This is a genomic window from Halomonas sp. BL6 (assembly GCF_006228115.1).
GTDB classification, from domain to species: domain Bacteria; phylum Pseudomonadota; class Gammaproteobacteria; order Pseudomonadales; family Halomonadaceae; genus Vreelandella; species Vreelandella piezotolerans.
Window position 1 is genome coordinate 1 of sequence record NZ_VDGL01000006.1, and the last position, 56,909, is coordinate 56,909.

Below are 56,909 nucleotides of genomic sequence, written 5' to 3' on the forward strand. Positions count from 1 at the left end.
TGATCCCATGCCGAACTCAGAAGTGAAACCGCTTAGCGCCGATGGTAGTGTGGGGTCTCCCCATGCGAGAGTAGGTCATCGTCAGGCACTTATACCGCAAAGAACCCAGCCAACCGGCTGGGTTTTTTGTTGTGCGCTCGATAAGCCCCGTACACACCGTGTGCGGGGCTTTTTGCTGTAAGAACTTCTAATAATTAAGCGAAAATACCAAGGTCGTTACCACTCGATCGACTCACCCGCCCAGTCCCAAAAGCTGCCGGTTTCCTCGGGGGATCTCTTGTTTATGACCTCGATTAGCCGTGTTGACACGAACTCTGGGCTGAACAACTTTTCGGCAGGGACGCGTGCTTGAAACGGCTTCGACAGAGAGCTGTCCGTCGTGCCTGGGTGAAGACAAAGAACGATCGACTGTTTATTAAGCCTGCTCAGCTCGATGGCCGCTGTCTTCATCAACATGTTGTGCGCAGCTTTACTGGCACGGTAGCTATACCAGCCGCCGTACCCATTGTCGGTAATGGAGCCGACTCGAGCAGAGAGGCTGGCGATGATCGTGGGGTGCTGGCCTTGCAGTGAGGGCTTGAGGGCACCAATGAGTAGCGCAGGCGTTGCCGCATTGACGTGCATGACGTGGGCAAAGGCTGCCTCATCCAACTGCTCTAGTCGTTTTTCGGGTTGTATGTGCTTAGACGTATCGTGAAGAACGCCCACGGCATTGAAGAGTAAGTGAACGGGCTGCCCATCCAATGCGTTACACAGCGCATCGCGACCTGTCGACGTGGTGATGTCCGCGGAAAGCGCCTCGAGTTTTGGATGCTGCATCGCTATCGTTGAACGGCTAGCCGCAATGACGCGCCCTGTTTGAGGTGCAGCCAAAAGGGTGTGCAACATGGCACGACCAATGCCGCCATTGGCACCTGCAATAACGGCGGTAAAATCTTCGGGGAGATAGGGAAACATGACACGCTCCAATAGTGAACAGTGTTGTTCTCATTGAAGCGTTTTGTATAGGGTTTGTCTATGCTTGTCGTTCAAGCCGACGCATTGATACGTCCTGGCTGAGCGCTGTTACGACCATTCGGTTTATACAGGGTTTTCTCGGCAATTTGCCGGATATAGTCGAGCATTTCTTGATTGTGCTTCATGCGCACGGACAGCATTTGGCCGGTCAGCGCGTTCATGCGTGATACGCGTTCACTCTTTTCGAGCAGGCTTTCCCAAGTGGCTAAGCAATCGGCATCGGTGGCAGCTTGTTTGGCGCCAGGAGCGCCTTCTGGATAGCCAAGCTTGGTTTGAACGCCGCGGCGTAAAACTTCCATACGCTCAAGCTCTGCAAGCAGTGCCTGTTTCTTGGCAGCGATGTCTGTTAACACTTCACCATCGATACTGCCTTTGGTCAGCTGCTCTTGCTCATCGGTAAGTAGCTCGATAAGTGCTTCAAGACGCTGCAACTGACTGGAAAGAAGGCGTGATAGGCTCATAGGTCTTTCAAGTTGGCAAGCAGGCCATCAGCGATTCGGTCGGCACGTACTTCAAGCCGACCTTCGCGAATGGCATCGCGAATTTCTTGGACTTTAGTCATGTCGATATCTTGACTATCATCGATCCTAGACTGGCTAAGCTGAGTGGCTTCACGGGTCGTGTTACCCGTTTCCGATGGCTTGGTGCCACTGATTTTTTGAGCATCGTCACGCTGCTGCGCTGGTGTATTACGAAGCAGCGGATTAAGGTTATCAATTTTCACGTTGTTGGCCTCATCGTCAACGTTGGGGCGCCGTGCGCTATATGATCCTTTATCGGCTTCCTAAAAAGAAACTTTAGATGATCGGCTAAAAATCCACCATCAAAGTCCCTTGGCCAATCACTCGCGCATTCATGATGTCTCGAGGGCCAAAACGCACACGAATGGTCTCGCCCTCTGCGCCATCCGTTAGCGCTTCTCCTTCCCTTGAGACGCGAAAGCCAGAACCTTCTGCTATGACCGTGACGCGCTGGCCGCGTTCAACGAGGCTGGGAGCTTGTAAGAAATGTGCTTGGAAGGTGCTACCGCTGCGAATGGGACGCTGAGCAACTTTGCCAACGACATCCTCCTCACTGGTTAGCGATTGAGATGACAGATCACTCAGATTGCCTTCACGCTGAGCCAGCATGGACGATGTGATGAGTGTGCCGCGGGCAATGTCTTGGCCAGCCACGATGTAGCGACCTATCACATCTACTTGGGCTTGCAGATAGCGAGTTTGGCGTCCGTCTTCTCCGCAGCGAACGCCCACCGACACACGACCGATTGGCGCTTGGTTTGCATTAGGGAGAAAGGGGGAGGGTTGAAGGCAGGGTGGCAGGTGCGGCGATGGTGGTGCGATATCGATGACGACCTCCTGCCCCAGTGTTTGAGTTTCTTGGTACAGAAACTGCTGCACTGTGTCGAGCAGCGTTTGATCCGTAGCTTGCGCCAAGACGGGCTGAGGAGCGCCGACATAAAGAAGTAATAACAAAACGTTAAGAACTATTGAGCAGCGTGCAGCAAAATGCAGCAAGTAGCGCATGAGAAGATCGCTCAGTTTAGAAAGACAGATGGCAAGCATCAGCCCGGCAGTGTAATGCAAAAGTACCCCACGCATCATGGGAAATGCTGGTGTAAACGGTAGCTGTTCCATGCTTTAAGGTGAAAGCCGCACGCCTATTATTCATCATCAACAATTTCCGATTTATTTTTTGCCTCTCAGCGAGCGAGGGTCGGCATGATCGATCAGCTTGAATCTGCCTTTAACTTTCACCAGCAGGCGCTAGGGTTGCGGCAGCAACGACACCAAGTACTTGCCGCCAATATTGCCAATGCCGATACCCCCAACTACAAAGCGCGAGACATCGATTTTGCCAGCGAGTTGAAGAAAGCCGTCGATGGTGGCCAAGCTCAGCAGCAGCGCGGTGGCTTGGCGTTGGCGCGTACGTCAGACCGGCATCTGGCAGGTGAAGGGCCAGCTTGGCGAGGCGCAGGAAGTGCAGATTTACTGTATCGGATTCCAGACCAGCCCAGTTTGGATGGTAACACTGTCGATATGGATCGCGAGCGAACACAGTTTGCCGACAATGCGGTGCGCTATCAGGCCGCGCTCACCATTATGAACCGTCGTATTCAAGGCCTGAAAAATGCGATGCAGCCTGAATAACCTAGTAATAGGAGAAGAATAAGCTATGTCGATGTTTTCAGCGTTTGAGATCGCCGGTTCCGCCATGAGCGCCCAAGCCCAGCGAATGAACGTCACCGCCAGCAACATGGCGAATGCCGATAGCATTGCGGGCCCAGATGGTGAGACGTATCGCTCCAAACAGGTCATGTTTGAGACCCAGTCCCAGAATAATCGTTTTGGCGTGGGTGGGGTGCGGGTTACTGAAGTCGTGGAAGACGACTCTCCGCTACGTATGGAGTACATGCCGAATCACCCCGCCGCCGATGAAGAAGGCTATGTGGCTAAGCCTAACGTGGATCCGGTGCATGAGATGGTCAACATGATTTCTGCGTCACGCTCTTATCAAGCCAACGTGGAAGTCTTCAACACAACCAAGCAAATGATGGTTCAAACGCTGTCGCTCGGTGAGGGCTAATAATGAATATTGACACGAGTGTCGTTAATAGTATCAACAGCAGTGGTTCGACCGCTGGCCTCTCCACGCGGCAGTCCGCTGAGCTGCGCGATAGCTTCATGACCCTGCTAATTACACAGCTCCAGAATCAAGATCCGCTCAATCCGATGGATAATTCGGAAATGACGTCTCAGCTTGCTCAGATCAATACCGTCAGCGGTATTGAAGAGCTGAACGCTACTTTGAATGGCATTACCCAACAGATGGATGCGGCACAAACGCTGCAGGCCGCAGGCCTGATCGATAAGGCCGTGCTGGTTCCTGGTAATAACGTAATGGTGAGCGTGGATCCTGAGAATGGTTCCTACGCTACGCCGTTCGGCATCGAGTTGGATACCCCTGCCGAGAAAGTTGAAGTCACCGTGACGAGCCAATCAGGGGAAGTGGTTTACACCAATAACTTAGGCCGCGTGGCTGCAGGCGTAGAATCGTTTAGTTGGGGTGGGATGACCAATGGCGGCGAAGCGGTTCCTGAAGGCGCTTACCGGGTCAATTTTAAAGCAACCAATGCCGAGGGCGAGTTGCTAGAGTCACGTGCCTTGAATTATGCCCTTGTTCAAGGCGTTTCGCCTGGAGCGGGGGGCAGTGATGTACGCCTTGACCTTGGCGCGATCTATGGCCAAGTGACACTCGATCAAATCAAACAAATTCTTTGATGATTCGCTAGCCGACACTTTTTCCAGGGGAATATCATGAGTTTTACGCAAGCACTCAGTGGTTTGAACGCTCAGCAGCAAAAACTAGGCGTGGTGGGTAACAACATCGCTAACTCGCAGACTGTTGGCTTTAAAAGCTCCAATATTCAGTTTGCGGATGTATTTGCAAACTCGCGCGTTGGTTTGGGGGTGCGAACATCTGCTGTATTGCAGAATTTCAGCCAGGGTAACATCGAATCCACCAGCCGTAACATGGACTTAGCCATTGCAGGTGAAGGCTTCTTTCGCTATCAGCAGCCGAATGGCGAGATCGGGTATTCTCGTAACGGCCAGTTAACCATGACCGCTGATGGCCGTCTTGTGAATGCTCAAGGCGCGCAGATTATGGGTTACCCTGCCGATGCCGAAGGTAACGTACAAGAAGGGGGTAATGTCGTCCCGATGGAAATTCCGCCGGGTGACTTACCTGCAAACGCTACGACAGAGTTAGGTGTCTCGTTGAACTTGAACTCTGGACAGCCAGTCATTGCTGCTGCGTTTAACGCCGATAATGCGAATACCTACAATTACTCCACTAACGCGACTGTCTTTGATTCGCAAGGTAACGCACGTAACTTAACCCTCTACTTTACAAAGACAGCGGCTAACCAGTGGAACGTGAATGGTCGCCTCTCGGGTGGGCCTGCTGATGGCGGCACCTACGACGTCGCGTTAGGTAATCTCACCTTTACCCAAAACGGTACTCTGCAGGCGGAGAACACCAATAATGCCACGTTCAATAATAATGAGTTCGGGGCAGGCAATCCGTTAGCGGCTTTGGATATTGAGCTGAGTTTCGAGGGAACGACACAGTTTGCCAGTGAGTCCACGGTCAATGACACTATTCAAGACGGCTATACCGCAGGTGCTCTCGTGGGTATCACCATTGAGGAAGATGGCACCATCATGCGTAACTACTCCAATGAGGAGTCGCGTGCCGCGGGGCAAGTGACACTGGTGACGTTCCGTAATCCTGAGGGCCTGCGTCCTGAAGGGGATAACCTATGGGCCGCTACCGGCACCTCAGGCCAGGAACTTCTAGGTGCCCCAGGGGCTGGTTTGCGTGGTTTGATCCAACCAAATGCGATCGAAACATCCAACGTTGATATGGCGCGTGAATTGGTCGATATGATCGTGGCTCAGCGTGCGTACCAAGCAAACTCCCAGACCATTAGCACCCAGGACGAGCTGCTGCAAACCATCATTAACATTTAATGACTGGGCGAACGGGTAAGGAGTAAACGTCTTGGATCGCATGCTTTATACCGCCATGAGTGGCGCAAAACACACGATGGATCAGCAGTCGGTAGTGAGTAATAACCTATCGAATGTGTCGACCGCTGGGTTCCGCGCTCAGCTTCAGGCCGTGCGCTCTGTGCCCGTGCAAGGCGATGGTGCATTGCCTACCCGGGTATCTGCCGTTGCCACGACGCCGGGAACCGATTTCTCGCAAGGCCCCATCGAGCGTACTGGGCGTACGTTGGACGTGGCCATGCAGGGGAATGCTTGGATGGCGGTGTTAGCAGACGATGGGACCGAAACCTATACCCGACGTGGTGACTTGCAGCTCGACAGCGATGGTGTGCTGTTGAGTGTCGGCCGTCCCGTCATGGGTGACGCTGGCCCCATTGCGGTGCCACAGGGGGCGCAAATCTCTCTAGGTGCCGACGGCACGATTAGTGCGATTCCTCAGGGAGAAGGTCCCGCGGCAATGGTGGATGTTGGTCGTATCAAGCTCGTGACGCCAGATGAGCTGGGTCTGGAGCGCGGGGATGATGGTTTGTTCAGAGCGCCCCCTGGTGCAGATGGGGCGCCTGGTGTGCTTCAAGCTGACGAAGATGCACGGTTGGTTAGCGGTGCGCTGGAGGGCAGTAACGTGAGTGCCGTCGATGCCATGGTGTCGATGATCGACGTAGCGCGCCGTTACGACATGCAAATGAAAATGCTCAGCTCGGCGGATGAAAATGCTCAGCGAGCCAACAGTATTCTCTCTATTCAAGGCTAATTGCAGCCACTCAGCCAAGGGAACCTACGTATGATCAAGTCTTTGTGGACTGCTAAAACCGGGCTCGAGTCCCAGCAAACCAAACTCGATGTCATTTCGAATAACCTTGCGAACGTGAGTACCAATGGTTTCAAGCGTTCTCGGCCTGTTTTTGAAGACCTGCTTTATCAAAACATGCGTCAGCCGGGTGCCCAGAACAACATTCAGGACCGCCTGCCTTCTGGTATGCAGATTGGCACCGGGGTGCGTGCCGTGGCCACGGAGCGTCTGCACACTCAAGGGGGCTTGGAAGAAACGGGCAATTCCCGAGATCTTGCGATCAATGGGGAAGGCTTTTTCCAGGTGTTGTTACCTGACGGCACAATTGGCTACACCCGTGACGGCAGTTTTCAGCTAAACGAAAATGGTCAGATGGTCACCGCCAATGGCTACCCGATTGAGCCAGCGATCTTCATTCCCGCCAATGCGTTATCGGTCACCATTGGGGAAGATGGAACCGTAAGTGTTCGGCAGCCTGGTATCGCTCAAGATGCCGATATTGGGCAGATCAACGTTGCCTCCTTTATCAATCCAGCAGGCTTGGAAAGCATCGGTGGCAATCTTTACCTGGAAACCGGTGCCTCGGGCGCCCCAAACCAAAATGCGCCGGGTAACAACGGTGCCGGACGACTGTTCCAAGGATATGTGGAGACATCGAACGTGAACGTCGTCGAAGAAATGGTCAATATGATCCAAACGCAGCGTGCCTATGAGATCAATAGTCGTGCTATCTCTACCAGCGATGAAATGCTAGCGCGTCTAAGCCAGCTCTAATGTCAAAGTTCGTCAGGGCTTCTTAACAGGTCGCGCTATGCTGAAATCAAACTTTAAGTTACGCCGCATCGTGATGGCGAGCTTGGCACTACTGGTGTTATTGACGGCAGGGTGCGCGCAGATACCTCGGGCATCGGTCGTCGGTGAGCAAGAGCAAATCACCATTGTCGATCGGCCGCCACCGATACCCAATGGCTCCATCTACCAGGCACGTCGTGGCTATCAGCCGCTGTTCGAGGACCGCCGTCCCCGTACCATCGGCGATATTCTGACCATCGTGCTCGATGAAGAGGTGAGCGCGAGTAAGAATGCCCAATCCAATGCCAACCGCTCGGGCAGTGCAAGCCTTAACCTGGCCCAGCTACCCGACGTGTTGGATACGCTGGCGGAGTACGGTTTCGATATCGAAGGCGCCAGTGACTTTGCAGGCGGTGGCGGCTCACAAGCCAACAATACGTTTACCGGTACGATTACCGTGTCCGTGTTGGAAGTCATGAATAACGGGAACCTGCGCGTGCGCGGTGAAAAGCAGATTGCGATCAATCAGGGCACCGAGTTCATTCGTTTCTCGGGTGTCGTGAATCCTCGCACGATTACCGCGCAAAACACCGTGCCGTCGACTCAAGTCGCCGATGCGCGTATCGAGTACGTGGGCGATGGCTATATCAACGAAGCGCAGCATATGGGGTGGCTGCAGCGCTTTTTCCTGAATGTGTCGCCGTTCTAGGCGTGTCAACAAGCTCGACAACAGAGACCTGGTGAAATGGCTATGCAGTGGAAAGCGTATCGATATCTAACAGCAACCTTGCGTATCGTGACGCTGTTGGCGCTTTGTTTGGTAATGCTGCCAGCCCACGCTGAACGCGTGCGCGAACTGGCGAGCTTTGCAGGCGTGCGAGATAACCAGTTAGTTGGCTATGGCTTGGTGGTGGGGTTAGACGGTAGCGGTGATCAGACCACCCAAGCGCCATTTACTAGCCAGAGCTTGACCAACATGCTGTCGCAGTTAGGCGTGACGGTGCCGCCAGGCACCAACCTACAACTGCGTAATGTGGCCGCCGTCATGGTGACGGCAGACCTTCCTCCGTTCTCTCGTCCCGGGCAGCGTTTGGACATCGTCGTTTCTTCGATTGCCAACGCCAGCAGTTTGCGGGGCGGTACGCTACTCATGACGCCGCTCAAAGGCGCCGATGGTGATACGTACGCGATTGCCCAAGGCAACATGCTGGTAGGTGGTGCGGGAGCACAAGCAGGCGGCAGTAGTGTGCAGATCAATCAGCAGGCGTCAGGCAGGATTCCTAACGGCGCCCTGGTCGAGCGGGAAGTGCCGCTCAACTTGGGGGGCAACGGCGGGGTGTTGGAGCTGCAGCTCAATGACGCCGATTTTGGTACCGTGCAGCGCATGGTCTCTGCCATCAACAGTGAATTCGGGCAGTCCGTTGCCTACGCGCGAAATGGACGGGTCATCGCCCTCGATGGTCCTATGGATGCCAATGACCGCGTCAATTTCATGGCGCGAGTCGAGAACGTGCAGGTGACGCCCACCGAAGCGCCCGCTAAAGTCGTGCTGAACGCACGAACCGGTTCCGTGGTGATGAATAGTGCGGTGACGCTACGTCGTGCGGCCGTCGCGCATGGCAATCTTTCGATCATGATCGACACCCAGTTTGGCGTGAGCCAACCCAACCCCTTGGGGCAAGGCGACACCGTGGTCGTGCCGGATGCAGATATCAATATCGAACAGCAAGAGGCGTACCTACAGATCGTCGAAGGGGCTGACTTGGCGGAAGTGGTGAACGCGCTCAATGCGTTAGGCGCCACCCCTCAAGATTTAATGTCAATTCTGGAAGCATTGAGAGCTTCGGGCTCTTTGCGTGCTGAGCTGGAGATCATTTAATGAGTATGGGGGATATGACCAGTCAGTTCGCGCTGGATATGAGCGGTTTTCAGCGGCTACAGCACAATGCCCGCCTCGACCCGGAGGCTGGGGTGCAAGGCGCAGCGCAACAGTTTGAAGCCCTTTTTATCCAAATGATGGTCAAAAGCATGCGGGATGCCACGCCAACCTCAGGGTTGCTAGAGAGCCGCGACACGACCTTCTATCAATCCATGCTCGACCAGCAGTGGTCACAGGTCATGGCTTCCCGAGGCATTGGCTTGGCCGATGCATTGGTGGAACAGTTACAGCGTCAAGGGGCGGTTGGTCAAGTTAGCAACCCTGATCAAGAACTTCAGGCACTGATTGCAGGTATTCCTCGTGGGACGCCGCGCGTGCTAGACAATCCACTACAGCCGAACAGTGCTCAGGCGCCTGCCAATACGACGGGTAGCGGCCGCTTTTATGACGAGCTGGACGCCGTCCAGCAATTGGAATCCAGCAGCGCACCCGCCATGTTGGCGGAGCCCCGGCGTCCGGTGACGTCTTCCCATGACCATGTCGAGCGTTTCTTAAACACGCTGGCCACGCCTGCCCAGGCGGCGAGTGCTGCCACGGGGGTACCTGCTGAACTCATTTTAGCGCAGGCAGCCCTGGAGACGGGCTGGGGGCGTCACGAAATAGCCACTCGGCAGGGGCATAACAGCTACAACGTATTTGGTATCAAAGCCGGTAGCCATTGGCAGGGCAAGACCACCGACATCGTGACCCATGAGTACGTGAACGGTCGCCGTACGCAGGTCGTCGATACGTTTCGTGTCTATGACTCGTTCGAGCATGCCTTTACCGATTATGCCAATTTGATTGGCAACAACCCTCGCTATGCCGGTGTTCTACAAGCGGCCAATGCGGAGCAGGCTGCCCGTGAGTTGCAGCGCGGCGGCTATGCGACCGACCCGCGTTACGCCGACAAGCTGGTCTCGGTCATGAACACGATGGGGCCCTTAAATACAGCGGAGAGTTTGCTGGCGGATTCTCGCTAGCGATGCCTCAAGTTTGCCTGCGCATTGCCGATAAATAGATACCGGCCTAAGGAATTGAACCATGAGCATGTTTTCGATCGGCTTAAGCGGCCTCAATGCGGCGCAGAATGCCCTCAATACGACAAGCAACAACATTAGTAACGTCTATACGCCCAGTTATAATCGCGAGCTTACCCAGCTCGGTGAGGGACGTGTAGGGGGCGGCGTACGTGTCGATGATATCGAGCGCCAGTTCAATACTTACGTGGCCAATCAGCTCAATAATGCTAAGACGCAGTCCAGCGCTTTAGAAACGTATTACAACCAAGTCTCACAAATTGATAACTTGTTGGCCGATCGAGACGCAGGTCTTTCCCCGCTCATGCAGACGTTTTTCTCGTCTTTGGAAGACTTGGCAAGCTCGCCCTCTGACCCAGCAGCACGCCAAGGGGTGCTGGGAACGGCAAACACGCTGAGCGCACAGTTTCGTTCGTTCGATGGTTATTTGCAGGACATGCAGAGCAATATCAATAACCAGATCAAAGACGAAATCACTCAAGTCAACAATACTGTGGAGCAGATTGCGGGCCTTAACAAAGAGATTTCGCTGGCACGCGCACGAACTGGTGAAGCTCCGAACAGCTTGCTGAATCAGCGAGATTTTTTGGTTTCTCAGCTCAACGAGCGCATGGATTTGCGGCTCAACGTGCAGGATGGCAAGACGTACAACATTAGCTTGCCCAACGGTCAGCCGCTCGTCACGGGAACTAGCTCGTTCAAATTAGAACCCGTGCAGGCCGACTACGATCCACAGCGGACGATCGTGGGATATCGTGATGGAGGCGGTAACCTGATTCAGTTGGACGAGTCCACGGTCAAAGGAGGCGCGTTAGGTGGCTTGATGAACTTCCGTTCTGAGACGCTCGATAAAACTCAGAACCAAGTCGGACAGCTCGCCGTGTCGTTATCCGTGGCGTTTAACGAACAGCATAAACAGGGCGTTGATTTGGACGGCGTTCAGGGCGATGACTTCTTTAATGTCAGGACACCCCAGGCCTACAGTTATGAGGGCAATAGTGCCGTCACGATCGATGCAATCGCGTTTGACACAGACAACATCGCTCAACTTCGTGCAACAGATTACACCGTCAGTTTTGCTGGCGGCACTCCTACCGTGACGCGTAACGATAGCGGTGCAAACGTCGATATCGGGACAGGGTGGGACGCTGCCAACAATACGTTGTCGTTTGGCGGCATCTCCATGACGTTCAGCAATACACCGGCCAATGGGGACCAGTTCGAGGTTCAACCCGTGCGTCGAGCGGCCAATGGGATGGAAGTCAATCTCATCGATGCCGATAAAATTGCGGCGGGTTTGCCCATCAATCCCAACGATGATCCGGCCGATTGGATCGCTGCAGGCGCAGGCGATAATAGCAACGCCTTGCTGCTCCAAGATCTTCAAAGTAAAAACATCGTAGGGGGGAGTGCCTCGGTCAGCGGTGCCTATGGTGCGCTCGTTAGTGACGTGGGTAATCGCACCAACATTACCCAAGTCAACCTGGATGCGCGTCAGGGGCTAACGGATCAGCTCCGGGCCGTACAGCAGTCCGAGTCGGGCGTTAACTTGGATGAAGAAGCGGCTAACCTGATTCGATACCAGCAATTTTATCAAGCGAATGCCCGCGTGATCGATACGGCAGGTACGATCATGGATACCATTTTGAACCTGCGGAACTAATAGGAGCTTAGGCGATGCGTGTCAGTACGGTCACTATGTATGAGCAGAGTACGGCTTCCATTAACCGTCAGCAAAATGACTTTCTAAAGATTGGTCAGCAAATTGCCAGCGGCCGCCGGGTCGTCAACCCGTCCGATGATCCGCAAGCGGCATCACGTGCGGTAGGGGTAGACCAGTCGAAAGCCATCACACAGCAGTATGAAGATGCTCGGGTATCGGCACGTAATTCACTGGCACAGACAGAAAGTATTCTGAATAGTATTAGTGATGCGGTGACCAGTGCCAAAACACTATTGATCCAAGCATCCAGTGATACCTTGAGTGATGTCGATCGGGAGTCCATCGCCAGTGAGTTGAAAGGCGTTTACGAGACGATGATTGGGCAGGCGAATGCCACCGATGGTAACGGCCGCTATATTTTTGGTGGTTATAAAGATAACGCGCCGCCTTTCGTTAAATCTGCGACAGGCAGTATTGAATACAATGGTGATGTTAACGCGCGTTCTCAGCGTGTCGACTCGTCTCGCCTCATGCCTGTCACAGAAAATGGAGCAACGATTTTCCAAGGTGTGCCTAGCGGAGCAGGCTACATCGCAAACGCTGACGTAGCCAATCAGGGAAGCGTGACGTTTAGTGGACCTCAAGTGACCAGCGTCAACGACCCGAATTATGGTGAAAGCTTTCGCGTCCTTTTCGACGATGATGGGGCTGGTAACCCCACTTATACCGTTGAGCAGTTTGATGGTGCTGCTTGGCAGCCAGTAGCGGGCCTTGAAGACCAAGCTTATGACCCTGCCGGCGAGCAAATAAGTTTTGGTGGCGTCAGTTTGACCTTGAAAGGAGCTCCTCAGGTCGGTGATGAGATCTTGGTAGCGCGGCCTGGCAGCGACCAGCTTCCCGCTGACCTGTTCCGCACCATGGAAGCAGCGATTCGTGTGCTAGAGACCCCAGCAGAGAACGATACGCAAAAGGCTGCCCTTCGCAATACGCTGAATACGTCCATGCGTGAATTAGATAATTCACTAGACAATGTGTTGACGGTACGCGCTTCTGCTGGCGCAAGGCTCAATGAGCTGGATGTCATCGATGCGGTAGGCAATAACCGTATGCTCAACTATGAGCAGACGCTATCGGATCTGGTCGATCTCGACTATGCCGATGCGATTTCGGAGTATAGCCTGCGTCAAGTAGGCCTGCAGGCGGCTCAAAAAGCGTTCGTGGATATCAAAGGCATGTCGTTGTTCGACTTCATGTAGCGTCTCAGCGCCTAACGTCTACTGAAAGCCTCAGCCAGGATGCTGAGGCTTTTTAGTTCAAGGGGGCCATGGTCTCGATGAGGCTCTGGGTAAAATTGACCCCTTGGCTAAACAGCTGTTGGAGAAAGCGGCCGATATCGCTCATCAACACCATGAGCAGCACAATGCCAACGGTCAACGACGTGGGAAAGCCGATATTGAAGACGGTCAGCTGTGGCGCTGAGCGGTTGAGGATGCCTAGCGATAGGCTAATGATCAGCAGCGATGCCACCAGAGGAAGAGCCAGCAGCATGCCGGAGGCAAAAATCGTTCCTGCATACCGCGCCAGTAATTCGAAGGCATTCGGGTTCAAGGTACCGATCCCGATAGGCAGCGTTTGAAAGCTCATCACCAACGCCTCCAACACCATCAAATGGCCGTTAAACGCGAGAAACATCAGTAGCGTGACCATGTAGAGAATGCGTGAGAGCACCATGATGTTCGTGCCGCTCGACATGTCGAAAAAGCTCGCAAAGGCCAAGCCCATCTGTAAGCCGATGAACTCACCGGCGGCCTGAACGACCGCGAAGACGATATGCATCACGAGTCCAATCGCGATACCGATCAGCATTTGTTCGACGATGATGCCAAGCCCCGCCCAAGACATGAGCGGGACGTCTGGCATGGGAGGCAAAACAGGAGTAATGACGACGGCAATGACCGCTGCCAGAGACACTTTCGCTGGCGTTGGGATGCTAGAGTGGCCCCAGAGAGGCGTCGCCGTCATAAACGCCGTAATGCGTACGAAAGGCCAAAAGAAAGCGACTAGCCACCCCTGTAGCTGCGCAAAGGTGACGTCGACCATGGTTACATCACCATGGCGGGAATATTGGTGAATAGGCGCGTTGTAAAGTCGGTAATCAAACCGATGAGCCAAGGGCCTGCTAGTACTAGAACGGCAAAAACGGCCAGAATCTTTGGAATGAAGGTAAGCGTCATTTCATTGATCTGAGTGGCCGCCTGAAACAGGCTGATAATCAGACCTGTAAAGAGGGCCGCCAACAGCATGGGTCCCGCCAAAAAAAGCGTTACGCGCATGCCTTGATAAGCAACGCTCATCACCATTTCAGGTGTCATGGATAGAGGCTCCTTGCCGCGCATGCGACGTTAAATCATATAAAAACTTTCAGCCAGCGAGCCAATGATGAGCTGCCAGCCATCGACTAGTACGAAGAGCATGAGCTTGAAAGGCAGTGAGATGGTCACAGGAGGCACCATCATCATCCCTAGTGCCATCAAGGTGCTCGCCACCACTAAATCAATGATCAAGAATGGAATGAAGATGGTGAAGCCGATTTGAAAGGCTGTCTTGAGTTCGCTGGTGACAAAAGCGGGAAGCAGCACCCGCATGGGGAGCTCCTCGGGGCCTTGCAGCGGACCGACATCGGCCAGACGAACGAAGAGAGCGAGGTCGGGTTCCCGCGTCTGTGCCAACATGAACTCACGAAAGGGGAGTTGAGCACGCAGTAAGAACTCTTCGAAATTGATCACTTCGTCCGTCAAAGGCACCCAGGCGGTATCGTAGACCTGACTCAAGACGGGCGACATAATGAAAAACGTCAGAAACAGCGCAATGCCCAGTAGTACCTGATTGGGCGGCGTTGCCTGCGTTCCCATGGCGGTGCGCAGCAAGCTCAATACGATGATGATGCGTGTGAAGCTGGTCATCATCAACAGCATCGCAGGTAAAAAGGCCAGCGAGCTTAAAAATAGCAGCGTTTGTAGCGAGAGCGACCACTGCTGGCCGCCATCTTCCATTGGCTGTGATACAAGGCCGGGTAGCTGCTGAGCGGCGGCGGGTAAGGCTATCAGGCTGCCAACCAGAAACAGCGCCAACAGCCACCAGCGACGTAGAAAGGGCCAAGCAACGGGCGAAACGTGAGTCATGATGAGTGCTGAGAGTCTGAAGAGGGTGAGGCGCTTTTACCACGATTCTTGGCCAGCGCATTGGCTAGGCGCTGCGAGAAACGAGAGGGCGGCGATTCAGGCGTCGGGGGGCGGTCTAGTGGAGCGGGCCGCTCATGCAGTTTGCTGATACGGCCACTACTGACCCCCAAAACTAGCCACGTATCTTCCACTTCGACGACCACCACGCGCTCACGATTGCCAACGGCAGTGGTTCCGACGATCCGAAGCCGCGCCCCCTGGTCGAACCGGTGTTGTTGCCAGCGCTTGAGCAGCGACGTACAGACCAAAATGATCGCTATGACGAGTGCGAGCGCCGCGGCCGTTTTACCCAACGCGGCCATGCCCACCAGGGCGTCACCGCCGCTTAGCGCATCGACCGAGGGCTGAGCGCTGGAAGTCGCCACGCTCATCGGTTGAGTTTATGAATCCGTTCGGACGGCGTGATAATTTCCGTAATACGGATACCGTACTTATCTTCGATGACGACCACTTCGCCCTGGGCAATCAAATAGCCGTTGATCAGGATATCCATGGGCTCCCCAGCAAGGCCCTCTAGCTCGATAACGGAGCCTTGCGCCAGCTCCAGGAGCTGTTTGATCGTGAGCTTCGTGCGGCCGAGTTCTACGGTCAGCTTGACCGGAATGTCCATGATCATCTCTAGATCACGGGAGGGGGCATTTCCTTGCTCACCGCTCAGTGGGCGAAACACCTCTTCGCTTGCAGACTTGGCTTGAGGCGCCTCTGGGGCGGGCTCATCCTCTGCATGAGACTGCTCGGCTGCTTCCTGCTCAGCCATGGCAGCTGCCCAGGGGTCCTCGTCTTCGCTGGCGGCATCCGCGTCAGACGACGGCTCTTCTTGCTCAGACATGGCTTCCGCCCAATCGTCATCAGAGACTTTTTGATCGGGTTTATTAGGATCAGTCATGCTTTGGATTCCTTGGCTTTCTGTCGCGTTGAACCTTTAATAAAGTCCTTGGACGATACGTTATTCATAGCAGCATGGTCGATCATGCGCAGTACCCGTAACGCGCGTTGCTGGCGCTGGCTACCGTACTCGCACTCCATGACGGGAACCCCATCGACACGTGCGGTAATCGTGTTAGGGATATCCACCGGCAAGACATCCCCTTTTTTCAGTCCCATGACCTGCGCAATACGGCTGGGAATTTGTGCAAACTCGGCCACCAGCTCTACTTCCGATTGGCGGAGTTCGCTTGCCATACGACGTGACCAGGAGCCGTCACTGTCATGATTACTATCGTTGATCGGGTTCACCAACAGGTCACGCAGCGGCTCGATCATGGCGTAGGGCATACAGATTTGAAAACTGCTCGAGAGGTTGCCAACTTCGATGTTGAATTTGGTATTCACCACGATCTCGTTGGGAGAGTTAGTGATGTTGGCAAACTTCGACTGCACTTCTGAGCGTAAAAAGTGGACATCGATGGGGTATACCACTTTCCAGGCTTCTTGATACGCATCGATCGCCAGATTCAATAATCGCTGAATGATGCGCTGCTCGGTGTTGGTGAACTCACGCCCATCCGACTTGGTGACGAAACGTCCGTCGCCCCCAAATAGGTTGTCCACCACCATGAAAACCAAATTCGGTGGGAAAACCACCAGTCCAGAGCCTCGCAGCGGTTTCATCGATACGATATTGAGGTTGGTGGGTACCGGTACGTTGCGTGAAAAGTTGCTGAAGCTCTGATAGCTAACAGACTCTACCGTGATGTCTGAGCTGCGCCGAATCAGGTTGAACAAGCCGTTGCGGAAATAACGCGCAAAACGCTCGTTGATAAAATCGAGCGCGTGAAGACGTTCACGAATGACCCGGTGCTGTGTCGACGGGTCATAAGGACGTATACGCGACTCATCCTGCGTTTGAGAAGACGCTACCGAGGGCTCGTCATCTCCGCTGACGCCTTTGAGTAAGGCATCGATCTCTTCCTGGGACAGTAGATCGTCCTGCGACATGAACGGCTCCGTTCCCTAGGTTATTGCACAATGAATTCGGTAAACAGCACTTCCCGAAGGTCTAGCGGGGGCTGGTTTTCCGTCAGTGGAACGCTCAAGCGGTTAATGATTTCTTGGGCGAGCGTCTCTTTGCCTTCTGTCGAGGTCAGCTGGTTGGCTTGCTTGCCTGAGAGCAGAATGAGCAGACGGCTGCGAACTTGCGGCATGTGCTCTTCGATGAGTGCTTTACTTTGTTCGTTACCCACACGCAGGGTAATACCCGCGTAAAGTAGGCGCGATCCAAAGCGGTCATCCGCAAGATTGACGGTAAAGGGTTCGATCTGCGTAAACACCGGAGGCGTGTGTGCGACCGTTTGCTGTTGGGTTTCTCCATCGGTGCTGCCGTCACGCTGGTCGAGCACGAGGTAGATCGCCGCCGCTGCACCTGCTGACGAGAGCAAGACAAGAATGATCATTACCCAAAGCAGTTTTTTTGATCCGCCGCTTGATTCTGCCATTGTTGTTCCCATGATGTTCACGCATGACGCTAGCCAAGCATTATGCCTAACGCGGGTGATGGTGAAGAAACGAACAGGCTTCCTTGGGGAGCCTATCTTTTGGTTTAGTTAATTAACCCGATCATGACGACATAGGTCATGCCAAACGCCGAGGCGACTTAAGCATAGAGATCGACGCGTCCATCCAGGGTTACCGGCGTGCTGTCCAACGTGGCTGTTGGCCCATTACTTTCGACGTCGTTGCCGTCAATCAGCCCGCCGCCGCCATTACCCTGCTGGGCAAAGGCTTGTTCATTGGAAGCGTTTTGCTCACCCACTGACGTTTCACCCAGTGAAATGCCTTGTTCGGCCAGCGCGTCGCGTAGTTGCGGAATCGCCTGCTCCAATACCTGACGAACCTGCGCATGAGCCGATAAGAAGTGCGCCTGGGCACCGTGTTCGGTCATTTTCAATGAAATGGAGAGCGGGCCAAGTTCGGCGGGGTGCAGTTTCATCTGAATGTGTTGCTCCCCCCCTCGCTGAGCAAATTGAACGAGTTGCTGACCGAGCTGGGATGGCCACGCCGGATGCGATACGGGAGTACCGATCGAGGAGGGGAGCGAGGTGCTCGATGGAACGGCAGCAGGGGCAGGAGTGCCATGAACATTAGGCACGTTGAGTGCTAGTTCGCTGGCGCTACCCAGCCGCGCAGCTGTGTCATTAGCGCCATTGCTGACCGCCAAGGCACTCGTCATTGCCTCACTACTGACGCGAAGTTGAGATGCATTCATTTGCGCAGCCGATGCCGTCAGCGTGCTGTATGTGGCAGGCTGACTGCTCGAGGATGCATGAGCCGTAGAGTTGGCGGCGAGCAGTGAGACGATGTGCTGGTTGCGGGACTCAAGTGTAGAGTCACCGGCCGAGCCTGTGCCGGCAGCGAGTTGCTGATAAGCAGCGACTAACGCGGCAGCATCTTGTTGGCTGATCGCTAACTGTTCGGCAATATCAGCAATCGACACGGTCTCAGCCGTGACGTCGCGGGATTGAGTCGTTGCATCACTGAAGGCTGCGACCAGCGCAAGACGACTGGAAATTTCGTCAAGCACTGATGGTGAGGTCTCTCCGGTGCTGCTGAGCATGCCGGGCAGAGCGGCTAGCTGGTCGGCGCTGGGTTGCTCTGCGTTGTGTAGCTGCGCGAGAAGCGTCGCGAGCTCTTCTTGGTCGAGCTCAATGCCTAGTGACTCCAATAGCGAGGCGAACTCCTTCAGAGCAGCCGATGCCTGTGAGGCGGATGTCGCACCGGTAGCGAGTTCTTGCGGCAGGCGTGGCTGTCCTTCATTCGCCTGAAGCATGGCTTGGCGGAAAAGACCGTTGCTGGAGAGGCTTTGAGCCCCGGTTGCCTGTGAAGCCGACATGCCATTGCCTTGGCTAGGACTCGCAGAAAGTAACAGTTGAATATTCATGAATAGGCTTCCTGACGCGACGCTAAAGGGGTTTGTCAGACTGTTGGCGAGCCAGACGATTAGTGACCATGTCGTCGCTCGCTTTCTGCTCGTGACGCGCTTGTCGGCGGTGCTCTTCTAATAACCGGCGCGAGGCCAGTGTATCGTAAGAGGAGAGTTTGCGCTGCTCCTGTTGCCAGTGCTGTTGGCTTTGTTGCACGCGCTTTTGCTGCGCCGCTAGCGCCTGTCGGGCACGGCTAAGAGCAGCATCCAGTGACGCCAAGAACTGTTGATAATTGTACATGGTAGCGGGGTCGATACCGTCACGCATGGCTTGCTGTAAACGCTCGGCGTACTCCGCCCGATAGCGATTGAGCGACTGAAGCTGCGCTTCGGTTTGCTGCTGAGTTTGGCGCTCTTGCGCCAGCAGTTTGCCGGCTTGGTCGCGTGCATCGCGGGCAAGGTCTGTCAGCATATCGAGCTGTTGATGACTCATTTAGCCTCCCACTACCGTGTGCAGGGCTTGGCGGGACTCCTCAAGCGGCGCACACTCCTCGATATTTTGTTGAAGAAATCGCTCTAGATCAGGAAAGCGATTGACGGCTTCATCTAGCCGAGGGTCATGCCCAGGGCTGTAGGCTCCCACGCTGATCAAATCGCGGTTGCGTTGATAGCGTGAAAAGAGTTGTTTGAACGTTCGCGCTTTCTGCTGCTGTTCTTGCGTCACGATGGCAGTCATCGCACGACTGATAGACGCTTCTATGTCGATGGCAGGGTAGTGGCCTGCTTCGGCCAGTGTGCGTGATAACACGATATGGCCATCCAAGATCGCCCTGGCCGAATCGGCGATAGGGTCCTGCTGGTCATCTCCCTCGGTGAGTACGGTATAGAACGCCGTAATCGAGCCGCCGCCTCGCTCCGCATTTCCCGCCCGCTCGACCAAGCCAGGCAATTTGGCGAACACCGATGGCGGATACCCTTTCGTGGCGGGCGGTTCGCCGATGGCGAGCGCGATTTCCCGCTGAGCCATGGCATAGCGCGTTAGCGAGTCCATGATCAGCAACACGTTGCGCCCAGCGTCGCGGAACCCTTCGGCAATGCGCGTGGCGTAAGCGGCCCCCTGCAATCGTTGGAGGGGCGACGTGTCGGCAGGGGCGGCGACGACCACGGCGCGTCGACGGCCCTCTGGACCCAAAATATTGTCGATGAAATCCTGCACTTCGCGGCCGCGCTCGCCGATCAAGCCAACCACGATCACATCGGCTTGGGTATAGCGTGCCATCATACCCAGCAGTACCGATTTACCGACCCCAGAGCCAGCGAATAGCCCCATGCGTTGGCCTCGGCCTACGCTAAGCAGTGCGTTGATGGCGCGGATGCCGACATCGATCTGTGACTCGATGGGCGCTCGAGACAGCGGGTTGAGCGGTCGAGACTGCAGAGTCGTGCGGGGTGCCTCTTCGACGCTTTCACGGTCGTCGAGCGGGTTACCGTTACCATCGAGTACGCGCCCCAGCAGTTCGTCGCCGACTGGGAAGCGACGAGCACTATGCCCGTTGCCATCGACCAAGGGCGTCACCCGTGCGCCTGGCATCAAGCCAGAAATTTCTTCCAGCGGCATCAGGTAAAGCTTATCGCCCGAGAAGCCAACGACTTCGGCTTCGGCATGCTTATCACTGTCGTTCAGGCGGCCATCGGCGCCCGGAAGTTCGATTTGGCAGGCGCTCCCAACCGCCACACGTAACCCGACTACTTCGATCACCATGCCCGTTGCGCGCACCACGCGACCGCTGGTGCGGTAATACGGTAGCCTTCCCACGCGCTGAGTCGTGCGTTGGAGAGCTTTTTGCCATCGGTGCTGATGCGGGCAACGTAAATGGTTCATGGCATTACGCTCCCGATGATGGCGCGCTGTGGCGCTTACGGAGCTGAGCTTGGACGCTCTGCCAACGGCTTTCGAACGTGGCATCCAATTCGCCCTGGGCGCTGGTCAAGCGACAGCCACCACGTGCCAGCTGGTCATCCGGCTGCAGCGTCCAACTGGCCGCTTCTAGCTCGCTGCCTAAGTGCTCAGCGACGAGTTCATGGTCAGCGGGGTTGAGCCATAGCCGTTGGCTGCCAACGAGCGGAGGCTCGGTGTGCAGCAGCTCTCGCACGATGGCGAGAATATGGTCGGGATGGTCTGCCAATGCCTCGCCTGCCAACTGCTTGCCGGTGGTCAAAGCAAGCTCTACCAGGTCGTGAGCAATGGTGTCGTCAAGGCGCTCAAGAGCATCGGAGAACTGTTTAGCTAACGCCGCCAGAGGTGTCACGCTCTGGCGGATTTGTTCGTTGAGCTCTTGCGCGGCATGCTCGCGGCCTTCGTTAAGGCCTTGGGTATACCCCTCTTCATGTCCGCGCGCCAGCCCTGCCTGGTACCCCTCTTCTTCGGCGGCTTTGCGCAGTCGTTCGTAAATGTCTTTACGCTCTTGCTCTTCACGTACCCGCGCTTCCTCTGCTGCGCGCCGTGCCGCCTCGACTTTTCGCTGGTGTTCGTTAGGCACAGTGCCATGGCTGTCGAATTGTGAGCGGCGGGACGAGGTCAGCTCGTCCATTTGCCAACGTCGCCAATCTCCGTGACGGTCAAACTCGGGAGCATGCGTATTAGACATACTCGTCGTCTCCACCTGCTAGGACGATTTCACCTGAATCAGCCAGGCGGCGAACGATTTGTAGAATCGCTTTCTGCTCGGTTTCTACCTGGGAAACGCGAATGGGGCCACGGGCTTCCATGTCTTCGCGAACCAAGTCGGCAGCACGCTGGGACATGTTGCGCAGGAATTTGTCCACCAGCGCGTCTTGGGCTCCCTTGAGTGCCACCACCAAGGAGTTCGTCTCGACTTCTTGTAGCACCATCTGAATGGCACGGTTGTCCAGGTCCAGCAAGTTCTCGAACAGGAACATCTCGTCGATGATTTTCTGGGCAAGATCTTCGCTGTGCGAACGAACGGTCTCGATGGCCACTTCTTCCTGAGACGAATTCATCAGGTTGAGGATCTCGGCCGCCGTTCTTACGCCGCCCATTTTGCTACGCTTGAGGTTCTGGCCATCGAGCATACTGCTGAGCACCTCGGTGAGCTCCTGCAGAGCGGCAGGCTGAACGCCGCTGAACGTGGCAATCCGCAGGACGACATCGTTACGCAACTTCTCTTCGAACAGCTCGAGAATATCGGCCGCCTGATGACGATCCAGGTGTACCAGGATGGTCGCAATGATCTGCGGGTGCTCGTCGCGGATAAGCTCCGATACCATGGATGCTTCCATCAGGTTCAGGGCATCGATACCGGAGTTTTCGCCCGTAGATTCGAGAATGTCCTCGATGAGGCTGGTGGCTCGCTCACTGCCCAGCGCCTTGGTCAGCACCGACCGAATGTGTTCGCTTGAGTTGAGGTTCAGGGCCACGAACTCTTCGGTCTCGCGATGGAAGGCTTCTAGCACGGCTTTCATGTCTTCATGGGAGACTTGGTGAAGCCGCGCCATTTCGGTACTGATCTCTTGCACTTCGCTGGCGCTGAGGAATTTGAACACCTCTGCGGCGCTGTCTTCATCCAGCGCCAGCAGGAGAATGGCGCTTTTACGAGCGCCGCTCATTTCGGCAATGCTAGTCATTGGCGTTCATCCAACTGCGAATGATCATCGCGACCATACGGGGGTCTTCCTGAGCCATCTCTCGCAGATCGTTAAGGTTGTGTTCGTAGAGCGACGTTTTGCGACGGCGCTTGGGCTTGCTGCTGTAGGTGTCTTCCTCGTCGCCATCACTCTCACTCTCCTGCTCGTCCTCTTCATCTCCTATGCGCGTACTCAGCGTTCCTCCAGGCATGGCAGCCGCCATCACCGGAGGTTGCGTGTAGCGCTTGATCAGCGGGCGCAAAATCAGCCAATAGAGTAGCAAGGCGGCAATAGCGACAAGAAGGTAGCGGCCCAGCGTCGTCGCCATGGCGATGTTGTCGGGGTGCTGCCACCACTCCGTTTCGATGCGAGTCTCGTCATCGGCGGCAAAGGGCGTATTCACGACTTCGACTTGGTCGCCTCGTAGCTCAGAGAATCCCATGGCCTGCTGAACAAGGCGTTCGATCTGGGCGATCTCTTCGGCGCTGAGAGCCACCTGTTCTACCTCGCCCTCTTCATTGGTCACGCGTCGGAAATTGACAACGACCGCTGCAGAGAGCCTTTGAACTTGGCCCAGGCGATGCTGAACGTGCTCGATGCTGCGGTCGACTTCGTAATTCACCACGTCTTCCTGACGCAGGTTGCGCAGCGCACCGGGCTCGGCATCGTCGTTCCCATCGCCCTCTTCTGCATCTGGCTGATTGATGGGGGAGGGAGCGACACCTGGCGGAGTATTGCTGAGCGCGCCAGGAATGCCGGTCGCTAGAGGGTCTTCGCCATCGTACGACAGGCTCAGCTGGCGACTGCGTACGGCGGACTCGTTAGGTGCTTGGTTGGGGCTATAGCGCTCGGAGGTTTGCTCACGACGCGAAAAATCGATTTGAGCCGCTACCTGGGCGCGTACATTGTCGCTGCCCATGATAGGCGACAGGATGTTTTCGATCCGCTGCTGGTAAGAGCGTTCGACTTCCGTGATATAGGCCAGCTGAGTGCCGTCTAGATCGTTGCCTTGGGCGCTGTTGGCTGTCAGTAGACGCCCGTTTTGATCGACGACGGTGACGTCCTCAATGGCGAGTTCGGGCACGCTGCTGGACACCATGTGGACGATGGCGCTCACCTGACCCTCACCCAGTACCCGCCCAGGTAACAGAGTGAGCACGACGGATGCCTTGGCAGGCTCCCGGTCGCGGATGAAGACCGACGGCTTCGCCATGGAAAGATGCACTCGGACGCGTTCGACGGGCCCCAGCGACTCGATGGACCGGGCAAGCTCACCTTCCAGTCCACGTTGGAAGTTGACCTGCTCAGCAAACTGGCTAATACCGAACGCCTGCGTTTCCATGAGCTCTAGACCCAGGTTACCCCCTTGCGGTAGACCCTGTTCGGCCAGTTGAAGGCGCAGGGTGTGCACTTGGTCGCTGGGTACCAGCAGGGCTTGGCCACCCTGGCTGAACTGATAGGGAACGCCACGGGTATCTAGCTCTGTAATGATTCGGCCGCCGTCAGCTTCGCTGAGGTTGCTATAAAGCACCCGGTAGTCGGGACTGCTGGCCCACATGAAGAGGGCGGCCACAATTGCGATAGACGCAGCAGCGGCCACCAAAACGACCACAAGCGGATTGCCGCGCAACTGCTTCATAGTGCGCTCAAAAACCGATGGGCTGTTGGTGTCGTTCTCTGCAGCCCCACTACGCGGAGGGCTTTGTGTCGTGCTGTTTTGACGGCCTGCCGTCGCACCCGTTTCGCTCATGCGTCCCTCCAGATGGGAAGGCAAAACGGGGGTCGACCAAGGCGCATCACCAAAGAAGGCATAGGCTATATCCGTCAATCGCGGTTATCCGCTGAAAGAATGAAGCGGAATTGTGATGGACGCCATTATCCTGGGGGGCGTCAACCATAAATGAACGAAAAGCTTGGCTTTTCACACGCATTTGTACGTATGAGGCTTTTCGTACCGATGGTAGGCTTGCGGCATTAAATGGCCACCCGCAAATTGAGGCAAGTGTATGAGTTCACCTTCCATACAGTCTGCGCTGCAGCAGATGCAAGGGCTCGCCGCCCAGGCGGCTCAGCCGATCAAGGGCGAGCAGCTAACGACGTCGGTTGGGCAGTCGGGCTTTGGTAGTGAGCTGCAGGCTTCTATTCAGCGTATCAATCGTTTACAGCAGTCGGCCAACGCGAAAGCGATGGCGTTTCAGGCCGGTGAGCCGAACGTCGAACTGAATGATGTCATGGTCGATATGCAGAAAGCGAGCGTGGCCTTTCAAATGGGTATGCAAGTACGCAATCGTTTAGTGACCGCATACCGCGACGTTATGAATATGCAGGTGTAAGGCGTTTAGCTTAAGCCGAGAGGGTGGTCGGCTGACACGATGCCGACGCTCTTGGCCGTGCGCTGCTACCGTTACGCTTGTGAAGAGATAAGCTTGCCTTGCAGTTCTTCCAGGCGTTCGGCCATTTGTAATATCTCTTCTGCGGGGATTTGGCGTATCACATCGCCCGTTTCTCGATCGATCACTCGGGTGATGATGCGCGATGAATCCTCACTGATGTCGAATTCAAGCCCACGTGGGCGCATGACATCGTTGATGCGCTGGATAGGTTCCACCAGCTCTTCTCTGGTCGCGGGTTGAGTGTCTGAGGGTGCTGGCTGGAGGGGGGTAGGCGTGATCGCAATGAGGCTGGAATCATTGCGTGAGCGCTCCTGCGGCAGTGCGGCGACGAGTGATGAGGCGATTGAATCAACGATGAATGGGCCCATATACAACGTTCCTCCCTAAGCGAAGCCAGTCATGGCTAGGTAGCGTAACCGAGTAAAGGCGTGAGGCCGTTTACCGTTCGGTGATGAGCCTCTTCACAAGTCTATCGGCATGTTTGCCATCAACTTTATAGTTTTTACTATAGACGAAAAGAAAGTGTTATTAGCCCTATGGCGGGCATACGGCTCAATGAAAGCTTCTGTTATGCTTTGTTACTTTGTGATGGGTGTTAATACATAACGCGTTGGGGAAAGTGAGGCACGCATGGAAGTCCAGCAAGATGAGTACGAGAGCGTCACTAGCGCGTCGGCCATAAGCTCTCTATTAAACACCATGATCGAGAGTGGCGGCGTGTCTCTTTGCTTGGCAGCCCCTGATGCGAGTCCAGAGCCTATTGTGTTGATGGAGCAGCATGAGGGCGACACGCTCGTCATGGATCTCTCCTCCGTCGACTACTTGCTGGGCCGCTTGCAGCAAGGAGAGCAGTTTTTCTTGCGTGGTCAATCCCAGGGTAAAGTAGTGAGAACGCCGCTTCTCTCGTTGACCGAAACCCGCCGTTCTGGCGGTCGTTTTTTATGTTGCAGTGATTATCCTGCCTCAGTCGACGTTTTGCAGCGTCGTGAGTCCTATCGTGCCGAACTGCGCATGGGTATGGTGGTGGCGGCGACTGTCTTTGGGGATGGGGATGAAAGTGTGCTGGGCGAGCTGCGCGACCTGTCGCAAGATGGTTGCCAGCTTGAGTTGCCGTTGGCCGCTAGTGGCGTGCTGGCAGAGACCGATGCGCCGCTGAAGATTGCGTTGACTTTCCCTAATGGCACTTACTTCGAGGTTCACGCGGTTGCGCGGCACCAAAAAACCGACCCTGAGCGTCACTTATTGCGCGTTGGCTTCCGTTTTACAGGCTGCACGTCCGAACAAGAGCGCCAGATTTGGTACTTCGTCTGCGAGATCGAGCGCGAAGCGTCGCGTTATAAAAAAGAAGCCCAAGAAGAGCGTCAGCCGTCGCCCCTTTTCGAGCAGCCTAGTCGTCGTGCGCCGGATACCGAGCACGTGGGAAGACGAGATATTCGTCGCTACGCGACACCAATGGCGCGGCGCTTGGTCAAAGTGGCGGCGTTTTTGGATGCCCAGTTGCTGCTGCTTCAGCAGGGGAGCGACATCGATTCACGCCAGCTTTCACGCAATGCCGACCGTTTGTTGATGCTGCACGAAGAGGATCGTGAAGGGCTATTGTTTGCTTCTCGCTGTCTTTCATTGGAGCCGCTGCTGGTGCGCCACGGTATCGCCGTGGCGGTGCATCTACTGGACTTGGTAGGCAATAACATGCCCCGGGAAGTGCGTAAGGCCATCGTGGCAAGTGGATTGGTTCACGACCTGGGTAAAGCGTTGATACCGCAGGTAGTGTTCAAGGCGCCTAGCTTTGAGGCGACCCATCGTCGCGCGCTCAGTGAGCACGTGTCGCTACTATTGGCGCGTCTACATACCTGCCAGTGGCTCTCTGCCACCGTGGCGCAAGCCGTCATTGGTGGTATCAATGAGCGGCTGGATGGTAGCGGTTATCCAGAAGGGTTGACCGGTGAGGACATCAACGAGTTGGCAAAAGCGAGTGCGGTCGTCGATGTGGTAGAAGCCATGCGGCGCGACCGTGCGGATCGCCCAGGGCGCACCGCTCAGCAGATCTACCGACACCTCCTTGCGCATCCGCATCAGTTCGACCCGCGCTGGATCAAGCGTTACATCGAGCATTTCAAAACGCTACCGGTGGGTTCTTTGGCGCTCTTTTCGAGCGAACAGTTGGCCTGGGTACTACGTCTCGATGACAGTGGTTCGCCGCTAGAGGTCGTGTTGACGCAGCAGCCAGAGCCACCCATGCGTGACAATTTGGGTGCGGTCATTCGAGGCGACGTCTTGGAGCGACTGGGTAAACCCATCCGTGAAGTAGCCGTCTCGACATAGGTGTCCCGCGCAGGGTGGCAAAATTAAAACGCCATTATGCTTAAAGTCCGCGACGCCCGCGCCGATATATTGAATAGCTGAGCAAGCATGCTCAACCACTCAGTTGAAACAGCCGTTCGCTGCGAAGTAACGGCTGTCGTTTTACCTCATACAGGAGTGCCCGCCAATGACTTACACTCGCGGTGGCGCCGCTAATGGACGTGGTGCAAGTGCGTATGCCCGTGTCGGCGTTGAAAGTGGTGTGATGTCTGCTGACCCGCATCAACTGATCGTGATGCTTTTTGACGGTGCTCAGGCAGCCATCCGTGCAGCACGTATTCATATGCAAGCTGGTAATCGGGCCGAAAAAGGGCGCTCGATTTCCAAGGCTCTCGACATTATCAATAACGGCCTGGCGGCGGCCCTTGATCAAGAGAAAGGTGGCGTTATTGCCGAGCGGCTTGCGTCACTATACGACTATATCGCTCGCTTGCTGTTGGCGGCTAACTTACGCAACGACGAAGAAAGCCTCAATCAAGCCGAGCGTTTACTTGAAGATATCGCTTCCGCATGGCGTGAAATCGGTCAACAGCAGAGTGCATGAGGCAAGCATGGCAGCTTCCGAAACAGCCCATCGTCATTCGCAACAGGCACTCTTGGATGCTTATTCAAAGCTGCTGGTGCGCGTTCACCATATGCATGAGCTGGCGAACGCAGAGCAGTGGGCAGAACTGATCGAACAGCGCAGTAATTACGTGGTGCTGGTTGAAGAGCTGCGTGAATTAGATGTCACGGTCGTGCTCGATGCGCAGGGTAAGCAGCGCAAGTCTGAACTGCTAGAGCAAATTCTGGAGCATGACGTTGAGATTCGTCGCCGCTTGGTTGCCCGGCGTGATGAGCTTGGCAAGTTGATCGGTGTCACCCAGCGTCAGCGGGATTTGCACCGCGCTTATGCGCCCCAGCAGGGGGCCTACGACGCTTACGAGAGCGATCCCTCTCGCGATAAGGGGGCGTCGTGAGTGGCATTACGCCGCTTATCGACACCCTGTTGCATCAGGTGCTTGGCCGCCAAGCCGAGGTGTCCACACAGCGTGCTTTGAATGCGCCCGTTCAACCGGTATATGCCGGTGACGGACCAAGAGCGTTACAGGGTGATGCTGGGCTGGATGGCCGCCCACTCGCACCGCTATTGGGTGATCTAAAGCGCTTGCCAGGCTCGCCCGATGGGTTTCGACAAGCGCCACCGGGCGCGCTGCCCACGGGGGCTCCTAGCTCCACGCAAACGCATTTCAGTCCGGCGGCGCGCACTATCGCCGATGTGTTGCTGCGTTTTCCTGCTCCTCCCACCGTGCTACGTCCACAAGCGCCGCTAATGACAACGCAGGAGACGCCCTCGGCAACGGTATTGGCTAACCGATTAGAGGCGAGTATTCGAGACAGCGGTCTCTTTTACGAATCCCACCTTAAGCGCTGGTTTCAAGGGGAGGCTCCCCGTCAACAGCTGATGCGTGAACCACAAATGCAGCCTGGTCCTCGCCCTGCCGCCATCTTCGTGCCTAACGCTACATCGGCAGTGCTGAATACCACCTCCACGGCTCCTGCGTCGGCGCTATTGGCGAGCTCGGCGCCGTTAGCCATTTTGCCTAATACATCGCTGACCCCGGCAGCGGGCGGTCAGCTACTGCTAGAGCGTCCCGCCCTGTTGCCGCCCAGCCCCAGCGCTACGCCACCTCCCTTGACGGTCAGTCGAGAGCTGCCTCAGGTGCCCGTGGCCTTGCCAGTGAGCAGCGAATGGGACGTGTCGAGTCGAGGAGGGCCCAAGGAGATCGTTCACGAGAGCTTGCAAGGGCTCGTGCGTCAGCAATTGGAGATGATGGTAACGCCGACGCTGCGCTGGGAAGGTGATGTCTGGGCGGGGATTTTTATGGCGCTCGTGATCCATCTGCCCGGTCGCGACGGGCAAAAAGGCGCGGGGGGGGGCGAGGGTGAGGCAGACGAGGGGTGGCGGTCGGAAATGCAGCTCGATGTCCCTAATCTCGGACGCTTTAGCATTGCGCTGTCACTTTATCAGGGAACTCTAACGATCGATTTGACGGCCGATAATGTGACGACTCAACAGCGCCTAGAAGAGGGCGTTGGCGCGTTGGAGCAGCGGTTAAGTGCCTTCGATTTCCGTAAAGTTCGTGTCATGGTGAGACATGTAACATTGGAGAGCGATGATGGCGATCGCGGATGATCGACGCCGCCAAGCCGTCGCGCTGGCCTATCAAGAGGGAGAGCGGGCTCCACGTGTCGTGGCAAAAGGATACGGGGAGCTTGCAGAGCGGATTATGGCGGAAGCGCAGCGCCAGGGTATCTACGTACACGATGCCCCAGAATTGGTAGCGCTATTAATGCAGTTAGACTTAGATGCAGAGATACCTGCCAGCTTGTATCAGGTCGTCGCTGAGCTGCTCGTCTGGGTCTTTGAGCTATCGGACAGTGGGCTGACTCAGCGTGAAAGGCTCAAGTAGCCAATGCAAGCGTTGTATGCAACCATGATACTGGGAACAAAAGTCATCAATGGCGCCAGTATAACGGTCACAATGTAGCGCCTGTGTCGTTCGATGGGACACTATGAGTCAAACAAGCTTTCTCGATGAAATTCAAGAGATCAACTTAGCGTATCTATTACTTGCGCAGCGGCTGTTGAGCGAAGATCGTGAGGCAGCGATGTTTCGCCTAAAAATCGATGGTGAGCTCGCCGACCTTTTGATATCGCTCAATGCGTGGCAATTGACCAAGCTGGCGCGGAGCAACCAGTTGGTCTGCCGGTTCAGCCACTCGAGTGGACAGCGGCTGCGCGACATTCTTGAGAACCCTAGGGATCAAGGGCTGTCGGGGCTGCATGCGTCACTGCTATCTGCCTGTGAGCCGATGAGATCGCTGACGTCAGGAGAGTCGAAGTGAGCCAGAAAAGCTTGGTTGATGAAATGCACCAAGTACAGCTGGCCATTGAGCTGATCGAATTAGGTGCACGTTTGCAGGTGTTGGAGACGGAGACGGAGCTGAGCCGTACCCGCTTGATCAAACTTTACAAAGAAGTGCGCGGAATGTCGCCGCCTAAGGGGATGCTGCCATTCTCTGCGGATTGGTTCGTCACTTGGCTGCCCAACGTGCACTCCTCGTTCTTCTACAACATTTATGTCGGGCTGCTGAAAGGCGCGGGCTGTGAGCGCATCGACGCCTTCGTTAAGGCTTATCGACTGTACGAAGAGCAGATTTCTTTGGAAGGTGTGGAGCCTGTGCTTGGGCTGACACGTGCTTGGACACTGGTGCGCTTTTTCGAAAGTGATCTTTTGCAGCTGACCACCTGTACACGTTGTGAAGGCCACTTCGTCGCTCATGCCCACAGCCCAACGCACGACTATGTCTGCGGTATTTGCCAGCCCCCTTCCCGGGCTGGCAAGACCCGTAAAGCATCGCGCTGAACGTATAAAATTGTCACACCTCTAGCGGCGTGGCGGTGAGTCAATAAACTACCTCTCTAACGCTTAGATAGCGGTAAAAGGCGGTGGTACTTTTTCATTAAACAGCGCATTCGTCTTAGTATGATGTTGCTAAGTAGCAGTTGGGATAGAGCGGTGCCTGCGTGGACAAGCCTGGGACCCTGCTCTGTTTGATAAAAAAACCGATATCGCAAGGACTCTGCTTGTGCTGATTCTTTTAGGTTATGTGGTCGTAATAGGGTGTGTGTTCGGCGGCTATGTACTGGCAGGGGGCAGCTTAGGTCCTCTTTACCAACCATTGGAACTTTTGATCATTGGGGGGGCTGGCGTAGGTGCCTTTATCGCCGCCAACAACGGCAAAGCCATCAAGGCGTCGTTCAAAATTTTGCCCCGTTTAAAGCGCACCAAAAAGTACAATAAAGCGCTCTATATGGAGCTCATGGCGTTGCAGTACAAAATCCTCTCCAAAGTACGCCGTGAGGGGATGCTGGGCATCGAGCGCGATATCGACAATCCCCAAGAGAGCCCTCTTTTTCAAGAGCATCCTTCGGTGCTGGCAGACCCGCATATCATGAACTTCCTGACCGACTACTTACGACTAATGGTCAGTGGCGGCATGGAGCCCATGGAAATCGATGAGCTGATGCTGCATGAAATCGAAGTGTTTGAGCAGGAAGCCCATGTGCCCATCGATGCCATTGCGAAGGTCGGCGATGCGATGCCAGCCTTTGGTATCGTGGCCGCCGTAATGGGTGTCATTAAAGCACTTACCTACGCTGACGCCAGTCCCGAGCAGATGGGCGAAATGATTGCCCATGCGCTCGTGGGGACCTTCCTCGGTATTTTGATGGGCTACGGCTTTATCAGCCCGATCGCCAGCTATGCCGATCGCCAGGCGAAAGAAGCAGAAAAAATGCTGCAGTGCATTCGCGTAACACTGCTGGCGAGCTTGCACGGCTACGCCCCTCAGCTCGCCGTCGAATTTGGTCGTAAAGCCCTGCATACCGCTGAACGACCCAGCTTTACCGAACTGGAAGAGTACGTGCGCGACGCCAAAAAGGGCGGTAATGCATGAGTAAAGGTGGCGATAAGCGCCCGATTGTCATCAGGCGTAAGAAAGTGGTGCACGCCCACCATGGGGGAGCGTGGAAAATCGCGCTGGCGGATTTCATGACCGCACTAATGGCCCTCTTCTTGGTGATGTGGATTTTGAGTGTCTCCAGTGACGAAACCCGGAGGGGCGTTGCGGAGTACTTCAGCACCCCGCTCGTGACCGCCATTACCGGAGGAGATAGGTCGGGCAGTACACGCGTGATTCCTGGTGGAGGGCCTGACCCCACGCACAGCGACGGTGAGCGTGCGCGCATCGACGTACTACAGCAAACACGCCCAAGCGCTCAGGAAAGGCGTTTCTTCGATGATCTGCAAGAGCGTATCGAGCGCGCCATCGAGCGTGACCCGGAGCTGCGTGAGCTGCGCAACCAAATGCGCTTCGATTTGACCCGGGAAGGACTGCGCATTCAATTGCTGGACACCGAGCAGCGCCCGATGTTCGAGCTGGGTAGCGATCAAGTGGCGCCGTATATGCGCAGCCTATTGCGCACCATGGCACCGCTGTTGAACGAATTGCCGAACGACCTAAGCATCAGTGGGCACACTGACAGTGTTCCCTATGCGGGTGGTTACCGGGGTTACAGCAACTGGGAGCTGTCCAATGACCGAGCCAATGCGTCGCGTCGCGAATTAGTGGCCGGTGGGCTTGACCCAGATCAACTTTTGCGCGTATCGGGCTTTGCGGACCGCGTACTGTTGTCTGACACTTCGCCCACGGATCCGATCAATCGTCGTATCGAGCTCGTCGTCCTGCTGCCTGAGATCGCTGAAGCCATTCGTAATCCAGGCATTCTGTCGGCAGATGACACGCTGCCGGAGGGCAATGTGCCTGAGGCACTGCTCCCCGACCAAGCGTTGCCCGGCGACACGGCGCTCGATGAGCCAGTGCCAGCAGAACAAGTGCCACCCAATATGCCGCAGGTCGACGATGCACAGTAATCTCGGCTTGTCACAAAAAAATATGACGTTCACGTGGAGCGGTGCATGGATATAGCGGATTTTTTTGACACCTTTTTTGAAGAAGCGGAAGAGCTGCTGGCCGATATGGAGCAGCACTTACTGGAACTGGATGTCGATGATCCGGATAGCGAGCAGCTAAACGCTATCTTCCGAGCCGCCCACTCGATCAAAGGTGGCGCAGGGACCTTCGGTTTTAGCGTGCTCCAGAAAACCACGCATATTTTCGAAAACCTGCTGGATCATGCTCGCAAAGGCGAATTGACCCTGCGTGCCGAGCACGTGGATACCTTTTTAGAGGCCAAAGACATCATGCACGAGCAGCTCGATGCCTACCGCAACGAGGAAGAGCCTAACCAAGAAGCGTACGAGCGTATCTGCCAGACGTTACAGCAAATTGCCCTTGAAGAGATTGGCAAGACGCTCGATGCGCCCGCTGCGGCTCCGGCTCCGGCCCCCAAGAAAGAGGCACCTCAAGATGAGAAAGAGGCGTCGGCTGGCAGTGAGCAGTTACTCAAAGTGGCGCTTCTCAACGTTGGCGACAAAGACCGTGGGCTACTCGTCGAAGAGCTAGAGCAGTTAGGCGACATTCAATCTCAGTCGGGCGATGAAAAACGCTACGAAGTCACCCTGAGCGGTGGTGTCAGTGCCGATGATATCGAAGCCGTCATGTGCTTCATTATCGAGCCTGACCAAATTGAAATCACGGCGTTGGGCGCAGCAGCCCCTGCTGCGGCGCCCGACGCGAAAGCGAAAGACGTCACGCCTGCCGCAGAAGCACCGGCCGTTGAAGCGAAGCCGGCTGCACCTGCGCTGAAAGAGCCTGCCAAAGCAACCACCAGTAAATCGGCGAAGGCAGCGCCCAAAAAAGCGGCCGCAGAGTCATCCTCGATTCGTGTGTCGGTGGATAAGGTCGATCAGATCATCAACTTGGTAGGCGAGCTGATCATTACACAGTCGATGCTCGATCAAACGGTCAGTGACCTTGGCGACCAGTCGGTGGGCAATAGTTCCCTGCAAAATGGCATGAGCTTGTTGCAGCGTAACGCCCGCGACCTTCAAGAAGCGGTCATGTCGATTCGTATGATCCCCATGGAGTTCGTGTTCAGCCGCTTCCCACGAGTCGTGCGTGACACTGCAGGCAAGCTCGGTAAAGAGATCGAGCTGGTGACGGAAGGCAAATCCACCGAGTTGGATAAGAGCTTGGTCGAGCGCATCACCGACCCGCTGACGCACTTGGTGCGTAACAGCTTGGATCATGGTATCGAGATGCCCGACGAGCGCGAGGCGTTGGGTAAGCCGCGTACCGGCAAACTGGTGCTTTCCGCCCGTCACCAGGGTGGCAATATTCTGATCGAAGTTCGCGACGACGGGGCTGGTATGGACCGGGATCGCCTGCTGGCCAAAGCTCGTGAAAACGGCCTCAACGTCTCGGATACCATGTCGGACGAGGACGTCTATCAACTGATCTTTGCGCCTGGTTTCTCCACGGCGAAAGAGGTGACCGATGTCTCCGGTCGTGGCGTGGGGATGGACGTGGTCAAGCGAAACATCCAAGGCATGGGTGGGCGCGTTGAAATTCAGTCCAAAAAAGGCGAAGGCACCAATACGCGGATCGTACTGCCGCTAACGCTGGCCATTCTGGACGGTATGTCGATCAAAGTCGGCAACGAAACCTTTATTCTGCCCCTGTCTACCGTGCTGGAGTCGCTACAGCCTGCCAAGGGAGACATGTACGCCATGGCAGGGGACGATGTGGTGCTCAAAGTGCGCGATGAGTACCTCCCAGTCATTGCCATTCACGAAGTGCTGGATGTCGAAAACGCCATTACCGACCCGACCAAGAGTATTGCTGTCATCGTTCAGGGGGAAGGGCGTCGCTACGCCATGTTGGTGGATGAGCTCATCGGCCAGCAGCAGGTCGTGGTGAAGAACCTCGAAGACAATTATCGCAAAGTGCCCGGCGTATCGGCCGCTACCATCTTGGGAGATGGCAGCGTTGCGCTAATTCTCGATATCACTGGCTTACACCGTTTAAGCCGTGCCAAAAAAGAAGCAGGGAAAGTCGCTAACCAACCCCATCTCTCTTATTACAAGGAGGCTGAGCCGTCATGAGTCAAGCATCTAATGAGGCGGTGCTAGCCGCCGCCGAAGCGGAAAACCGTGAGTTTCTCGTATTCTCGCTGGGTGATGAAGAGTACGCCATCGATATTTTGAAGGTGCAGGAGATCCGCGGTTACGAAAACGTGACCCGTATCGCCAATGCGCCCGACTTTATTAAAGGGGTGACGAATCTGCGCGGCGTCATCGTGCCGATCGTGGACCTACGTATCAAGTTTCATCTGGATAACGTCGAGTACGGTGGCCAGACGGTCGTCATCGTCGTCAACGTCGCGGATCGTATCGTCGGCATCGTGGTCGACGGCGTATCCGACGTCATGACCCTGACGCCGGATCAAATCAAACCCGCGCCCGAATTTGGCGTTACGCTCTCCTCCGATTTCCTGAGCGGTCTCGGCAGCCTAGACGATCGGATGCTCGTCCTGGTCGATATCGACAAGCTGCTCACCAGCGAGGAAATGGCGCTGGTCGACAGCACCAGCCACCACTAAAGACCTACCGCAGGGCACAGGGAGTGTGCCCGCCTTAAGTCAATGAATACCCACTCTGGCGCCATGGATAGCGCTGGCCAGTATGGTTGTGTTTGGAGAAAAGCGTGTGACACAGCTAGTACGTCAACTGATGAGCAACATGACCGTTCGTCTAAGCTGGGGGCTCGTGTTGGCCACCTTCTCAGTATGGGTACTCATCGCCTGCGGTATTGGGCTTTATGCGTTACATCATGGCGCGAACATCGTCCAAAGTGCCAGTGATCCACAAGCTCAGCAGTTGGCGTTCCAAGCCTTTGCCTCCCAGATTCGCTGGGTATTGATTGGTGTGGTCGTGATGACGTTACTCACGGTCGCGGTGGTGATATGGGGCGTGAGTGCCAACGTGCTGCGCCCCTTGGACCGGTTGGTAGGCTATTTCGAGCGGATGGCGCAAGGCGATCTCAGCCAGCAGATCCGCTCTCCCGGCAACAACGAGATTGGCAAGCTCTATACCGCCATGGCCCATATGCAGGGTTCCCTCTCTGAGACCGTTGGCGTCGTCAGGCGCAGTGGGACGACCATCTTCGAGCGCTCCCAGCACATTGCCAGTGGGAACAACGACCTCTCTTCGCGCACCGAGCAGCAGGCTTCGTCCCTTGAAGAGACGGCATCGAGCATGGAGCAACTCGCGTCGACCGTTAGCCACAATGCCGACAATGCTCGGCAGGCAAGCCAGTTGGCAGGCGACGCGACGCTGACGGCACGGCGCAGCGGCGAAGAAGTGAGCCATATCGTCGACACCATGCAAGAGATCAGCGCCAGCTCCCATCAGGTCGCTGATATCATCACGTTGATCGATAACATCGCTTTTCAAACCAATATTTTGGCGCTGAACGCGTCGGTCGAGGCGGCCCGTGCCGGCGAGCACGGCAAAGGGTTTGCCGTCGTGGCTCAGGAGGTTCGTAGCCTGGCCAGCCGCAGTGCCAGTGCCGCCAAAGAGATTCGCACCTTGATCGATGCATCGCTGGGTAAAGTGGATGTGGGCACTCAGCGTGTCAATCAGGCAGGCCAGACCATGCAGGATTTGGTGGCCGCCGTCCAACGCGTCAGCGACATCATGGATGAGATTGCCTCTGCATCGGAAGAGCAGAGTAACGGTATCGGCCAAGTGAATCAGGCCGTTGCGCAAATGGACCAAGTCGTTCAGCAAAATGCGCAGTTGGTGCAGCAAGCCGCGCGGAGCGCCAACGAACTCGAGAGCGAGGCGGCGCGCCTGCGTGAGGCCGTCGAGCGTTTCCAAGTGGCGGGCGAGAGCCCAGCCCAGGCACCAACGCGAATGACCACCACGGCGACCATCGCCTCGGTGCCGACCCGCTCTGCCCAGCCGGTGGCGAAACCTCTTACCACCAGCCAAGACGAGTGGGAAGCCTTTTGACGCGACGGCATTTTCGCTAATCGCAAGGCTCCACACGCGCTACAACATCAATAACAAGGCAGCAAGATGCGTAATAACCAGCCAGTGACTCAACGGGAAGTTGAACTCAAACAAGACGATTTTTTGGTCTCGCGTACGGATTTGAAAGGGCGCATTACCTACGCCAACCCGGCGTTCATCGAGATCAGTGGCTATCGACACGACGAGCTAATTGGCGCGCCGCATAACCTGATTCGCCATCCGGACATGCCGCCACCCGCGTTTCATAATCTTTGGCACACCGTCCAGGCGGGAGACACCTGGCGGGGGCTCGTGAAAAACCGCTGTAAAAACGGCGACCACTATTGGGTCGACGCTAGCGTGACCCCGATCGTAGAAAATGACCAAGTGATTGGTTACACCTCGGTACGCGTGCAAGCAACCCGAGACGCCATTGCGCAAGCCGAGCAGCGCTACGCGGAAATGCGCGAAGGGCGCAATAAACGTCTCTACCTCGATAAAGGTCGCTTACGTCAAAAAGGGGGTTGGCAGCGTCTCAAACGCATCCGGCTCGACACCATTCGCGCCAAGCTGATCGGCATGGTCGTCGTCGCAGGGGCGCTGCTCATGGCTAGCGGCGGCTTAGGCCTTTATGGTTTGAACGTAGCGGGTGAGCGGCTAGGCGAGCTAAACGACGACGGACTCAGGGACGTCATTCGTTTGCAGCAGATCGACCAAACCATTGCCCAGACGCGTCAGTCGATGATCGAACCCGAGCGGATGGAACTGATCAATCAACGTTTTGAGATGGGCGAGGCCGTTGCCGATAACGCGGCTGAAGTGGCCAGCGTGTGGGAGGCGTTCTATGGTCGAGAGGTGAACGCAACTCCTCTGGCCGAGTCGTTCAACGAACAGCTTCAGGCCTTCCTGACGAATGGGATGAATCAAGCGGCGAGCGTGCTTCAGGCTGAAGAGACCTATCAAGCCTTTACCGGCTTGGATGCCGTGATCAGTGTGATGAACGAGGATGGGCGGGCCTTGTCGGGCATGGTCAATGAGCTGATTGCACAGAAGCAGGCAGCCGCCGAAGCCATGGCGGCAGATGCCGAGCGTGGCCAAGCGACCATGTTGACGGCTCAGGCAGCGATGCTGGGTGTTGGGCTGTTGCTGCTGGTGCTCATCAGCGTCGTAACGCTGCGCTCGATTATTACGCCGCTAAAGCGTGCCTCGCGTTTCACGCTGCAAATTGCCGGTGGCAACCTAGCGGCTCGCGTACCGCCCAAGCGGCGTGATGAGATAGGTCAATTAATGGACTCGCTGAACACCATGCGCAAAAGCTTGAGCAGCATCATCCGCGATGTGAAAGATGGCATCGACGTGGTGACGCCTGCCGCCAAGAATATCGCCAGTGGCAACGAGGCGCTCTCATCGCGCACCGAACAGCAGGCCGCGTCGCTACAGCAAACCGCCTCGAGCATGGAGGAGATGACCACGACGGTGCGTCAAAACAGTGATAATGCTCAAGAAGCGCGTCGTCTGGCCGATAATAATGCAACAAGAGTGACACAAACCGGTGAATTGATGACGCAACTGGTCGCCAATATGCAGCGGATTACCCAAAGCTCCCAAAAAATGACCGAGATCATCAACGTCATCGACTCGATCGCATTTCAGACCAATATCTTGGCGCTGAATGCGTCGGTCGAGGCTGCTCGGGCAGGTGAGCATGGCCGTGGGTTCGCCGTGGTGGCCGAAGAGGTGCGCAAGTTGGCCGGGCGCAGTGCTGGCGCATCGCAAGAGATTCGTGCGTTGATCGATACCTCCAGTCAGCAGGTCAGTGCGGGAGCAGGGCTCGTCGAGAAAGCCGAGGCGGCGATTAGCGAAGTTGCCGAAGCGGCGCGTAGCGTGACCCATATCATGCACGATATCTCGTCCGCCTCGGAGGAGCAGAGCAGCGGTATTGCGGAGGTCAATCAGGCCGTCGCAGAAATGGATCAAGCCACACAGCAAAACGCCCTGCGCGTGCAAGAAACGGCACAAGCGGCCATGGCATTAGAGCAGCAGGCAAGTCTGCTGGCGCTATCGGTAGAAGCATTCCGGCTAACCAGTCAGGGACCATTGACGCCGCCAGCCGTTTCCACGGGCGCCGCCGTTTTACCGAACGTCAAGGCATCACCTGCAACAGCGCAGATCAGCAGTGCCACAGCGCCGGTGCCGGGTCACAAGAAGCGGCAGATGGCCACTGTAGAGGAGTGGGAAGAGTTTTGACAGACCAACGCGAACGGGGTAGCGACGCAGGCCAATGGGCGTCCAGTGGACAGATCGAACGCGATCTGGTGCTGACCGATGCGGATTTTGCGCGTATTCGAGAGCTGATCTATCAGCGCGCAGGCATCGTTTTGGCCGAGCATAAGCGTGAAATGGTCTACAGCCGCTTGGCCAAGCGGCTGCGTCATCACGGCATGACGCGCTTTACCGACTACCTGTCGCGGCTGGAGCGTCAGCCCGACGCGAAAGAGTGGGAGGCGTTCACCAATGCACTGACGACCAATCTCACGGCATTTTTTCGTGAAGCCCACCACTTTCCACTGCTGGCCGAGCATATCAAGCACAAGCCTGATCCCGTCACCATCTGGTGTTCAGCGGCATCGACGGGAGAAGAGCCTTACTCCATCGCCATGACGCTGTTGGAAACGTTGGGGCCCAAGGCGTCGCAAGCCAAGGTCATCGCCACGGACATCGACACAGAAGCGCTGGCCAAAGCACGTAAGGGCATTTATCCCCAGGAGCAGGTGCGCAAACTCGATGAGTCGCGCGTCAAGCGGTTCTTTCAAAAGGGCACAGGCAACCATGTGGGGCTCGCCAGGGTGCGGCCGGAGGTCTCGGCGCTGGTCGAGTTCATGCCGCTCAACCTACTGGCGCCACAGTGGCCAGTAAAGGGGCCATTCGATGCGGTCTTTTGTCGTAATATTATGATTTATTTCGATAAAGATACGCAGGCTAAGATATTGAAGCGGTTCGCGCCGCTGATGAAGCCTGATGGCCTGCTCTTTGCCGGTCACTCCGAAAACTTCTCGTATATCAGCGATGCGTTTAAGTTGCGCGGGCAAACAGTCTACACCCTCGCGAAATAAGCGAATAAAAAATGCGCGTTGTGCTCGACCTTGGGATAGGGCTCGGACGAGCAACGCGGCAATGGCTATCGTAAGAGGAGGCGTGCTTTGAGCGCAGCCAAGATTAAAGTGTTGTGCGTCGATGACTCGGCGTTGATCCGTGATTTGCTGACAGAAATCATCAACTCTCAGCCCGACATGGAAGTCGTCGCCGTTGCGCCTGACCCCATCGCTGCCCGGGATCTGATCAAGCAGCATAACCCTGACGTGCTGACGTTGGATGTCGAGATGCCGCGCATGGACGGTCTCGACTTTCTCGAACGGCTGATGCGTTTGCGTCCCATGCCGGTTCTGATGGTGTCATCGTTGACGCAAAGTGGCTCTGAAATCACGTTACGAGCACTGGAGCTGGGCGCGTTGGATTTTGTCGCCAAGCCGAGCCTGGGTATTCGCAGCGGCATGATGGAGTACGCCAACGAGATTGCCGATAAACTCCGCGCTGCCGCACGCTCTCGACCGCGCCAAGCGCGTCACAAAAACACGCCCCCTCCGAGTCAGCTCAAAGCCCCGATGATGACCAGTGAAAAGCTGATCATCATTGGTGCTTCCACCGGCGGCACCGAAGCCATTCGTGCGGTGCTGGAGCCGCTGCCTGCCAATGCGCCAGCGATTCTGATCACTCAGCACATGCCAGGCGGCTTTACACGCTCTTTTGCCGAGCGTCTGGATCGTTTGTGCCGTATTACCGTGAAAGAGGCCACGGACGGTGAGCGCGTGCTGCCAGGGCACGCCTATATTGCGCCCGGCGACCAACATCTGGAGCTGGCCCGCAGCGGCGCTAACTACGTCGCACGGCTCAACGATGGGCCACCGGTCAACCGTCATCGCCCCTCCGTCGATGTGCTGTTTCACTCGGCGTCGAAGCACGCCGGTAAAAACGCCATTGGTGTGATTCTTACTGGGATGGGCAAGGACGGCGCGGCCGGTTTATTGGAGATGCGCCAGGCTGGCGCGCCCACCATCGCTCAGAACGAAGAGTCTTGCGTGGTCTTCGGCATGCCGCGTGAGGCGATTGCCGTTGGTGGAGCGGTCGAAGTGGTGGCGCTCGACGACATCCCGTCTCGACTGATGGCGCTAATCGCCGCTTCCGGTCGCGCGCAGCGGGTTTGACACCACGATATCGAACATCACCTGGATAGCTATTGACAAGGGAAACGACAACAATGAACCGCTTGCTGCGCAATCTCCGTATCCATACCGCCGTCGTCACGGCACTTGCCTGTTTGGTCACCCTTATTCTCGTGGTGGCCGGGCTGAGCATCATGGCCGATCGCAGTGCGCAGAGTAATCTTGCCACGCTCAATCAGATCGGCAACGAGCAGCTCAACGAGTTGAACCGCGCCGACTCGCTGCTCAATCAGGCCATGCTGGCGATGGAAACGGCGTCCAATCTATTGATGGTGGGTCGTACGCAGCAGTCCAATGAGCAGGTAGAGGTGGCAGCCAATCGGATCGAGCGGGCAGAAACGCGCTTCAATAATTTTGCGGCGGCACCCCGTGACCCCCAGGGACAAGTGCTAGGGGAGGCCGTGGAGGACAATTTCCACACGGTGCTCGCGCTCGTCAAGCAGCAGCACGAAAGCTTCGCGTTCATGGATATCAATACCTTCAATCAGTTGCGGGGGGAGTTAGCCCAGCCGTTGGAAGCACTGGCAGTGAGTATTACGGCGTTCGTTCAGTATGGCTTCGAGCGTGTGGCGACGACCCGTGCCGACGCGGAGGCCCAGGGGGATACTTTCACGTTGATCAATGCGCTCGCCGTGGGGCTGGCGCTGTTAGTCGCCCTGACGATCTATATGGGCTTGCGCCGTACGGTCATTGCACCGCTGAACGATGCCGTTCAGCGGCTGGACCGTATTGCTCAGGCAGATTTGACTCAGCCGTTGCCTGAAGCAGGCAAGAACGAAATTGGGCGCCTTTTTGCGGCCATGGCGACCATGCAGCAGAATCTCAGCACGACCGTGACGCGGGTACGTGAGGGCAGCCGAGAGATTCACCATGGTACGCGAGAAATCGCCAGCGGCAACGCCGATCTGTCGTCTCGCACCGAGCAGCAGGCCGCCTCGATCGAGCAAACGGCCGCCAGCATGGAGCAGATGACGGCCACGGTGAAACAGAATGCCGACAATGCTCGTCAGGCCAGCACGCTCGCAGCGGACGCCTCGACCACGGCAGAGCAGGGGGGCGAAGTGGTGCAGCAAGTGGTCGATACCATGCAGGGCATCTCGTCCAGCTCACAAAAGGTGGCCGATATTACCAGTGTGATCGATTCGATTGCTTTCCAGACCAATATCTTAGCGCTCAATGCGTCGGTCGAGGCAGCGCGTGCCGGTGAGCAGGGGCGCGGCTTTGCCGTCGTGGCAGGCGAAGTGCGCAACCTCGCTAGCCGCAGTGCCGATGCGGCAAAAGAGATTAAAACGCTGATCGAGGCGTCTGTTAGTCAAATCAACCAGGGCTCTTCTCTGGTAGAAAAGGCAGGACAAACGATGACCGATGTCGTCACGGCGGTGCGTCGTGTGACCGATATCATGGATGAGATCTCCGCCGCCTCTCAGGAGCAGAGTGACGGGATCGAGCAGGTGAGTCAGGCCGTTGGGCAGATGGATCAAGTGACACAGCAAAACGCGGCGCTAGTGCAACAAGCGTCTGCCGCTGCGGCGTCGCTGGAAGAGCAGGCGAATCGCTTGGAAGAAGCGGTGGCCATCTTTCAGGTGCTGAGCGACTCGTCCGCGCGTAGCGCCCTGCCGGCACAGCATGCCGCTACCCAACGTGCACCGCACAAGCTGGCTCAGAACACATCGGCGGCTGCGGCTCCTGTTGCACCGCCGCGGCATCAAACGACGACCCAGGCCCACGATGAGTGGGAAGAGTTTTAACCCTGACTGAATTCACAGTCACCCAATACATGATGTTAGTGAGAGGATGACCCATGGCCGATAAGAACATGAGCTTCTTGGTAGTAGACGACTTTCCCACCATGCGCCGGATCGTCCGCAGCCTGTTGAAAGAGCTCGGGTTTACCAATGTAGATGAAGCCGAAGACGGTCAGGATGCGTTGAACAAGCTGCGCGCTGGCAACTTCGAATTCGTCGTGTCGGATTGGAACATGCCGAATCTCGATGGTTTGGAGATGCTCAAAGAAATTCGTCAGGACGATGCGTTGAAAGATCTGCCGGTTCTAATGGTGACGGCAGAGGCCAAAAAAGAGAACATCATTGCCGCCGCACAAGCGGGCGCCAATGGTTACGTCGTCAAGCCGTTCACAGCCGCCACCCTAGAAGAGAAGCTGAATAAAATCTTCGAGAAAATGGGTAAATGACGCGGCGGAGCCAAGGTGCTCGGTTAACGAGGAGACAACACAATGAGTCAGAATGAGCAGGGTGGTTCTGCCCAACTGTCCGAAGAAGCCGCTGAAGACCTGATCTTTCGTATTGGTAAGCTCACCCGCATGCTGCGTGACAACATGCGCGAGCTTGGCTTGGACAAGGAGATCGAGAAGGCCGCCGAAGCGATTCCCGATGCCCGTGACCGACTGCACTATGTGGCAACGATGACCGAGCAGGCGGCGGACAAGGCGCTCAACGCCATCGATCGGGCACAGCCGCTGCAAGACCAGCTCTCTGAGCGTGCCGAAGCCTTGGATAAACGCTGGGGTGAGTGGTTCGAAGCGCCCAAGGAACTGGATGACGCCAAGGCGCTAGTCAAAGAAACGCGGACCTACCTGAGCGATGTGCCGCAGATCACCGCAGCGACCAATAAAGAGCTGCTGGACATCATGATGGCTCAGGATTTCCAGGATCTCACGGGCCAAGTCATCAAAAAGATGATGGATGTGATTCGTGAGATCGAGCACCAGCTGGTTCAGGTACTGATCGACAACGTGCCGGGCGCAGAAGCGCGCGAAACGATGCAGCGCAAGGCGGAAGATCAGTGGAAAAACGAGAACGCGCGTCGCAATGAAGACCTTCTCAATGGGCCGCAGGTGAAAGCGAACGCCCCTGATATCGTCACCGGACAGGATCAGGTAGACGACTTATTGGACGAATTAGGCTTTTAATGCCGGGTTATTAGCATATTGTAAGCCTCTGCCTCTGGCAAAATAAGACCCCAGCTCAGCCGTCCTCAAGGGCGGCTGAGCTTATGGTGTGCCTTACTTTGGTCGACCGACCACTCGTCAGCCGGATGACAGCATGGCAGATAACGACAGCGATCAGGAAAAAACCGAAGAGGCCACGCCTCGACGCTTGGACAAAGCGCGGGAAGAGGGCCAGGTGCCTCGGTCCCGAGAGCTGACGACCTTCCTGATGCTGCTCGGGGGCGTGATAGGTCTATGGAGCATGGGGCAGATGCTCTATGACCAGCTTGGCATGGTGATGGAGCAGGCGTTCTTGTTCGAACGTCGCCAAGCCATGGAAACGACCTCGATGCTGGTCAACGCGCTGGACTTGGGGCAGCGAACGCTCATCGCGATGCTACCGCTCTTTCTGCTGCTCACGGTCATTGCGCTGGTAGCGCCCGCACTGTTGGGCGGCTGGCTCATTTCCTCCAAATCTCTCCAGCCCAAGTTCTCGAAGCTGAACCCGATCAAAGGGATCAAACGACTCTTTTCCACCCAAGCACTGGCCGAATTGGCAAAGGCTATCGCCAAGTCGGTACTGGTGGGAAGTGTGGCGTTCAGCTTTTTATATTTTAATATGGGGCGGTTTTTGGGACTGATGGATCAGCCCATTCAGCAGGCGCTGGTGAGCGCACTGAACATGGCCGCTCTGGCGGCTGGTCTCATCGTGTTGTCGCTGATCGTAGTGATTTTGATCGATGTGCCGTTCCAGCTATGGAACAACGCCAAGCAACTGCGTATGACCAAAGAAGAGGTCAAACAGGAGCACAAAGACTCCGAAGGCGACCCCCATGTCAAAGGGCGTATTCGCCAGCAGCAGCAAGCCATGGCGCGAGGTCGCATGATGAGTAAAGTCCCCGACGCCGATGTCATCATCACCAACCCAACGCATTACGCGGTGGCACTGGTATACCAGGAGGGGCGTATGGGGGCCCCTCGGCTGGTGGCCAAAGGCGCGGACGCCGTGGCCGCACGTATCCGTGAAATAGGTGAAGAGTCTGGCGTTCCGAGATTGGAAGCAGCGCCATTGGCGCGTGCCCTGTATCATCATGTCGACTTAGAGGCCGAAGTGCCTGCCGAACTGTATACCGCCGTGGCCGAGGTCATGGCCTGGGCCTATCGCCTGAAGCACGTTGCACAGCAAGGAGGCGAGGTGCCCCCCACTCCCGATAATTTACCGGTTCCCCCGGAAATGGACAGTCCCGGCCGTCGTGCCGGTGGCAATGAGGCGCAAACATGAAAGGCTTAAGCCAGTTGATCAATCAGCGACCCTGGATGAACGACGTGAGCATGAAGCTGCTTGCGGGCCCGCTGCTGATTTTAATGATTCTGGGCATGATGATTCTGCCCCTCCCGCCGTTCGCGCTGGATCTGCTGTTCACGTTCAACATTGCGTTGTCCATCATGGTGTTGCTGGTCAGCATGTTTGCCGAAAAGCCGCTGGACTTCGCCGCTTTTCCGGCCGTCCTGCTGTTCACGACGCTGCTTCGCCTCTCGCTCAATGTGGCCTCCACCCGCGTGGTATTGATGGAAGGCCACGAAGGCGGTGATGCGGCGGGCAAGGTCATTGAGGCGTTCGGCACCTTCCTCGTCGGCGGTAATTTTGCAGTGGGGCTAGTCGTCTTCCTCATCTTGGTCATCATCAACTTCATGGTCATCACCAAAGGTGCGGGGCGTATCGCCGAAGTGGGCGCTCGCTTCGTGCTCGACGCCATGCCTGGCAAGCAGATGGCCATCGACGCCGACTTGAATGCTGGGTTAATTGGCGAAGATGAAGCGAAAAAGCGTCGCGCCGAGGTAGCCCAGGAAGCCGACTTCTACGGCTCCATGGACGGTGCCAGTAAATTCGTTCGTGGTGACGCGGTGGCGGGTCTGGTCATCATGGTGGTCAACATTATTGGTGGCCTGCTGATTGGCATGATGCAGCACGATCTGGGCTTTGCCGATGCCGCGCGTACCTATACGCTGCTGACGATTGGCGATGGCTTGGTGGCTCAGATCCCGGCTCTGGTCATCTCGACGGCTGCAGGCGTCACCGTGTCTCGGGTAAATACCGAGCAGGACGTTGGTCAGCAGATGATCAGCCAGCTGTTCGTCAATCCTCAGGTCATGATTCTAGCGGCGATGGTCATGGGGTTGCTCGGCCTGGTGCCCGGCATGCCCAATTTCGTATTCTTGGTCTTCACCGCGCTGCTGGGCGGCTTGGCGTGGTATCTGATGCGTCGCAAAGAGCAGACCTTGGTCAAAGAGGAGATCGCCACGGCGCCACCGCCTCTTCAAGAGACGCCAGAAGCCAGTTGGGAAGACGTACAGCTGGTGGACACGCTGGGTCTGGAAGTGGGCCACCGTTTGATTCCGCTGGTAGATTCGCGGCAAAAAGGGGAGTTGCTGGGGCGCATTAAAAGCGTCCGTAAGAAATTCGCCCAGGAGGTGGGCTTTTTGCCCCCGGTGGTACACATTCGCGATAACTTAGAACTGCCGCCCAATACCTACGTGCTTTCCATGAAAGGCGCCGAAATCGGCCGTGCCGACGCGCAGCCCGGCAAATGGCTGGCCATCGACCCCGGCCAAGTGTCCGGTGAGCTACAAGGCACGCCAACGCAAGACCCAGCCTTTGGACTGCCTGCGGTATGGATCGATGGCAACCAGCGTGAGCACGCTCAGGTCTACGGCTATACGGTCGTGGATGCCAGCACGGTGATCGCCACCCATCTGAACCATCTGCTGCACCGTCACTCTCCCGAGATGCTGGGGCGGCAAGAAGTGCAAAAGCTGCTGGACAAACTGGGCGAAGACCAAAAATCGCTGGTCGAAGAGGTGGTGCCCAAAGCGATCTCTCTGACCGTGTTGCAGCGAATTTTGCAGAACCTGCTGGATGAAGACGTCTCGATTCGCGATATGCGCACGGTGTTGGACACCTTGGCCGAGTATGCGGGACAACAGAAAGACCCCAATGAGCTGACCGCTCTGGTGCGTATCGCGCTGGGTCGCGCGATTACACAACAGTGGTTTGCTGGCCAGGAGACCCTGCACGTCATGGGACTGGACGCGCAGCTCGAACAAGTATTGATGCAGGCCATGAACGGTAACGGGGCCATGGAGCCGGGGCTGGCGGATACGTTGATGCATCAGGCACAGCAGGCGCTCGAGAAGCACGAAGGCAGTGGTGAAGCGCCCGTGCTGGTCGTTCAACACTCGTTGCGCGCGGTGCTATCGCGCTTCCTACGCCGCCGGATGCGCCACTTGGTGGTGATGTCCCAGGCAGAAATTCCCGACGACCGCACCCTGCGCGTGACCACCCTGGTCGGTGGCCGCTAAATTGGTAACAGGTGAACCATGAGCGTGAGACGTTTTGTCGGAGCCAATAGTCGCGATGTCATGCGCCAAGTGCGCGAAATACTGGGTGACGATGCCTTGATCGTTGCTAATCGCCGCACCGAAGGCGGCGTTGAAATTCTGGCCATGGCCGACGACGCGGTCGACCAGTTCGATCCGTCACCCGCAGAGCCTTCAGAAGTATCGCGAGACGCCCCGGCGCCCGCCGCGGCTTTCTCACTGCCGACACAGCCAGATCCGCTGGAGGCAATGAGCGAGCGCCTGCTCCGAGAAATGCAGGACATGCGCGAGCTGCTCTCTCGCCGTCAGCCGATGGTGGAGTCGCCGCGCGGCACTCAAACGACGTATGAATATCTGCTAGCCATGCTGGTGCGGGTGGGCTTTAGCGCCGAACTCAGCCATGAGGTGCTCGAAGCGCTGCCCGAGGAGTTATTGACCCAGGAAGGCGGCCATGACGCTGCCAGCGCTTGGCTGCGCGAACAGCTCATAGCGCGGCTGAAGGTGCTGGCGCACGAAGATCGCTTTTTCGATCAAACCGGCATCGTGGCGCTGGTAGGGCCTACTGGGGTCGGTAAAACCACGACCACGGCCAAACTGGCGGCGCGTTTCGTCATGCGCCATGGCACTCGTCCGGTGGCGCTCGTGACCACTGATAGCTTCCGCATCGGTGCCCACGAGCAGCTACGCATCTACGCCCGACTGTTGGATACGCCGATGTACGCGCTCGACGCAGAACAGCCTATCGACGAGCTGGTCGGCCGACTGCAAGGCAAGCAATGGGTCATCATCGATACCGTTGGGATGAGCCAACGAGATCAGCGCGTGATCGAGCAGATTGCGCACTTGCAGGGCGGACAGTCGACAGTACGACTGGTGCTATTGCTCAATGCGGCCAGCCAGCCAGAGACCCTGGAAGAGGTGGTGTTGCGCTACCGTCAGGCAGCGCGGGCCGCAGGGGCCGAGCTCGACGACTGCATCATCACCAAGCAGGACGAGGCCGGGCGACTGGCGCCCGTTCTGGATATCGTAATGCGCCACGGCATGCGCGTCCTGTTTGGATCACACGGCCAGCAGGTGCCGGAAGACATGGCCGTGGCCACGCCCTCTGGCCTGATCGACCAAGCGCTCTCGGCCAGTTCGAGCGCTTCGATGGATCAAGGCGGCCCGGCCAGCGCGCCGAGCCTGCCGCGCTGGTCGCGGGATGTGCTAGGCCAGGGGCGCCGGCTGACATCGGTACTGACTCGGCTGCGTCAACGGGTCGCCGATTTTCACCGTTTGGAGGCCGCCTGGGACATCGCTGCGCTGCCCAGCGTGGTGCAGGATCAGCGTTTAGACACGCTGCTGGCTGGCGCGGAAGCGACCCACGATGCCATGGGCGTCGTATGGTCGCCCAGGCGCAACGAGCGCAACTGTGACTGGTCGATGCCGGACGTGGCGCTCGACGATCAAGGGGCATGGTTGGCACTGACGCGTTTGCAGCATCGCCAACCTGCTGGGTGGCAACCACGATTGGCGGGCTGCGCGGCAGACATCGCCGTTCATCTGCTGCCTACCCTGCCGGAGTCCGACGCGCTGGCATGGCTTAACGACCAGCGCTTGACCTGGGTCAGCGCCGTCAACGCCAGTCAGCGTGTACACTGCCAGGGCGAGCGTCATACCCTGCGTACGCTGTTTCAAGAGAGTACGCTCACCCATCGTGTTGCCATTCGTTTTCGTGGTCAACGCATGCAGCTGTCGACAGCCTACGTGGAGGCCCACGATGCCACCGGCAACGCGGTGCTGGCCTGGGTGGGCGACGTGTGCGATCCAGAAAGCAGCAAGCGTGTCGTGCGCCGCTACTGGCTAACTCCCGCGCGTCTAGGCAGCGACGTTGTATCGCTGCTGGTCATTCAGTTACAGAGTGATGGGCTATCCGCGTTGACCAAGCGTGCCTGGCAGCAGCTAAAAGAGGCGGATGGCGGCGAGGTGAGCAGCGAGCTACGCCTGCTCATGGCCAGCGGCGCCGCCGCTGTAGCCAGTCACTTGGATTTGGCCGATGACGACGCGGTGCAAGCGTTGCGAGCCGACCTGTTGCGCCTGCTGGGCAGTCAGCGTAAACGCCGCGATACGGCGCTACTCGACGCCTTGGTGCACGTGTTGATGGCACGCGATGCCATTCGCCAGCTCGGTAGCGTCAGTCGCGAGGACCTGATATGAGCGGCCAGGATCAAGCGGCGGGCCTGCGCAAATGGGCCGATCTACAGCGTCAGCAGCGAGCCGCACAGGACGAACCACAAGATACCCATGCGTCCGCCGCTCCTGCCTCGCCGGTCAGTACTGAAGAGGCGGCGGTGCATACCCAAGACGCTCTGGCGCCCACTGTCGCTGCCGCCACTGAACCGGCGACGGTGACGCCACCGCGCCCTCAGAAGCCGCTGGTGGTGATAGGGTTACCGCATACCGGCGCCGCACAAGTCGATAAAGTGCGTGGACGTTTGGGGCAGTGGTCGGCGTTGGGGCGTCAGTGGGCGGGCGACCCACAGGATTGGCAGATTCAGGTCGTCATGGCCGATACGCCGTCGCTGGCCATGCTGGCGAAGGAGCATGCACGATGGGCGCTATGGGTCACTAGCGATGCCGATGGCTTTGCCAGCATGTACCGTGTGCTTCGAAAAGTGCGAGAGCATGGCGGTCCGCGACGCCTGCTGGCACTCCATGAACCGCACCTGCCGCGTCAGGGGCTGCTGGAGAACTTGCGTGACGCCGCCGCTTACTATTTGGATATCGAGCTTTTGTTGCTTGCACGTTGAGACAGATGATCGGCTTGCTGTCGTTAGCGACCTACGCCGAATAGAGGGCCCGCGTATGAGGCTATTTGCCCGACAGACGTTGATAAAAGCCGTAAAGTTGTTAACAGTGAAAAGGGTGAGACCCTGCGCAGCGATGCTGGCAACCATCATGTGGGTCGTTAGCGCCGAGGCGGCAACGGGTAGCTGGAGCCGAGACGTGCCTGGCGTGTTGGTCGCCATGAGCGACCGCACCAGTCAGAGCCAGGCCATTTCGCCACCAGCAGGCATCCCGCTGGGAGGAGCGACGCTAACGCGCGTGCAGTGGCGGTTCGACACCCCACCGAGTCACCCCGTCAACGCTTGGTTGTGTCACCCTGAGCGCTGCGTGGCACTGTCGGGCATGCGTGGCAGTACCACTGCGCTGGAAGGCATGTTGGCAAATGCGCCGCTGCACTTTCGGTTTGCACTGTCGCCGGGCCAGCGGCCAGTGAGGGTGCAGGGGCTACAGGTAATAGTGAATTATCGGTAAAGGCCGTTCAGCCGCGAGGCACGAGGATGTATACAGCACAAGGCAGGATCAAACAAAGTGAGCTGTTGACCCAATACATGCCACTGGTGCGACGTCAGGCCTTAACGCTGCAGGTAAGATTGCCCGCAAGTATTGAGCTAGATGATCTGATCCAGGCAGGCATGGTGGGGCTATTAGAGGCGCTGGGACGCTTCGATGCTGCCCAGGGTGCCACGTTCGCGACGTTCGCCAGCCAGCGGATTCGCGGTGCCATGATGGACGAGCTGCGCACTCGCGACTGGCTGCCGCGCAGCGTACGTCGTTCGGCGCGGGCAGTGGACGATGCTGTACGCCGCTTGGAGCAGCAGTTGGGCCGCCCCCCTGAAGAGGGTGAAATTGCCCGCGAGCTGGAGATGCCCCTGAGCGAGTACCAGCAGCTGTTGAATGACACCAACAGTGGTCAACTGCTGCCGTTCGAAGAGCTGGTCGCCGATGGCGGTGAGCCGGCGGGTGACGATGCCCAGCATCGGCCGTTTGACCAATTGCTTGATGAGCAGCAGCGACACACCTTGATCGAGGCCATCGAGGCATTGCCCGAGCGTGAAAAGCTGCTGATGGCGCTCTATTACCAAGAAGAGATGAACCTTAAAGAGGTCGGCGCGGTGCTGGGCGTCACCGAATCGCGGGTCTCCCAGCTACACAGTCAGGCGGTGAGCCGTCTGCGCGCGCGTTTACGCGATCACGATGAATCCTAATACCCACTCACCCTACTCGGCGAGGAGCCGTTGATGAACCCATCTACGTTGATCGGTATCTTTGCCAGCATGTTGCTGCTGGTAAGCGTGCTGTTCTTTACTGCAGAGTCGCCCGAAAGTTTTATCAATGTGCCGGGACTGGCCATCGTCATCACCGGTACGCTGGCGGCGACCTTCATCAGCTATCCGTTGAAAGAAGTGCTGCGAGTGGTGCGTTTGGTGGGCTTGGTGTTCCGCCGTGAGAATACCTATGTGCGGGACGACATCAACGAGCTGGTGTCCATGTCGCGGCTCTGGTTCAAAGGTGACGTGCGGGCCGTCGAACGGGAGCTCGAGCACACCCGCAACCCGTTTCTACGAACCGGTATTCAACTTGTGATCGCCAATACCAAAGAGGATGAGATTTTCGACATGCTGCGCTGGCGTATCGCCCGCTTGAAAGCCCGCGAACACGCCGAAGCGCAAATTTTTCGCACCATGGCGACCTACGCGCCCGCTTTCGGCATGATCGGCACGTTAGTGGGGCTGGTCAACATGCTCGAAGTCATGGATGCCGGAGACCTTCAGGTCATCGGCCCCCGCATGGCGGTAGCACTGCTGACCACCTTCTACGGTATCTTGCTGGCCAACCTCGTGTTCAAGCCCATCGCCGTCAAGCTGGAGCGGCGCACCGAGGAGCGGTTGATTACCATGAACATGGTGCTCGAAGGGATTTCATTGATCACCAAGCGCCGCTTGCCATCGTTCATTGAAGAGACGCTCAACTCCTTCGTAGCGAACTACCATGATGAGATCCGGGACGCCAACGTCAAACCCCGCCCCGACGTTGGCTCCGCATTGAAAGGGTAGCGCCATGCTTGATCGCGACTCACGGCATGCCCTGGAGCTGCCCGCTGCAGTGGGTGAGAGTGACGAGAGCTGGCTAACCAGCTACTTGGACGTACTCACACTGCTCATCACGCTGTTCGTTCTGCTGCTAGCCTTGGCGCCGCCGAGCGGCGGCGAAGGGCAGAGCCACGAGGCCCTGAGCGTCGCCAGCGCCGTGACCTCACTGCCGCTCGCTAGCTTGGCCACGGGTATTCAGCCACGCCATGAAGGGTTGCAACCTCATATGGCGGGACTCGACATTCCCGGTGTAAGCGTCTCGCAAGGTCAAGAGGGCGTGACGCTGCGCATCGACGACAGCCTTTTGTTTCCCAGCGGCAACGATGTGCTAACGCCCCAAGGGCAAGATGTGTTAGAACGACTCTCTTCCGTGCTGGCGACTTTCGATGGGCAAATCTCCGTTGAAGGTCATACCGATAACGTGCCTATCTCGACGCCGAGGTTTCCATCGAACTGGGAGCTCTCAGTAGGCCGTGCCATTGCGGTCGTGCGCCAATTAGAGCGGCAAGGCATTGCCATTTCACGTATGCGGGCGGTCGGTTATGCCGACACCCAACCCATGGAAAGTAACGCTACCTCGGAAGGGCGAGCAGCCAACCGGCGCGTTGAACTGCTGCTGAGGCAGCAGGTCGAGGGGTAAAGCACTATCTCGAGGCTATCTGCGTGTCGAAGCATCACTCGCTACTACAATCGTTTGGCGCCGTCATGGTGCTCGACGGTGAGAGTCGGCGCATTCAGGCGGTCAGTCGCAACCTAACCAAACTGCTGGGATTGGCAGACACCGAGCTCCGTGCGATTTCCCCCGCCACCGTGCTGGGCAAGCGGTTGAGCCAGCGATTGCGCCAAGAGCTGCATGGACGCCAGCGGTTAGCGAGCCCGCTGGCCTTCCGTCGGCTACATGACACCACGCGCCTGCAGGTTCACGCTTATCGCACGCATCGCCACGTGGTGGTCGAAATCGAGCCCCTCAGCCCGCTGGGCAAACGACGCCTGCTGGGGACCGTCAACGAGCGCTTGATGCGTCTAGCCGAAGCGACCCATCAAGAAGAACTGCTGGATTATTTAGTGACCGCCGTGCAACAGCTCACCGGTCATGATCGCGTCTCGGTCTGTCATTTCGACAGCGATTGGCACGGGCTGATCGTCGCCGAAGCGCAAGGCGGGCACCTGCCTGCGCTGCTGGGCCAACGCTTTCCTGCCAGTGACTTTCCGATCACGCTGCGCCGCACCTACGAGCGCCATCCGATCCGTTTGATTCATGACGCCAGCGCCCATGCAGAACCGCCGCTGCCGTGTACGCCAGAGGGCGAGAGCGTCGATTTGCGCCACTGCTTTTTACGTGCCCCCGCGCCGGAGCGTCAGCGCTACTTGCAACGGTTGGGCGTACGCGGTGCGATGAGCCTGGCCATGCAGGGCGACACCGGGCTGTGGGGCTTGCTGTTCTGCCACTCGGTAGCGCCTCATCCAGTGTCGCCGCCAGTCCGCGATGCCGTTCGCACCCTCGTCCAGATGGCGACCCAGCGGCTTTTGCTACTCAGGGCTCGACAAGAGGCTCGCTATCTTCAGCGCGTACAAGATAGTTTGGTGCTCTCGACGAATGCCCGTATTGAGCCGCAAAGCCCCGTCGAGTTGTTGTCAGCCCAAGCGGAGACATGGTGCTCGCTGTTTCGCGCCCACGGTGTTGCACTGTGGCTGAAAGGCAGCGTTTACGCGGACGGTCATACGCCTGACGCCGCAGTCGTCGCTCAGTTCGTCAAACGGCTCGACCAAGCGCATCGACACAGCGGGCCTTGGTGTACCCGTGGCGTGGTCAGCGAGCCCTTGACCGAATCCCTGAACATGCCGGACCAATGCGGCATTCTGGCCGTGCCGCTGCCCATGAGCGCGGCTCAGCGCGGCTGGCTGATCTTCTTTCGCCCCGAGCAGGTAGAAACGCTTTACTGGGCGATGCAACCGACCTCGGCACCGCTACCCCCGGTGTTGGTGGCGCCGTCGGCGGCCTGGTGCGAAGAGGTAGTGGGCAAAAGCGAGGCGTGGCAGCGCGTCGAGCGCCTGGCGGTGATGGACCTGGGAGAAGACCTGACGCTGGCGATCTCCGCTTACGAGATTAGCACGCTGAACATGCATTTAGAGCGTGAGCGTAAGGCGCTTGCCGCTGCTAATCAGCGCTTGGAGCAGCTCGCCCACTTCGATCCGCTCACTCAGGTGTGGAACCGCTACCGTATCGAACAGGCCATCGATGCCGAACTGGTCGCGGCCAAACGGTACGGTGCTGCCTTTGCGCTGCTGCTATTCGATGTGGATCACTTCAAGCAGATCAACGATACCCACGGACACAGCGTGGGCGACGACGTGCTGGTGTCGCTGGCGCGCCTGGTGGAAACCTCGCTACGCGGCTGTGACCACCTGGGCCGCTGGGGCGGCGAAGAGTTCGTGGTGCTCGCCACGCACTCGGACATGGACGCCGCGGTCGGTTTGGCTGAGCGGCTGCGTAGCCTGGTGGCGACACTGCACGTCAGCGGCCTGGATCAGCCCATCACGGTGAGCATCGGTGTCGCCATTTGGCAGCCCGGCGATAGCTGTAAAACGTTGATGGCCCGGGCCGACGCTGCCATGTATCGAGCCAAGCGTAGCGGCCGTAACCGCGTAGAACTCGCCGAAGAGCGCGTGACTTAAGGCGTGCGGGCCGTCTCGGCGGCCGCACTGCACAACGCTTGCATGCGCGAGATGGCCGCATCTGCACCCGCCAGGCTAAAGGTCATGTACCAAGGCTCCCGCTCGTTCTGATCGAAGCCAAGGAAGAGCTGTTCCCCCGACTGCATTTCCTCGATCAGCGTCTCCATATCTTGCAAATAGAAATGGGCATAAAAGCCGTCATCGCCGCGCTCGGTAATGAACTCCGCCATGGTGTCGATGATCGGCTGGTCGTCGATGCGTAGCCGCGTCGGCACGAGGTTCACCGCACGGCTTTCGCCTTGCTGTTGCGCCAGCGTGACTCGCATCTCGAGCCAAGGCAGGTCGCAGACACCCTGGGTCGTGTTCACGCTGAGCGTAGCGTCTGAGTAGCTGTGGGTCTCCACGGCGCGGAAGTGGCGTTCGTCGCCAAGGCTAAGGGCCATCGACTGCCAGTGCCCGTGGGGTTCGGTAGAACTCACGTTGAACGTGGCCGCCAGCGCCGGGTTCGCCAGCAGGAGCGTGGACAACGCGTAGGAAGAGAGTGCGCGAGTGGGGCTCATAGATCGTATCGTCATCGAAAACCCTAAGCCTATAGCGTGTTGTGAATAATCAAAAGGGTAAGGTGCTGTTTTTTCTATATCTAGTGGGTTTGTCTAAAAAAAGCAGCCGATATAGTAGAAAGTCGGGGCTATACTCTCTGGCGATGCCTTGTATCATCGGGCCGTTTTAGCCGCTATTGATCCCTCGTGAAGGAGTTTCGTGACATGAACACCGCAGCCAAGGCGATGAAGACATCCAGTGAGGTCCCTCTGCAGGCCCCCTCAAGAGAGATCTGGGATGCCAAATATCGGTTGAAAGATCGCCATGGCCAGCCGGTAGATCAGGATGTCTCGGCGACGTTCGAACGCGTGGCGCGCGCGCTAGCGGCCGTCGAGGGCGAGCACGCTGACGAGTGGCTGCCCAAGTTCCGCTGGGCGTTGGAGAACGGCGCGATTCCCGCCGGCCGTATTCTCTCCAATGCCGGTGCCGACGCCTACAAACCCGCCGTCAGTCTGATCAATTGCACCGTCTCGCGTACCATCCATGACTCCATGCGCGATATTCTCGATTCCGTGGTCGATGCTGGGATGACCCTGAAATCGGGCGCGGGCATTGGCTACGACTTTTCGACGCTGCGACACAAAGGCGCTTTCGTGTTTGGCGCAGGCGCGGGCACCAATGGCCCGCTGGCCTTCATGGATATCTATGACAAGATGTGTTTCACCGTGGCATCCGCCGGGGGACGTCGCGGTGCCCAGATGGGGACCTTCGATGTCGGTCACCCCGACGTGCGCGACTTCATCCATGCCAAACGTGAAGCCGGGCGGCTGCGCCAGTTTAACCTTAGCCTGCTGATCACCGACGAGTTCATGGAAGCAGTGAAGCACAACGCCGACTGGCCGCTGGCCTTTCCGCTGCATCCAGGTGAAAAAGAGGACGTTAGTGATGACGACATCATTTACCGCGACTGGCCGGTGATCGAAGAGGGCTACACGGTGGATGATCAGGGGCGCGTGGCCTGCCGCATTGTCGAAGTGATCAAGGCCCGCGAGCTGTGGGACACGATCATGGCCTCCACCTACGACTACGCCGAGCCAGGCTTCATCTTGATCGATCAGGTCAACCGTATGAACAACAACTGGTTCTGTGAAGATATTCGCGCGACCAACCCTTGTGGTGAACAACCGCTCCCACCAGAAGGGGCCTGTCTACTGGGATCGGTCAACTTGACCAAGTTCGTGATCGAACCGTTTAGCGCCGAGCCGCGCTTCGACTGGGAGCGCTATCGTAACGTCGTGGCGATCTTTACCCGAATGCTCGATAACGTAGTGGAAATCGCCGGACTGCCGCTTCC

59 protein-coding genes and 1 rRNA gene (1 of these 60 running past the window's edge) are annotated in these 56,909 nt (G+C 57.1%); 41 read left to right on the forward strand and 19 right to left on the reverse strand.

Annotated elements, in window-relative coordinates:
- Nucleotides 1–87: ribosomal RNA gene (rrf, locus tag FHJ80_RS12935) — 5S ribosomal RNA — on the forward strand; the annotation flags it as partial.
- Nucleotides 88–216: 129 nt separating this feature from the next.
- On the opposite strand, the gene FHJ80_RS12940 is transcribed toward rrf, so the two are convergent.
- The 4 genes from FHJ80_RS12940 to flgA form a co-directional block, all read right to left on the reverse strand.
- Nucleotides 217–957: an SDR family NAD(P)-dependent oxidoreductase gene (locus FHJ80_RS12940; protein WP_139527765.1), complete on the reverse strand. Its 741-nt coding sequence runs from the start codon at nt 955–957 to the stop codon at nt 217–219.
- A gap of 71 nt (nt 958–1,028) precedes the next feature.
- Nucleotides 1,029–1,478, reverse strand: coding sequence for a flagella synthesis protein FlgN (locus tag FHJ80_RS12945; RefSeq protein ID WP_139527767.1), 450 nt, complete (start codon nt 1,476–1,478; stop codon nt 1,029–1,031).
- Nucleotides 1,475–1,741 (reverse strand): flagellar biosynthesis anti-sigma factor FlgM, encoded by a 267-nt coding sequence (gene flgM, locus FHJ80_RS12950; RefSeq protein WP_139527769.1) that lies wholly within the window; start codon nt 1,739–1,741, stop codon nt 1,475–1,477. The genes FHJ80_RS12945 and flgM overlap by 4 nt, the downstream gene beginning before the upstream one ends.
- An 85-nt stretch (nt 1,742–1,826) precedes the next feature.
- Entirely contained in the window at nt 1,827–2,453 is a 627-nt protein-coding gene (flgA, locus tag FHJ80_RS12955) for a flagellar basal body P-ring formation chaperone FlgA (RefSeq protein WP_239296410.1), read from the reverse strand.
- Nucleotides 2,454–2,738: 285 nt separating this feature from the next.
- Between flgA and flgB the strand changes: the two genes are divergently transcribed.
- The 11 genes from flgB (at nt 2,739) to flgL (ending at nt 13,050) form a co-directional block, all read left to right on the forward strand.
- Nucleotides 2,739–3,167, forward strand: coding sequence for a flagellar basal body rod protein FlgB (gene flgB / locus FHJ80_RS12960; protein WP_139527772.1), 429 nt, complete (start codon nt 2,739–2,741; stop codon nt 3,165–3,167).
- A gap of 25 nt (nt 3,168–3,192) precedes the next feature.
- The gene (gene flgC / locus FHJ80_RS12965; protein WP_139527777.1) at nt 3,193–3,603 is read left to right on the forward strand and encodes a flagellar basal body rod protein FlgC; all 411 of its coding nucleotides are present in this window, start codon (nt 3,193–3,195) and stop codon (nt 3,601–3,603) included.
- Nucleotides 3,604–3,605: 2 nt separating this feature from the next.
- Nucleotides 3,606–4,298 carry a flagellar hook assembly protein FlgD gene (locus FHJ80_RS12970; RefSeq protein WP_196781571.1) on the forward strand — a complete coding sequence of 231 codons (693 nt, stop codon included), beginning with the start codon at nt 3,606–3,608 and terminating at the stop codon, nt 4,296–4,298.
- A gap of 36 nt (nt 4,299–4,334) precedes the next feature.
- Complete coding sequence (flgE, locus tag FHJ80_RS12975) at nt 4,335–5,552, forward strand: flagellar hook protein FlgE (RefSeq protein WP_139527779.1); 1,218 nt, start codon at nt 4,335–4,337, stop codon at nt 5,550–5,552.
- A 31-nt stretch (nt 5,553–5,583) separates the two neighbouring features.
- Entirely contained in the window at nt 5,584–6,342 is a 759-nt protein-coding gene (locus FHJ80_RS12980) for a flagellar basal body rod protein FlgF (protein WP_139527780.1), read from the forward strand.
- Between the two features lie 30 nt (nt 6,343–6,372).
- Nucleotides 6,373–7,155 carry a flagellar basal-body rod protein FlgG gene (flgG, locus tag FHJ80_RS12985; protein WP_139527781.1) on the forward strand — a complete coding sequence of 261 codons (783 nt, stop codon included), beginning with the start codon at nt 6,373–6,375 and terminating at the stop codon, nt 7,153–7,155.
- Nucleotides 7,156–7,192: 37 nt separating this feature from the next.
- A complete protein-coding gene (locus FHJ80_RS12990) occupies nt 7,193–7,882 on the forward strand; it encodes a flagellar basal body L-ring protein FlgH (protein ID WP_139527782.1) in 690 nt (229 codons plus the stop codon).
- Nucleotides 7,883–7,924: 42 nt separating this feature from the next.
- Nucleotides 7,925–9,052, forward strand: a complete 1,128-nt coding sequence (locus tag FHJ80_RS12995) for a flagellar basal body P-ring protein FlgI (protein WP_139527783.1) — start codon at nt 7,925–7,927, stop codon at nt 9,050–9,052.
- Nucleotides 9,052–10,074 (forward strand): flagellar assembly peptidoglycan hydrolase FlgJ, encoded by a 1,023-nt coding sequence (flgJ, locus tag FHJ80_RS13000; RefSeq protein ID WP_139527784.1) that lies wholly within the window; start codon nt 9,052–9,054, stop codon nt 10,072–10,074. The genes FHJ80_RS12995 and flgJ overlap by 1 nt, the downstream gene beginning before the upstream one ends.
- A gap of 61 nt (nt 10,075–10,135) precedes the next feature.
- Complete coding sequence (flgK, locus tag FHJ80_RS13005) at nt 10,136–11,794, forward strand: flagellar hook-associated protein FlgK (RefSeq protein WP_139527785.1); 1,659 nt, start codon at nt 10,136–10,138, stop codon at nt 11,792–11,794.
- A 14-nt stretch (nt 11,795–11,808) separates the two neighbouring features.
- A complete protein-coding gene (gene flgL, locus FHJ80_RS13010) occupies nt 11,809–13,050 on the forward strand; it encodes a flagellar hook-associated protein FlgL (RefSeq protein ID WP_139527786.1) in 1,242 nt (413 codons plus the stop codon).
- Between the two features lie 52 nt (nt 13,051–13,102).
- Here the strand turns inward: flgL and fliR are convergent, their stop codons facing one another.
- The 13 genes from fliR to fliF all read right to left on the reverse strand — a co-directional run bounded on the left by fliR (nt 13,103) and on the right by fliF (nt 24,290).
- Nucleotides 13,103–13,894 (reverse strand): flagellar biosynthetic protein FliR, encoded by a 792-nt coding sequence (gene fliR / locus FHJ80_RS13015; RefSeq protein WP_139527787.1) that lies wholly within the window; start codon nt 13,892–13,894, stop codon nt 13,103–13,105.
- A gap of 2 nt (nt 13,895–13,896) precedes the next feature.
- A complete protein-coding gene (gene fliQ, locus FHJ80_RS13020; protein WP_044629584.1) occupies nt 13,897–14,166 on the reverse strand; it encodes a flagellar biosynthesis protein FliQ in 270 nt (89 codons plus the stop codon).
- Nucleotides 14,167–14,196: 30 nt separating this feature from the next.
- Nucleotides 14,197–14,976, reverse strand: coding sequence for a flagellar type III secretion system pore protein FliP (gene fliP, locus FHJ80_RS13025; protein ID WP_139527788.1), 780 nt, complete (start codon nt 14,974–14,976; stop codon nt 14,197–14,199).
- Complete coding sequence (gene fliO / locus FHJ80_RS13030; RefSeq protein WP_139527789.1) at nt 14,973–15,407, reverse strand: flagellar biosynthetic protein FliO; 435 nt, start codon at nt 15,405–15,407, stop codon at nt 14,973–14,975. Before fliO ends, fliP begins: the two co-directional genes overlap by 4 nt.
- Entirely contained in the window at nt 15,404–15,922 is a 519-nt protein-coding gene (fliN, locus tag FHJ80_RS13035; RefSeq protein WP_139527790.1) for a flagellar motor switch protein FliN, read from the reverse strand. The genes fliO and fliN overlap by 4 nt, the downstream gene beginning before the upstream one ends.
- Entirely contained in the window at nt 15,919–16,974 is a 1,056-nt protein-coding gene (gene fliM, locus FHJ80_RS13040) for a flagellar motor switch protein FliM (protein ID WP_139527791.1), read from the reverse strand. The genes fliN and fliM overlap by 4 nt, the downstream gene beginning before the upstream one ends.
- A 20-nt stretch (nt 16,975–16,994) precedes the next feature.
- Complete coding sequence (gene fliL, locus FHJ80_RS13045) at nt 16,995–17,471, reverse strand: flagellar basal body-associated protein FliL (RefSeq protein WP_139527792.1); 477 nt, start codon at nt 17,469–17,471, stop codon at nt 16,995–16,997.
- A 158-nt stretch (nt 17,472–17,629) separates the two neighbouring features.
- The gene (locus FHJ80_RS13050) at nt 17,630–18,913 is read right to left on the reverse strand and encodes a flagellar hook-length control protein FliK (protein ID WP_139527793.1); all 1,284 of its coding nucleotides are present in this window, start codon (nt 18,911–18,913) and stop codon (nt 17,630–17,632) included.
- Between the two features lie 22 nt (nt 18,914–18,935).
- Nucleotides 18,936–19,388 carry a flagellar export protein FliJ gene (fliJ, locus tag FHJ80_RS13055; protein ID WP_139527794.1) on the reverse strand — a complete coding sequence of 151 codons (453 nt, stop codon included), beginning with the start codon at nt 19,386–19,388 and terminating at the stop codon, nt 18,936–18,938.
- A complete protein-coding gene (gene fliI / locus FHJ80_RS13060; protein ID WP_139527795.1) occupies nt 19,389–20,777 on the reverse strand; it encodes a flagellar protein export ATPase FliI in 1,389 nt (462 codons plus the stop codon).
- Nucleotides 20,778–20,781: 4 nt separating this feature from the next.
- Nucleotides 20,782–21,543 carry a flagellar assembly protein FliH gene (gene fliH, locus FHJ80_RS13065; protein ID WP_139527796.1) on the reverse strand — a complete coding sequence of 254 codons (762 nt, stop codon included), beginning with the start codon at nt 21,541–21,543 and terminating at the stop codon, nt 20,782–20,784.
- Nucleotides 21,536–22,540 carry a flagellar motor switch protein FliG gene (fliG, locus tag FHJ80_RS13070; protein WP_139527797.1) on the reverse strand — a complete coding sequence of 335 codons (1,005 nt, stop codon included), beginning with the start codon at nt 22,538–22,540 and terminating at the stop codon, nt 21,536–21,538. Before fliG ends, fliH begins: the two co-directional genes overlap by 8 nt.
- Nucleotides 22,533–24,290, reverse strand: coding sequence for a flagellar basal-body MS-ring/collar protein FliF (fliF, locus tag FHJ80_RS13075; protein WP_139527798.1), 1,758 nt, complete (start codon nt 24,288–24,290; stop codon nt 22,533–22,535). Before fliF ends, fliG begins: the two co-directional genes overlap by 8 nt.
- A gap of 256 nt (nt 24,291–24,546) precedes the next feature.
- On the opposite strand from fliF, the gene fliE reads away from it, so the two are divergent.
- Nucleotides 24,547–24,873, forward strand: coding sequence for a flagellar hook-basal body complex protein FliE (fliE, locus tag FHJ80_RS13080; RefSeq protein WP_139527799.1), 327 nt, complete (start codon nt 24,547–24,549; stop codon nt 24,871–24,873).
- 71 nt (nt 24,874–24,944) lie between these two features.
- On the opposite strand, the gene FHJ80_RS13085 is transcribed toward fliE, so the two are convergent.
- Nucleotides 24,945–25,301, reverse strand: coding sequence for a flagellar protein FlaG (locus tag FHJ80_RS13085; RefSeq protein ID WP_139527800.1), 357 nt, complete (start codon nt 25,299–25,301; stop codon nt 24,945–24,947).
- A gap of 262 nt (nt 25,302–25,563) precedes the next feature.
- Here FHJ80_RS13085 and FHJ80_RS13090 point away from each other — a divergent pair, with 262 nt between their 5' ends.
- From FHJ80_RS13090 to FHJ80_RS13220, 27 genes are all read left to right on the forward strand, one after another.
- Entirely contained in the window at nt 25,564–27,255 is a 1,692-nt protein-coding gene (locus FHJ80_RS13090) for an HD domain-containing phosphohydrolase (protein ID WP_139527801.1), read from the forward strand.
- A 166-nt stretch (nt 27,256–27,421) separates the two neighbouring features.
- Nucleotides 27,422–27,838 (forward strand): flagellar export chaperone FliS, encoded by a 417-nt coding sequence (gene fliS, locus FHJ80_RS13095; protein WP_139527802.1) that lies wholly within the window; start codon nt 27,422–27,424, stop codon nt 27,836–27,838.
- Nucleotides 27,839–27,845: 7 nt separating this feature from the next.
- Nucleotides 27,846–28,253, forward strand: a complete 408-nt coding sequence (gene fliT / locus FHJ80_RS13100; RefSeq protein WP_139527803.1) for a flagellar protein FliT — start codon at nt 27,846–27,848, stop codon at nt 28,251–28,253.
- On the forward strand, nt 28,250–29,470 hold the full coding sequence (locus FHJ80_RS13105; protein WP_139527804.1) for a flagellar hook-length control protein FliK: 1,221 nt from the start codon (nt 28,250–28,252) through the stop codon (nt 29,468–29,470). The genes fliT and FHJ80_RS13105 overlap by 4 nt, the downstream gene beginning before the upstream one ends.
- Entirely contained in the window at nt 29,454–29,747 is a 294-nt protein-coding gene (locus FHJ80_RS13110) for an EscU/YscU/HrcU family type III secretion system export apparatus switch protein (RefSeq protein WP_139527805.1), read from the forward strand. Before FHJ80_RS13105 ends, FHJ80_RS13110 begins: the two co-directional genes overlap by 17 nt.
- Before the next feature lie 103 nt (nt 29,748–29,850).
- Nucleotides 29,851–30,183 carry a flagellar transcriptional regulator FlhD gene (flhD, locus tag FHJ80_RS13115; protein WP_139527806.1) on the forward strand — a complete coding sequence of 111 codons (333 nt, stop codon included), beginning with the start codon at nt 29,851–29,853 and terminating at the stop codon, nt 30,181–30,183.
- Nucleotides 30,180–30,704, forward strand: a complete 525-nt coding sequence (gene flhC / locus FHJ80_RS13120) for a flagellar transcriptional regulator FlhC (protein WP_139527807.1) — start codon at nt 30,180–30,182, stop codon at nt 30,702–30,704. Before flhD ends, flhC begins: the two co-directional genes overlap by 4 nt.
- Before the next feature lie 223 nt (nt 30,705–30,927).
- Nucleotides 30,928–31,797 (forward strand): flagellar motor stator protein MotA, encoded by an 870-nt coding sequence (gene motA, locus FHJ80_RS13125; protein ID WP_139527808.1) that lies wholly within the window; start codon nt 30,928–30,930, stop codon nt 31,795–31,797.
- Nucleotides 31,794–32,774: a flagellar motor protein MotB gene (gene motB / locus FHJ80_RS13130; RefSeq protein WP_139527809.1), complete on the forward strand. Its 981-nt coding sequence runs from the start codon at nt 31,794–31,796 to the stop codon at nt 32,772–32,774. Before motA ends, motB begins: the two co-directional genes overlap by 4 nt.
- 45 nt (nt 32,775–32,819) lie before the next feature.
- Nucleotides 32,820–34,907, forward strand: coding sequence for a chemotaxis protein CheA (cheA, locus tag FHJ80_RS13135; protein ID WP_139527810.1), 2,088 nt, complete (start codon nt 32,820–32,822; stop codon nt 34,905–34,907).
- Nucleotides 34,904–35,404, forward strand: a complete 501-nt coding sequence (gene cheW, locus FHJ80_RS13140) for a chemotaxis protein CheW (protein WP_139527811.1) — start codon at nt 34,904–34,906, stop codon at nt 35,402–35,404. Before cheA ends, cheW begins: the two co-directional genes overlap by 4 nt.
- Nucleotides 35,405–35,534: 130 nt before the next feature.
- Nucleotides 35,535–36,818 carry a methyl-accepting chemotaxis protein gene (locus FHJ80_RS13145; protein ID WP_176558250.1) on the forward strand — a complete coding sequence of 428 codons (1,284 nt, stop codon included), beginning with the start codon at nt 35,535–35,537 and terminating at the stop codon, nt 36,816–36,818.
- 66 nt (nt 36,819–36,884) lie between these two features.
- A complete protein-coding gene (locus tag FHJ80_RS13150) occupies nt 36,885–39,065 on the forward strand; it encodes a methyl-accepting chemotaxis protein (RefSeq protein WP_139527812.1) in 2,181 nt (726 codons plus the stop codon).
- The gene (locus FHJ80_RS13155) at nt 39,062–39,931 is read left to right on the forward strand and encodes a CheR family methyltransferase (protein WP_139527813.1); all 870 of its coding nucleotides are present in this window, start codon (nt 39,062–39,064) and stop codon (nt 39,929–39,931) included. The genes FHJ80_RS13150 and FHJ80_RS13155 overlap by 4 nt, the downstream gene beginning before the upstream one ends.
- 87 nt (nt 39,932–40,018) lie before the next feature.
- On the forward strand, nt 40,019–41,080 hold the full coding sequence (locus FHJ80_RS13160) for a chemotaxis response regulator protein-glutamate methylesterase (RefSeq protein WP_139527814.1): 1,062 nt from the start codon (nt 40,019–40,021) through the stop codon (nt 41,078–41,080).
- A 53-nt stretch (nt 41,081–41,133) separates the two neighbouring features.
- Nucleotides 41,134–42,846, forward strand: a complete 1,713-nt coding sequence (locus tag FHJ80_RS13165; protein WP_139527815.1) for a methyl-accepting chemotaxis protein — start codon at nt 41,134–41,136, stop codon at nt 42,844–42,846.
- 53 nt (nt 42,847–42,899) lie between these two features.
- A complete protein-coding gene (gene cheY, locus FHJ80_RS13170) occupies nt 42,900–43,289 on the forward strand; it encodes a chemotaxis response regulator CheY (RefSeq protein WP_139527816.1) in 390 nt (129 codons plus the stop codon).
- A 42-nt stretch (nt 43,290–43,331) separates the two neighbouring features.
- A complete protein-coding gene (gene cheZ / locus FHJ80_RS13175) occupies nt 43,332–44,027 on the forward strand; it encodes a protein phosphatase CheZ (RefSeq protein ID WP_139527817.1) in 696 nt (231 codons plus the stop codon).
- A gap of 133 nt (nt 44,028–44,160) precedes the next feature.
- Nucleotides 44,161–45,327 (forward strand): flagellar biosynthesis protein FlhB, encoded by a 1,167-nt coding sequence (gene flhB / locus FHJ80_RS13180; protein WP_139527818.1) that lies wholly within the window; start codon nt 44,161–44,163, stop codon nt 45,325–45,327.
- Complete coding sequence (gene flhA, locus FHJ80_RS13185) at nt 45,324–47,405, forward strand: flagellar biosynthesis protein FlhA (RefSeq protein ID WP_139527819.1); 2,082 nt, start codon at nt 45,324–45,326, stop codon at nt 47,403–47,405. The genes flhB and flhA overlap by 4 nt, the downstream gene beginning before the upstream one ends.
- A gap of 18 nt (nt 47,406–47,423) precedes the next feature.
- Nucleotides 47,424–49,619 (forward strand): flagellar biosynthesis protein FlhF, encoded by a 2,196-nt coding sequence (gene flhF / locus FHJ80_RS13190; protein ID WP_139527820.1) that lies wholly within the window; start codon nt 47,424–47,426, stop codon nt 49,617–49,619.
- Complete coding sequence (locus tag FHJ80_RS13195) at nt 49,616–50,212, forward strand: hypothetical protein (RefSeq protein ID WP_139527821.1); 597 nt, start codon at nt 49,616–49,618, stop codon at nt 50,210–50,212. Before flhF ends, FHJ80_RS13195 begins: the two co-directional genes overlap by 4 nt.
- A 148-nt stretch (nt 50,213–50,360) precedes the next feature.
- A complete protein-coding gene (locus FHJ80_RS13200) occupies nt 50,361–50,720 on the forward strand; it encodes a flagellar protein FlhE (RefSeq protein ID WP_139527822.1) in 360 nt (119 codons plus the stop codon).
- 26 nt (nt 50,721–50,746) lie between these two features.
- Nucleotides 50,747–51,454 carry an RNA polymerase sigma factor FliA gene (locus tag FHJ80_RS13205; protein ID WP_139527823.1) on the forward strand — a complete coding sequence of 236 codons (708 nt, stop codon included), beginning with the start codon at nt 50,747–50,749 and terminating at the stop codon, nt 51,452–51,454.
- Nucleotides 51,455–51,487: 33 nt separating this feature from the next.
- On the forward strand, nt 51,488–52,303 hold the full coding sequence (locus FHJ80_RS13210; RefSeq protein ID WP_139527824.1) for a motility protein A: 816 nt from the start codon (nt 51,488–51,490) through the stop codon (nt 52,301–52,303).
- Between the two features lie 4 nt (nt 52,304–52,307).
- Nucleotides 52,308–52,979 (forward strand): OmpA family protein, encoded by a 672-nt coding sequence (locus tag FHJ80_RS13215; protein ID WP_139527825.1) that lies wholly within the window; start codon nt 52,308–52,310, stop codon nt 52,977–52,979.
- Nucleotides 52,980–53,002: 23 nt separating this feature from the next.
- Entirely contained in the window at nt 53,003–55,015 is a 2,013-nt protein-coding gene (locus FHJ80_RS13220; RefSeq protein ID WP_139527826.1) for a sensor domain-containing diguanylate cyclase, read from the forward strand.
- Here the strand turns inward: FHJ80_RS13220 and FHJ80_RS13225 are convergent.
- On the reverse strand, nt 55,012–55,575 hold the full coding sequence (locus FHJ80_RS13225; protein ID WP_168444417.1) for a hypothetical protein: 564 nt from the start codon (nt 55,573–55,575) through the stop codon (nt 55,012–55,014). The two genes, FHJ80_RS13220 and FHJ80_RS13225, sit on opposite strands and share 4 nt — an antisense overlap.
- Before the next feature lie 204 nt (nt 55,576–55,779).
- On the opposite strand from FHJ80_RS13225, the gene FHJ80_RS13230 reads away from it, so the two are divergent.
- Nucleotides 55,780–56,909 carry the 5' portion of an adenosylcobalamin-dependent ribonucleoside-diphosphate reductase gene (locus tag FHJ80_RS13230; RefSeq protein WP_139527828.1) on the forward strand. 982 nt of this gene lie beyond the right edge of the window, so 1,130 of the gene's 2,112 nt are visible here — the first part of the coding sequence; the start codon lies at nt 55,780–55,782; its stop codon lies off the right edge, out of view.

Coding starts and splice junctions, on each gene's coding strand:
- FHJ80_RS13165 (WP_139527815.1), top strand. CDS start 41,134: ATGAACCGCTTGCTGCGCAATCTCCGTATCCATACCGCCGTCGTCACG.
- fliI (WP_139527795.1), bottom strand. CDS start 20,777: ATGAACCATTTACGTTGCCCGCATCAGCACCGATGGCAAAAAGCTCTC.
- FHJ80_RS13200 (WP_139527822.1), top strand. CDS start 50,361: ATGTGGGTCGTTAGCGCCGAGGCGGCAACGGGTAGCTGGAGCCGAGAC.
- fliP (WP_139527788.1), bottom strand. CDS start 14,976: ATGACTCACGTTTCGCCCGTTGCTTGGCCCTTTCTACGTCGCTGGTGG.
- fliR (WP_139527787.1), bottom strand. CDS start 13,894: ATGGTCGACGTCACCTTTGCGCAGCTACAGGGGTGGCTAGTCGCTTTC.
- FHJ80_RS13050 (WP_139527793.1), bottom strand. CDS start 18,913: ATGAATATTCAACTGTTACTTTCTGCGAGTCCTAGCCAAGGCAATGGC.
- flgK (WP_139527785.1), top strand. CDS start 10,136: ATGAGCATGTTTTCGATCGGCTTAAGCGGCCTCAATGCGGCGCAGAAT.
- fliQ (WP_044629584.1), bottom strand. CDS start 14,166: ATGACACCTGAAATGGTGATGAGCGTTGCTTATCAAGGCATGCGCGTA.
- fliL (WP_139527792.1), bottom strand. CDS start 17,471: ATGGCAGAATCAAGCGGCGGATCAAAAAAACTGCTTTGGGTAATGATC.
- FHJ80_RS13085 (WP_139527800.1), bottom strand. CDS start 25,301: ATGGGCCCATTCATCGTTGATTCAATCGCCTCATCACTCGTCGCCGCA.
- FHJ80_RS12970 (WP_196781571.1), top strand. CDS start 3,606: ATGAATATTGACACGAGTGTCGTTAATAGTATCAACAGCAGTGGTTCG.
- cheZ (WP_139527817.1), top strand. CDS start 43,332: ATGAGTCAGAATGAGCAGGGTGGTTCTGCCCAACTGTCCGAAGAAGCC.
- FHJ80_RS13145 (WP_176558250.1), top strand. CDS start 35,535: ATGAGCAACATGACCGTTCGTCTAAGCTGGGGGCTCGTGTTGGCCACC.
- FHJ80_RS13210 (WP_139527824.1), top strand. CDS start 51,488: ATGAACCCATCTACGTTGATCGGTATCTTTGCCAGCATGTTGCTGCTG.
- FHJ80_RS13110 (WP_139527805.1), top strand. CDS start 29,454: ATGGCGATCGCGGATGATCGACGCCGCCAAGCCGTCGCGCTGGCCTAT.
- FHJ80_RS13205 (WP_139527823.1), top strand. CDS start 50,747: ATGTATACAGCACAAGGCAGGATCAAACAAAGTGAGCTGTTGACCCAA.
- fliE (WP_139527799.1), top strand. CDS start 24,547: ATGAGTTCACCTTCCATACAGTCTGCGCTGCAGCAGATGCAAGGGCTC.
- flgC (WP_139527777.1), top strand. CDS start 3,193: ATGTCGATGTTTTCAGCGTTTGAGATCGCCGGTTCCGCCATGAGCGCC.
- FHJ80_RS12945 (WP_139527767.1), bottom strand. CDS start 1,478: ATGAGCCTATCACGCCTTCTTTCCAGTCAGTTGCAGCGTCTTGAAGCA.
- fliG (WP_139527797.1), bottom strand. CDS start 22,540: ATGACTAGCATTGCCGAAATGAGCGGCGCTCGTAAAAGCGCCATTCTC.
- fliJ (WP_139527794.1), bottom strand. CDS start 19,388: ATGAGTCATCAACAGCTCGATATGCTGACAGACCTTGCCCGCGATGCA.
- flgB (WP_139527772.1), top strand. CDS start 2,739: ATGATCGATCAGCTTGAATCTGCCTTTAACTTTCACCAGCAGGCGCTA.
- fliO (WP_139527789.1), bottom strand. CDS start 15,407: ATGAGCGTGGCGACTTCCAGCGCTCAGCCCTCGGTCGATGCGCTAAGC.
- fliT (WP_139527803.1), top strand. CDS start 27,846: ATGGCAGCTTCCGAAACAGCCCATCGTCATTCGCAACAGGCACTCTTG.
- cheA (WP_139527810.1), top strand. CDS start 32,820: ATGGATATAGCGGATTTTTTTGACACCTTTTTTGAAGAAGCGGAAGAG.
- fliM (WP_139527791.1), bottom strand. CDS start 16,974: ATGTCGCAGGACGATCTACTGTCCCAGGAAGAGATCGATGCCTTACTC.
- FHJ80_RS12990 (WP_139527782.1), top strand. CDS start 7,193: ATGCTGAAATCAAACTTTAAGTTACGCCGCATCGTGATGGCGAGCTTG.
- FHJ80_RS13090 (WP_139527801.1), top strand. CDS start 25,564: ATGGAAGTCCAGCAAGATGAGTACGAGAGCGTCACTAGCGCGTCGGCC.
- FHJ80_RS13195 (WP_139527821.1), top strand. CDS start 49,616: ATGAGCGGCCAGGATCAAGCGGCGGGCCTGCGCAAATGGGCCGATCTA.
- FHJ80_RS12940 (WP_139527765.1), bottom strand. CDS start 957: ATGTTTCCCTATCTCCCCGAAGATTTTACCGCCGTTATTGCAGGTGCC.
- motB (WP_139527809.1), top strand. CDS start 31,794: ATGAGTAAAGGTGGCGATAAGCGCCCGATTGTCATCAGGCGTAAGAAA.
- flhB (WP_139527818.1), top strand. CDS start 44,161: ATGGCAGATAACGACAGCGATCAGGAAAAAACCGAAGAGGCCACGCCT.
- flhF (WP_139527820.1), top strand. CDS start 47,424: ATGAGCGTGAGACGTTTTGTCGGAGCCAATAGTCGCGATGTCATGCGC.
- FHJ80_RS12995 (WP_139527783.1), top strand. CDS start 7,925: ATGCAGTGGAAAGCGTATCGATATCTAACAGCAACCTTGCGTATCGTG.
- flhD (WP_139527806.1), top strand. CDS start 29,851: ATGAGTCAAACAAGCTTTCTCGATGAAATTCAAGAGATCAACTTAGCG.
- flgL (WP_139527786.1), top strand. CDS start 11,809: ATGCGTGTCAGTACGGTCACTATGTATGAGCAGAGTACGGCTTCCATT.
- fliF (WP_139527798.1), bottom strand. CDS start 24,290: ATGAGCGAAACGGGTGCGACGGCAGGCCGTCAAAACAGCACGACACAA.
- flgE (WP_139527779.1), top strand. CDS start 4,335: ATGAGTTTTACGCAAGCACTCAGTGGTTTGAACGCTCAGCAGCAAAAA.
- FHJ80_RS13215 (WP_139527825.1), top strand. CDS start 52,308: ATGCTTGATCGCGACTCACGGCATGCCCTGGAGCTGCCCGCTGCAGTG.
- FHJ80_RS13225 (WP_168444417.1), bottom strand. CDS start 55,575: ATGAGCCCCACTCGCGCACTCTCTTCCTACGCGTTGTCCACGCTCCTG.
- flhA (WP_139527819.1), top strand. CDS start 45,324: ATGAAAGGCTTAAGCCAGTTGATCAATCAGCGACCCTGGATGAACGAC.
- FHJ80_RS13150 (WP_139527812.1), top strand. CDS start 36,885: ATGCGTAATAACCAGCCAGTGACTCAACGGGAAGTTGAACTCAAACAA.
- fliS (WP_139527802.1), top strand. CDS start 27,422: ATGACTTACACTCGCGGTGGCGCCGCTAATGGACGTGGTGCAAGTGCG.
- fliH (WP_139527796.1), bottom strand. CDS start 21,543: ATGTCTAATACGCATGCTCCCGAGTTTGACCGTCACGGAGATTGGCGA.
- flgG (WP_139527781.1), top strand. CDS start 6,373: ATGATCAAGTCTTTGTGGACTGCTAAAACCGGGCTCGAGTCCCAGCAA.
- cheY (WP_139527816.1), top strand. CDS start 42,900: ATGGCCGATAAGAACATGAGCTTCTTGGTAGTAGACGACTTTCCCACC.
- cheW (WP_139527811.1), top strand. CDS start 34,904: ATGAGTCAAGCATCTAATGAGGCGGTGCTAGCCGCCGCCGAAGCGGAA.
- fliN (WP_139527790.1), bottom strand. CDS start 15,922: ATGACTGATCCTAATAAACCCGATCAAAAAGTCTCTGATGACGATTGG.
- flgJ (WP_139527784.1), top strand. CDS start 9,052: ATGAGTATGGGGGATATGACCAGTCAGTTCGCGCTGGATATGAGCGGT.